The organism is Vibrio sp. ECSMB14106 (assembly GCF_000972265.1).
In the GTDB taxonomy this organism is placed as follows: domain Bacteria; phylum Pseudomonadota; class Gammaproteobacteria; order Enterobacterales; family Vibrionaceae; genus Vibrio; species Vibrio kanaloae.
The window spans coordinates 1-57,671 of the sequence record NZ_LAUM01000026.1 but is presented as its reverse complement, the minus strand read 5'-3'; the positions used below and the strand labels follow the sequence as shown (position 1 = coordinate 57,671).

The 57,671-nt window shown below is 43.6% G+C and carries 53 protein-coding genes (1 of these 53 running past the window's edge); 25 read left to right on the top strand and 28 right to left on the bottom strand.

The annotated features are described in order from the left end of the window. The 8 genes from sucD to sdhC form a co-directional block, all read right to left on the bottom strand. Positions 1–244 carry the beginning of a succinate--CoA ligase subunit alpha gene (sucD, locus tag WR49_RS16305; RefSeq protein WP_004734209.1) on the bottom strand. It extends 629 nt beyond the left edge of the window, so the window shows 244 of its 873 coding nt (coding positions 1–244); the start codon lies at positions 242–244; the stop codon falls past the left edge of the window. Then, complete coding sequence (gene sucC, locus WR49_RS16300) at positions 244–1,410, bottom strand: ADP-forming succinate--CoA ligase subunit beta (protein ID WP_010436793.1); 1,167 nt, start codon at positions 1,408–1,410, stop codon at positions 244–246. The genes sucD and sucC overlap by 1 nt, the downstream gene beginning before the upstream one ends. Before the next feature lie 206 nt (positions 1,411–1,616). Next, positions 1,617–2,825: a 2-oxoglutarate dehydrogenase complex dihydrolipoyllysine-residue succinyltransferase gene (gene odhB / locus WR49_RS16295; protein WP_017056410.1), complete on the bottom strand. Its 1,209-nt coding sequence runs from the start codon at positions 2,823–2,825 to the stop codon at positions 1,617–1,619. 21 nt (positions 2,826–2,846) lie between these two features. After that, positions 2,847–5,663, bottom strand: a complete 2,817-nt coding sequence (gene sucA, locus WR49_RS16290) for a 2-oxoglutarate dehydrogenase E1 component (RefSeq protein ID WP_017056409.1) — start codon at positions 5,661–5,663, stop codon at positions 2,847–2,849. 98 nt (positions 5,664–5,761) lie between these two features. Then, positions 5,762–6,475 (bottom strand): succinate dehydrogenase iron-sulfur subunit, encoded by a 714-nt coding sequence (locus WR49_RS16285; RefSeq protein ID WP_017056408.1) that lies wholly within the window; start codon positions 6,473–6,475, stop codon positions 5,762–5,764. 12 nt (positions 6,476–6,487) lie between these two features. Further along, positions 6,488–8,254, bottom strand: coding sequence for a succinate dehydrogenase flavoprotein subunit (sdhA, locus tag WR49_RS16280; RefSeq protein ID WP_017056407.1), 1,767 nt, complete (start codon positions 8,252–8,254; stop codon positions 6,488–6,490). Then, positions 8,255–8,602 carry a succinate dehydrogenase, hydrophobic membrane anchor protein gene (gene sdhD, locus WR49_RS16275; RefSeq protein WP_017056406.1) on the bottom strand — a complete coding sequence of 116 codons (348 nt, stop codon included), beginning with the start codon at positions 8,600–8,602 and terminating at the stop codon, positions 8,255–8,257. Next, positions 8,596–8,988, bottom strand: a complete 393-nt coding sequence (sdhC, locus tag WR49_RS16270) for a succinate dehydrogenase cytochrome b556 subunit (protein WP_019820486.1) — start codon at positions 8,986–8,988, stop codon at positions 8,596–8,598. Before sdhC ends, sdhD begins: the two co-directional genes overlap by 7 nt. 417 nt (positions 8,989–9,405) lie before the next feature. Here sdhC and WR49_RS16265 point away from each other — a divergent pair, with 417 nt between their 5' ends. Next, the gene (locus WR49_RS16265; RefSeq protein ID WP_017056404.1) at positions 9,406–10,695 is read left to right on the top strand and encodes a citrate synthase; all 1,290 of its coding nucleotides are present in this window, start codon (positions 9,406–9,408) and stop codon (positions 10,693–10,695) included. Between the two features lie 136 nt (positions 10,696–10,831). Here the strand turns inward: WR49_RS16265 and WR49_RS16260 are convergent, their stop codons facing one another. Continuing rightward, complete coding sequence (locus tag WR49_RS16260; protein ID WP_017056403.1) at positions 10,832–11,590, bottom strand: Nif3-like dinuclear metal center hexameric protein; 759 nt, start codon at positions 11,588–11,590, stop codon at positions 10,832–10,834. Between the two features lie 107 nt (positions 11,591–11,697). Here WR49_RS16260 and WR49_RS16255 point away from each other — a divergent pair, with 107 nt between their 5' ends. Then, the gene (locus tag WR49_RS16255; protein ID WP_046224703.1) at positions 11,698–12,456 is read left to right on the top strand and encodes a DUF1853 family protein; all 759 of its coding nucleotides are present in this window, start codon (positions 11,698–11,700) and stop codon (positions 12,454–12,456) included. A 113-nt stretch (positions 12,457–12,569) separates the two neighbouring features. Here the strand turns inward: WR49_RS16255 and pgm are convergent, their stop codons facing one another. Continuing rightward, positions 12,570–14,216 (bottom strand): phosphoglucomutase (alpha-D-glucose-1,6-bisphosphate-dependent), encoded by a 1,647-nt coding sequence (gene pgm, locus WR49_RS16250; protein WP_046224702.1) that lies wholly within the window; start codon positions 14,214–14,216, stop codon positions 12,570–12,572. A 91-nt stretch (positions 14,217–14,307) separates the two neighbouring features. Beyond that, positions 14,308–14,847 carry a replication initiation negative regulator SeqA gene (gene seqA / locus WR49_RS16245; protein WP_017056400.1) on the bottom strand — a complete coding sequence of 180 codons (540 nt, stop codon included), beginning with the start codon at positions 14,845–14,847 and terminating at the stop codon, positions 14,308–14,310. A gap of 93 nt (positions 14,848–14,940) precedes the next feature. Between seqA and WR49_RS16240 the strand changes: the two genes are divergently transcribed. The 3 genes from WR49_RS16240 (at position 14,941) to fldA (ending at position 16,621) form a co-directional block, all read left to right on the top strand. Next, complete coding sequence (locus tag WR49_RS16240) at positions 14,941–15,702, top strand: alpha/beta fold hydrolase (protein ID WP_046224701.1); 762 nt, start codon at positions 14,941–14,943, stop codon at positions 15,700–15,702. 108 nt (positions 15,703–15,810) lie between these two features. Beyond that, positions 15,811–16,029, top strand: a complete 219-nt coding sequence (locus WR49_RS16235) for a DUF2788 domain-containing protein (RefSeq protein ID WP_017056398.1) — start codon at positions 15,811–15,813, stop codon at positions 16,027–16,029. Positions 16,030–16,087: 58 nt separating this feature from the next. After that, complete coding sequence (gene fldA, locus WR49_RS16230; RefSeq protein ID WP_017056397.1) at positions 16,088–16,621, top strand: flavodoxin FldA; 534 nt, start codon at positions 16,088–16,090, stop codon at positions 16,619–16,621. A 94-nt stretch (positions 16,622–16,715) separates the two neighbouring features. On the opposite strand, the gene WR49_RS16225 is transcribed toward fldA, so the two are convergent. Beyond that, complete coding sequence (locus WR49_RS16225) at positions 16,716–17,225, bottom strand: DUF4442 domain-containing protein (RefSeq protein WP_017056396.1); 510 nt, start codon at positions 17,223–17,225, stop codon at positions 16,716–16,718. 207 nt (positions 17,226–17,432) lie between these two features. Between WR49_RS16225 and fcrX the strand changes: the two genes are divergently transcribed. Beyond that, on the top strand, positions 17,433–17,882 hold the full coding sequence (gene fcrX / locus WR49_RS16220; RefSeq protein ID WP_004734226.1) for a ferric iron uptake transcriptional regulator FcrX: 450 nt from the start codon (positions 17,433–17,435) through the stop codon (positions 17,880–17,882). Between the two features lie 169 nt (positions 17,883–18,051). Here the strand turns inward: fcrX and glnS are convergent, their stop codons facing one another. After that, on the bottom strand, positions 18,052–19,719 hold the full coding sequence (glnS, locus tag WR49_RS16215) for a glutamine--tRNA ligase (RefSeq protein WP_046224700.1): 1,668 nt from the start codon (positions 19,717–19,719) through the stop codon (positions 18,052–18,054). Positions 19,720–20,021: 302 nt separating this feature from the next. Continuing rightward, positions 20,022–21,581, bottom strand: coding sequence for an N-acetylglucosamine-specific PTS transporter subunit IIBC (gene nagE, locus WR49_RS16210; RefSeq protein ID WP_046224699.1), 1,560 nt, complete (start codon positions 21,579–21,581; stop codon positions 20,022–20,024). 476 nt (positions 21,582–22,057) lie between these two features. On the opposite strand from nagE, the gene nagA reads away from it, so the two are divergent. From nagA to asnB, 4 genes are all read left to right on the top strand, one after another. Then, on the top strand, positions 22,058–23,194 hold the full coding sequence (gene nagA, locus WR49_RS16205) for an N-acetylglucosamine-6-phosphate deacetylase (RefSeq protein ID WP_046224698.1): 1,137 nt from the start codon (positions 22,058–22,060) through the stop codon (positions 23,192–23,194). A 2-nt stretch (positions 23,195–23,196) separates the two neighbouring features. After that, positions 23,197–24,411, top strand: a complete 1,215-nt coding sequence (gene nagC / locus WR49_RS16200) for a DNA-binding transcriptional regulator NagC (RefSeq protein ID WP_046224697.1) — start codon at positions 23,197–23,199, stop codon at positions 24,409–24,411. Between the two features lie 83 nt (positions 24,412–24,494). Then, positions 24,495–26,081, top strand: a complete 1,587-nt coding sequence (locus tag WR49_RS16195) for a cation:proton antiporter family protein (protein ID WP_046224696.1) — start codon at positions 24,495–24,497, stop codon at positions 26,079–26,081. A 231-nt stretch (positions 26,082–26,312) separates the two neighbouring features. After that, the gene (asnB, locus tag WR49_RS16190) at positions 26,313–27,983 is read left to right on the top strand and encodes an asparagine synthase B (RefSeq protein ID WP_046224695.1); all 1,671 of its coding nucleotides are present in this window, start codon (positions 26,313–26,315) and stop codon (positions 27,981–27,983) included. Positions 27,984–28,067: 84 nt separating this feature from the next. Here the strand turns inward: asnB and rfaH are convergent, their stop codons facing one another. Then, on the bottom strand, positions 28,068–28,574 hold the full coding sequence (rfaH, locus tag WR49_RS16185) for a transcription/translation regulatory transformer protein RfaH (RefSeq protein WP_046224694.1): 507 nt from the start codon (positions 28,572–28,574) through the stop codon (positions 28,068–28,070). A gap of 499 nt (positions 28,575–29,073) precedes the next feature. On the opposite strand from rfaH, the gene WR49_RS16180 reads away from it, so the two are divergent. Next, positions 29,074–30,471: a peptide MFS transporter gene (locus WR49_RS16180; protein ID WP_046224693.1), complete on the top strand. Its 1,398-nt coding sequence runs from the start codon at positions 29,074–29,076 to the stop codon at positions 30,469–30,471. A 94-nt stretch (positions 30,472–30,565) separates the two neighbouring features. On the opposite strand, the gene hemH is transcribed toward WR49_RS16180, so the two are convergent. The 3 genes from hemH to htpG all read right to left on the bottom strand — a co-directional run bounded on the left by hemH (position 30,566) and on the right by htpG (position 34,732). Beyond that, complete coding sequence (gene hemH / locus WR49_RS16175) at positions 30,566–31,528, bottom strand: ferrochelatase (protein ID WP_046224692.1); 963 nt, start codon at positions 31,526–31,528, stop codon at positions 30,566–30,568. A 268-nt stretch (positions 31,529–31,796) separates the two neighbouring features. Further along, positions 31,797–32,441 carry an adenylate kinase gene (gene adk / locus WR49_RS16170; protein ID WP_046224691.1) on the bottom strand — a complete coding sequence of 215 codons (645 nt, stop codon included), beginning with the start codon at positions 32,439–32,441 and terminating at the stop codon, positions 31,797–31,799. Between the two features lie 386 nt (positions 32,442–32,827). Beyond that, positions 32,828–34,732 (bottom strand): molecular chaperone HtpG, encoded by a 1,905-nt coding sequence (gene htpG / locus WR49_RS16165; RefSeq protein ID WP_046224690.1) that lies wholly within the window; start codon positions 34,730–34,732, stop codon positions 32,828–32,830. Positions 34,733–35,002: 270 nt separating this feature from the next. On the opposite strand from htpG, the gene WR49_RS16160 reads away from it, so the two are divergent. The 4 genes from WR49_RS16160 (at position 35,003) to WR49_RS16145 (ending at position 37,623) form a co-directional block, all read left to right on the top strand. Then, on the top strand, positions 35,003–35,914 hold the full coding sequence (locus tag WR49_RS16160) for a transcriptional regulator (protein ID WP_046224689.1): 912 nt from the start codon (positions 35,003–35,005) through the stop codon (positions 35,912–35,914). A 1-nt stretch (position 35,915) separates the two neighbouring features. Further along, positions 35,916–36,431, top strand: a complete 516-nt coding sequence (locus tag WR49_RS16155; RefSeq protein WP_046224688.1) for a regulatory protein ToxS — start codon at positions 35,916–35,918, stop codon at positions 36,429–36,431. A 114-nt stretch (positions 36,432–36,545) separates the two neighbouring features. Continuing rightward, positions 36,546–37,301 (top strand): sulfite exporter TauE/SafE family protein, encoded by a 756-nt coding sequence (locus WR49_RS16150; RefSeq protein ID WP_017056382.1) that lies wholly within the window; start codon positions 36,546–36,548, stop codon positions 37,299–37,301. 19 nt (positions 37,302–37,320) lie between these two features. After that, positions 37,321–37,623, top strand: a complete 303-nt coding sequence (locus WR49_RS16145) for a SelT/SelW/SelH family protein (protein ID WP_046224687.1) — start codon at positions 37,321–37,323, stop codon at positions 37,621–37,623. 25 nt (positions 37,624–37,648) lie between these two features. Here the strand turns inward: WR49_RS16145 and yfcE are convergent, their stop codons facing one another. The 5 genes from yfcE to WR49_RS16120 are packed head-to-tail and all read right to left on the bottom strand — an operon-like array spanning position 37,649 to position 40,511. Further along, entirely contained in the window at positions 37,649–38,194 is a 546-nt protein-coding gene (gene yfcE / locus WR49_RS16140) for a phosphodiesterase (protein ID WP_046224686.1), read from the bottom strand. A 47-nt stretch (positions 38,195–38,241) separates the two neighbouring features. Next, entirely contained in the window at positions 38,242–38,649 is a 408-nt protein-coding gene (locus tag WR49_RS16135; protein WP_046224685.1) for a CBS domain-containing protein, read from the bottom strand. Further along, entirely contained in the window at positions 38,646–38,996 is a 351-nt protein-coding gene (locus tag WR49_RS16130; RefSeq protein WP_017056378.1) for a P-II family nitrogen regulator, read from the bottom strand. Before WR49_RS16130 ends, WR49_RS16135 begins: the two co-directional genes overlap by 4 nt. Next, complete coding sequence (locus tag WR49_RS16125; RefSeq protein WP_046224684.1) at positions 38,986–39,780, bottom strand: DUF1538 domain-containing protein; 795 nt, start codon at positions 39,778–39,780, stop codon at positions 38,986–38,988. The genes WR49_RS16130 and WR49_RS16125 overlap by 11 nt, the downstream gene beginning before the upstream one ends. Further along, entirely contained in the window at positions 39,777–40,511 is a 735-nt protein-coding gene (locus WR49_RS16120; RefSeq protein WP_017056376.1) for a DUF1538 domain-containing protein, read from the bottom strand. Before WR49_RS16120 ends, WR49_RS16125 begins: the two co-directional genes overlap by 4 nt. A 301-nt stretch (positions 40,512–40,812) precedes the next feature. On the opposite strand from WR49_RS16120, the gene WR49_RS16115 reads away from it, so the two are divergent. The 5 genes from WR49_RS16115 to WR49_RS16095 all read left to right on the top strand — a co-directional run bounded on the left by WR49_RS16115 (position 40,813) and on the right by WR49_RS16095 (position 45,433). Next, positions 40,813–41,727 (top strand): TIGR01777 family oxidoreductase, encoded by a 915-nt coding sequence (locus tag WR49_RS16115; RefSeq protein WP_046224683.1) that lies wholly within the window; start codon positions 40,813–40,815, stop codon positions 41,725–41,727. 43 nt (positions 41,728–41,770) lie between these two features. Further along, positions 41,771–42,598: an SDR family oxidoreductase gene (locus WR49_RS16110; RefSeq protein WP_046224682.1), complete on the top strand. Its 828-nt coding sequence runs from the start codon at positions 41,771–41,773 to the stop codon at positions 42,596–42,598. 399 nt (positions 42,599–42,997) lie between these two features. Beyond that, positions 42,998–43,852: a co-chaperone YbbN gene (locus tag WR49_RS16105; RefSeq protein WP_046224681.1), complete on the top strand. Its 855-nt coding sequence runs from the start codon at positions 42,998–43,000 to the stop codon at positions 43,850–43,852. A gap of 198 nt (positions 43,853–44,050) precedes the next feature. Next, positions 44,051–44,980 (top strand): SPFH domain-containing protein, encoded by a 930-nt coding sequence (locus WR49_RS16100; protein ID WP_046224680.1) that lies wholly within the window; start codon positions 44,051–44,053, stop codon positions 44,978–44,980. A gap of 3 nt (positions 44,981–44,983) precedes the next feature. Next, a complete protein-coding gene (locus WR49_RS16095; RefSeq protein WP_046224679.1) occupies positions 44,984–45,433 on the top strand; it encodes an NfeD family protein in 450 nt (149 codons plus the stop codon). Positions 45,434–46,001: 568 nt separating this feature from the next. On the opposite strand, the gene cueR is transcribed toward WR49_RS16095, so the two are convergent. The 5 genes from cueR to zipA all read right to left on the bottom strand — a co-directional run bounded on the left by cueR (position 46,002) and on the right by zipA (position 52,153). After that, positions 46,002–46,394, bottom strand: coding sequence for a Cu(I)-responsive transcriptional regulator (cueR, locus tag WR49_RS16085; RefSeq protein WP_017056369.1), 393 nt, complete (start codon positions 46,392–46,394; stop codon positions 46,002–46,004). A gap of 93 nt (positions 46,395–46,487) precedes the next feature. Then, positions 46,488–47,291 (bottom strand): DUF2057 family protein, encoded by an 804-nt coding sequence (locus WR49_RS16080; RefSeq protein WP_017056368.1) that lies wholly within the window; start codon positions 47,289–47,291, stop codon positions 46,488–46,490. A gap of 97 nt (positions 47,292–47,388) precedes the next feature. Beyond that, the gene (locus WR49_RS16075) at positions 47,389–48,489 is read right to left on the bottom strand and encodes a porin (protein WP_017056367.1); all 1,101 of its coding nucleotides are present in this window, start codon (positions 48,487–48,489) and stop codon (positions 47,389–47,391) included. 524 nt (positions 48,490–49,013) lie between these two features. Further along, positions 49,014–51,026 carry an NAD-dependent DNA ligase LigA gene (gene ligA / locus WR49_RS16070; protein WP_046224678.1) on the bottom strand — a complete coding sequence of 671 codons (2,013 nt, stop codon included), beginning with the start codon at positions 51,024–51,026 and terminating at the stop codon, positions 49,014–49,016. 92 nt (positions 51,027–51,118) lie between these two features. Continuing rightward, a complete protein-coding gene (gene zipA, locus WR49_RS16065; RefSeq protein ID WP_046224677.1) occupies positions 51,119–52,153 on the bottom strand; it encodes a cell division protein ZipA in 1,035 nt (344 codons plus the stop codon). 228 nt (positions 52,154–52,381) lie between these two features. Between zipA and cysZ the strand changes: the two genes are divergently transcribed. The 5 genes from cysZ to crr all read left to right on the top strand — a co-directional run bounded on the left by cysZ (position 52,382) and on the right by crr (position 57,368). Next, positions 52,382–53,140 carry a sulfate transporter CysZ gene (gene cysZ, locus WR49_RS16060; protein ID WP_046224676.1) on the top strand — a complete coding sequence of 253 codons (759 nt, stop codon included), beginning with the start codon at positions 52,382–52,384 and terminating at the stop codon, positions 53,138–53,140. A gap of 222 nt (positions 53,141–53,362) precedes the next feature. Further along, entirely contained in the window at positions 53,363–54,331 is a 969-nt protein-coding gene (gene cysK / locus WR49_RS16055) for a cysteine synthase A (RefSeq protein WP_046224675.1), read from the top strand. 302 nt (positions 54,332–54,633) lie between these two features. Then, complete coding sequence (locus tag WR49_RS16050; protein ID WP_004734263.1) at positions 54,634–54,891, top strand: HPr family phosphocarrier protein; 258 nt, start codon at positions 54,634–54,636, stop codon at positions 54,889–54,891. 136 nt (positions 54,892–55,027) lie between these two features. Next, entirely contained in the window at positions 55,028–56,752 is a 1,725-nt protein-coding gene (gene ptsI / locus WR49_RS16045; RefSeq protein WP_017056362.1) for a phosphoenolpyruvate-protein phosphotransferase PtsI, read from the top strand. Positions 56,753–56,858: 106 nt separating this feature from the next. Next, positions 56,859–57,368, top strand: a complete 510-nt coding sequence (gene crr, locus WR49_RS16040; protein WP_004737851.1) for a PTS glucose transporter subunit IIA — start codon at positions 56,859–56,861, stop codon at positions 57,366–57,368. Positions 57,369–57,671 lie beyond the last annotated feature (303 nt).

Below are 57,671 nucleotides of genomic sequence, written 5' to 3'. Positions count from 1 at the left end.
TTGCATCTTTACAGAAAGGAGCTGGTACGTAAATAACTGTTGCAGTTGCGCCAGTTACTTCTACTGCTTCACGTACTGTGTTGAATACTGGAAGGCCTAGGTGAGTTTGACCACCTTTACCAGGTGAAACACCACCAACCATTTGCGTACCGTATGCGATAGCTTGATCTGAGTGGAATGTACCTTGACCGCCAGTGAAACCCTGACAGATTACTTTAGTGTCTTTGTTAATTAATACAGACATTATTTAGCCTCCGCAGCAGCAACAACTTTCTGAGCAGCATCTGTTAGAGATTCAGCTGCAATGATATCAACATCAGAATTAGCAAGTACTTCGCGACCTAGGTCTGCGTTTGTACCTTCTAGACGAACAACGACAGGAACTGTTACGCCTACTTCTTTAACTGCACCGATAATACCTTCAGCGATCATGTCACAACGAACGATGCCACCGAAAATGTTTACGAGTACTGCTTTAACATTGTCATCAGAAAGGATGATCTTGAATGCTTCAGCTACACGTTCTTTTGTCGCGCCGCCGCCTACATCAAGGAAATTTGCTGGCTTGCCGCCGTGTAGGTTTACGATATCCATCGTACCCATCGCAAGGCCTGCACCGTTAACCATACAGCCAACGTTGCCATCTAGTGCTACGTAGTTCAGTTCCCACTGTGCTGCGTGTGCTTCGCGCTCATCTTCTTGAGATGGATCGTGCATTTCACGCAGTTTTGGCTGACGGTACATTGCGTTTGAGTCAATGTTGATCTTGCCGTCAAGACAAAGCAGGTTGCCTTCGCCAGTAATTACAAGCGGGTTGATTTCTAGTAGGGCTAGGTCGTACTGAGAGAACATTTGGCCAAGACCCATGAAGATCTTAACGAACTGTTTGATTTGATCGCCAACTAGACCAAGTTTGAACGCCAGTTCACGGCCTTGGTAAGCTTGAGGGCCCACTAGAGGATCGATCGCTGATTGGTGAATCAACTCTGGAGTTTCTTCAGCGATTTTCTCAATGTCCACACCGCCTTCAGTTGACGCCATGAATACAATTTTGCGCGTTGCACGGTCAACAACAGCACCTAGGTAAAGTTCGTTAGCAATGTTTGATGCTTCTTCAACTAGGATCTTTGTTACAGGCTGACCATTAGCGTCTGTTTGGTAAGTCACTAGGTTTTTACCTAGCCACTTTTGTGCAAACTCTTTAACGCCTTCTTTCGTGTCATGTAGCTCTACGCCGCCTGCTTTACCGCGGCCACCAGCGTGTACTTGACACTTAACGACTTTCTTGGCTGTACTGATACGACCTGCAGCTTCGAAAGCTTCTTGTGCAGTATCACATGCGAAACCTTCTGGTACAGGCAAACCGAATTCTGCAAACAGCTGTTTGGCTTGGTATTCATGCAAATTCATTTTGATATTCCGTTTATTTTCCCTTAAGGGATTATTATTTCCATAACGACACAGTTTCCTGTGTTACGTCTGTAGGGTCTTCTCAAATCAACTGCTGTCCATTTTCTAATGGCTTTACAGTTCAATTGAAGGCCAGACGTTGAGCAGCCTAGCCTTTGAAACTTTTTACGTCTAGCTAACGGGGTTAACTAGACGTTTTAGCGATACTAAACGTCTAATAGCAGACGTGCAGGATCTTCTAGTAGCTCTTTGATGGTCACTAGGAAGCCAACTGATTCACGACCATCAATTAGACGGTGGTCGTAAGAAAGCGCTAGGTACATCATTGGTAGAATCTCTACCTTGCCATCAACAGCCATTGGACGGTCTTGGATTTTGTGCATACCCAAAATTGCCGCTTGAGGCGGGTTGATGATTGGCGTAGACATTAGAGAACCAAAGACACCACCGTTTGTGATAGTGAAGTTACCGCCCATCAGTTCATCAACAGTTAGCTTGCCGTCACGGCCTTTGATCGCTAGCTCTTTGATGCCTTTTTCGATATCAGCGAAACCTAGTGTGTCACAGTCTTTCAGTACTGGAGTCACTAGACCACGTGGCGTAGATACCGCCATGCTGATGTCGAAGTAGTTGTGGTAAACGATATCGGTACCATCGATAGAAGCGTTCACTTCTGGGAAACGCTTCAGTGCTTCTGTTACTGCTTTCACGTAGAAAGACATGAAACCAAGACGCGTATCGTGACGCTTCTCGAATTGGTCTTTGTACTGCTTACGAAGGTCCATGATTGGCTTCATGTTCACTTCGTTGAAAGTCGTCAGCATTGCTGTGCTGTTTTTCGCTTCTAGAAGACGGTTTGCAACTGTCTTACGTAGGCGAGTCATTGGCACGCGTTTTTGGCTGCGAGCCGCTGCTGGCGCTTCAACTGCTGGTGCAGATGCTGCTGCAGGAGCCGCTTTCGCTGCTGCTAGGTGTGCGTCGATGTCTTCACGAGTAATACGACCACCCACACCAGTGCCTTTAACGTCAGCTGGTTGTAGGTTGTGCTCAGCAAGCAGGCGACGAACAGCTGGGCTTAGTGCGTCGTTGTTCTCTTCTGTTAGCGCAGCTTTATGGCGCTTATCAGGAGATGCTTCTGTATCTTCAGTGGTGTCTTTCGTTGGTTCACCAGCGACAGCACCCGGCTTGATTTTAGCCAGAAGCTGCTTCGAAAGTACCGTAGCACCCTCTTCTTCGATGATAGCTTCCAGAACACCCGCTTCAGGAGCTGGTACTTCTAGAACTACTTTATCTGTTTCGATATCTACAATGACTTCATCACGTGCAACCGCTTCGCCCGGTTTTTTGTGCCAAGTAGCAACTGTTGCATCAGCCACAGATTCAGGTAAATCTGGAACCAGAATTTCAATTGTCATGTGCGTATTTTCCTTTTACTTCTAGTTCTTAAGTAGGGTCAAAGCGTCGTCAACTAACGCTTTTTGTTGTTTCAAGTGTACCGACATATAGCCAACAGCTGGTGATGCTGATGCAGGACGACCTGCGTATTGAATATCAGCACCTACTGGGATAGCAGCTCGGAAATTATGTTGGCTACTGTACCAAGCACCTTGGTTTTGTGGCTCTTCTTGACACCAAACGTAATCGACTACATTTGTGTACTGTGCGATAGCAGCTCTCACATCCTCATAAGGGAACGGGTAAAGTTGCTCAATACGTACAATAGCGACATCGTCTTGCTCGTTCTTACGTCTTTGGTCAAGCAGGTCAAAGTAAACCTTACCTGAACAGAACACGACGCGTTTTACGTTCTCAGGAACCAGATCATCGATTTCTGCGATAGCTGGTTGGAACGTGCCTTCTGCTAGGTCTTCCATAGAAGAAGTACACAGAGGATGACGAAGCAATGATTTTGGTGACATTACAATCAGAGGACGACGCATTGGACGAACAACCTGACGACGGATCATGTGGTAAACCTGAGCCGGTGTTGAAGGTACAACAACCTGCATGTTTTGTTCAGCACATAATTGAAGGTAACGCTCAAGACGAGCAGAAGAGTGCTCAGGGCCTTGGCCTTCATAACCGTGAGGAAGTAGCATTGTTAGACCACATAAACGTGCCCACTTTTGCTCACCTGACGAGATAAATTGGTCGATAACCACTTGTGCACCGTTTGCGAAGTCACCGAATTGTGCTTCCCAAAGCGTTAGACCACCGGGCTCTGCTGTCGCGTAACCATACTCAAACGCCAGTACAGCTTCTTCAGATAACACGGAGTCAAACACTTGGAATGGCCCTTGTTTATCATGAATGTTCTCAAGAGGAACATAAGTGCTAGCATCAGATTGGTTGTGCAGTACTGAGTGACGGTGGAAGAAAGTACCACGACCAGAATCTTGGCCAGAAATACGAATACGCTTCCCGTCGTCGACCAGTGTTGCGTAAGCTAAAGTTTCAGCCATACCCCAATCGACTTGCTTCTCACCATTCACCATAGCAATTCGATCGTTGTACAGTTTATTTACTCGGCTTTGCAGCTTATGGCTGTCTGGGTATTGGCAAAGTTTGTTACCAAGCTCTTTCAGACGCTCGAGATCAACTTTGTTATCCCACTCAATATTCCAGTCGTGCCCTAGGTAAGGGGACCAATCTACTGAATGAAGAGCCATCGGACGCCACTCTTTAACCACGACTTCACCGTGATCAAGAGCATCACGATATTCGTTAACGAGTTGCGTAGAAGTATCGATACCAAACTCACCACGCTCCATCAACACGTCTGCATAAAGCTTGCGTGGTGTTGGGTGCTTCTTGATTTTTTGATACATCAAGGGCTGTGTTGCATTCGGCTCATCGGCTTCGTTGTGACCGTGGCGACGGTAACAAACCAAATCAATAACAACATCACGTTTGAACGTATTTCGGTAGTCTAATGCAAGGCGAGACACAAATGCCACCGCTTCTGGATCATCCGAATTAACGTGGAAAATAGGCGCCTGAACCATCTTTGCAATATCAGTGCAGTACATAGTCGAACGAGTATCGCGAGGATTAGATGTTGTAAAACCAACTTGGTTATTTACAACGATACGAACCGTACCGCCTACACAGAAACCACGAGCTTGAGACATGTTAAACGTCTCTTGTACCACACCTTGGCCAGCAATAGCAGAATCACCGTGGATAGTAATTGGAAGTACACGGCTGCCATCTTTATCGTCTAGGCGATCTTGGCGAGCACGTACTGAACCGATAACTACCGGGTTTACGATTTCTAAGTGAGATGGGTTAAATGCTAATGCTAAGTGAACGTTGCCGCCTGGTGTTGCGAAGTCCGCAGAGAAACCTTGGTGGTATTTCACATCACCGGTTCCCCATGTGTCGTCGTGCTTACCCGCAAATTCGTCAAATAGGTCTTGTGGCTTTTTACCTAGCACGTTGACCAACATATTTAGACGACCACGGTGAGCCATACCAACAACGACTTCACGCATGCCTTGTCCACCAGCATGACGAATAAGTTCCTTCGTCATTGGGATCAACGCATCACCACCTTCCAATGAGAAGCGTTTTGCACCTGGGAACTTAGCACCAAGATAGCGCTCAAGACCTTCAGCAGCGGTTAGCTCTTCTAGGAAAGCTTGCTTTTCTTCTTTATCGAAGGAGGGTTGACCAGAAACAGACTCTAAACGTTGTTGAATCCAACGTTTTTGCTCTGTATTCGTCATGTGCATGTATTCAGCACCAATCGAACCACAATAAGTTTGCTTTAGAGATTTGTAGAGATCTTTAAGTACCATCGTCTCTTGGCCAATGGCGTAAGATCCGACGTTAAACGTCTCATTGAGGTCATCTTGGGTAAGAGTGTGGAAAGAGGGATCCAGTTCAGCGACTGTATCTCTTTTCCATAAACCTAGGGGGTCTAAATTTGCAGCTTGATGCCCTCGGAATCGATAAGCATTGATAAGTTGCAGAACCTTTACTTGTTTCGCATCGACATCTGGATCACTAACTTGGACATTGTAATGCTTTGTTTCTTGAGCGAGTCGACGGAAGTATTCACGAATGCGAGAGTGTGGTTGTTCCACCGTTTCTGAAGCTTGCACAGGCAATTCTTCGAAAACACTTCTCCATTCGTCACTTACCGAGTCGGGGTCACTTAGATACAGTTCGTAGAGTTCTTCTACGTACGTTGCATTGGCGCCAGCCAAGTGTGAAGACTCGAGCCATGCCTTCATCACGCCGTTGTGCATATTTTCCCTTAACCAGTAGTTTTCACGTTTGCTGCGGTCTATGCCGAGCTATTAAAAGGCCGCCCCAAAGCTTCTAGGGCGGCAATTTTTTATATCACTTAAACCGAGCGATTCACTAACATGGTCTTGATGTGACCAATCGCTTTCGTCGGATTTAATCCCTTAGGACAAACACTTACACAATTCATTATGCCATGGCAACGAAAAACGCTAAATGCATCATCAAGATCGGACAAACGTTCGTCTGTCGCAGTATCTCGGCTATCAATTAGCCAGCGGTACGCCGCCAGCAGGCCTGCTGGCCCGATGAATTTATCAGGGTTCCACCAGAATGATGGGCAAGATGTTGTACAACATGCACACATGATACATTCGTACAATCCATCTAAGTGCGCACGTTCCTCAGGACTTTGTAAGTTTTCGCGTGCCGGTGGTACATTGCCATCAGACACTAGGAATGGTTTCACTTTCTCGTAGTTATCGTAGAACTGAGTCATGTCAACAATCAGGTCACGAACAACAGGCAAGCCAGGCAATGGACGAATAACAATCTTGTCTTGGCCAGAAAGCGCAGACAACGGCGTAATACACGCTAGACCGTTCTTACCATTCATGTTCAAACCATCCGAACCACATACACCTTCACGGCATGAGCGACGGAATGAGATGGTTGGATCTTGCTCTTTTAACAGAATAAGCGCATCCAAAAGCATCATGTCTGAACCTTCATCCACCTCTAAGGTATATTCCTTCATATAAGGCTTCTGATCGACATCTGGATTGTAACGGTATAAAGAGAAATTCAGTTTCATGGTCATATCTCCTTAGTACGTACGTGCTTTAGGTGGGAACGCTTCGCGATGGATAGGTTCCATATTTACACCACGCTTAGTCATGCTCTCTGACTCTGGATTGTAAAGAGAGTGGCATAGCCATTGCTCATCATCACGGTCAGGGAAATCGAATCGAGCGTGTGCACCACGGCTCTCTGTACGGAAGTTTGCAGCAACAGCCGTTGCGAATGCCGTTTCCATCAAGTTTTCAAGCTCTAGACACTCGATACGTTGAGTGTTGAACTCTGTAGACTTATCAGATAGGTGTGCATTATTCAGACGCTCGCGAATTGCTTTAAGCTCTTCTAGGCCTTCAGCCATTGCTTTGCCTTCACGGAATACTGAGAAGTTGTTCTGCATACATTGCTGAAGATCTTTACGGATTTGCGCTGGATCTTCGCCGTCTGTGCTGTTTTCCCAACGGTTGTAACGCTCTAGTGAACGCTCAATGTCAGCTTCAGTTGCAGGCTTAGCTTCGTCTTGCTTCTTCAGTGTCTCACCTAGGTGTAGACCTGTCGCACGACCAAATACCACTAAATCAAGCAGTGAGTTACCACCTAGACGGTTGGCGCCATGTACTGATACTGATGCGATTTCACCACAAGCAAATAGGCCCTGGATTTCAACATCGCTTCCGTCTTCCGTTTGCTTAATAGCTTGACCAGAAACTTGTGTTGGAACACCACCCATCATGTAGTGGCATGTCGGGATTACTGGGATTGGCTCTTTCACTGGATCAACGTGAGCAAAGGTACGAGAAAGTTCACATACGCCAGGAAGACGAGATTCAAGTGTCTCTTTACCTAGGTGATCAAGCTTAAGCTTGATGTGCGGACCCCAAGGGCCATCGCAGCCGCGACCTTCACGAATTTCAACCATCATTGAACGAGCAACAACATCACGACCCGCTAAGTCTTTAGCGTTTGGTGCGTAACGTTCCATGAAGCGTTCGCCATCTTTATTGAGAAGGTAACCCCCCTCACCACGACACCCTTCTGTTACCAATACACCTGCGCCAGCGATACCCGTTGGGTGGAACTGCCACATTTCGATGTCTTGCATAGGAACGCCAGCACGAATCGCCATACCAACACCGTCACCAGTGTTAATGTGTGCATTGGTTGTTGATGCGTAGATACGGCCAGCACCACCAGTCGCAAGGATTGTTGCCTTCGCTTTGAAGTAGCAAACTTCGCCCGTTTCCATACAAAGCGCGGTTGTACCTAAGATTGCACCATCTTCGTTCTTAACAAGATCCAGTGCATACCACTCAGAGAAAACCGTCGTTTTGTGCTTAATGTTTTGTTGGTAAAGTGTGTGAAGCAGTGCGTGACCAGTACGGTCGGCTGCAGCTGCGGTACGAGCCGCTTGCTCACCACCAAAGTTTTTAGATTGTCCACCGAAAGGACGCTGGTAAATAGTACCGTTCTCGAAACGAGAGAAAGGTAGGCCCATTTTTTCAAGTTCGATTACCGACTCAGGACCGTTTTTACACATGTATTCGATAGCGTCTTGGTCACCGATGTAATCAGAACCTTTAACGGTGTCGTACATATGTTGTTCCCAATGGTCTTCGTGCGCGTTACCAAGAGCAACAGTGATGCCGCCTTGTGCTGAAACCGTATGAGAACGAGTAGGGAAAACTTTAGAAAGCAATGCACAAGATAGGCCTTGCTCAGAAATTTGCAGTGCGGCACGCATACCTGCACCACCAGCGCCGATAACTACGGCATCAAACTCACGAACAGGAATAGTCACTTACGCACCCCACAAAATAAACAGACCAGAGAAGAAATATCCAAGAAGAACTGCAACAACACCGACTTGAAGACCAACACGCAGTTTTGCGCATTTGATGTAGTCAGTTAGTACTTGCCATAATCCGATCCACGCGTGAACCAAAACAGAAGTAAGCGCTAACATGGTGAATACTTTAGTGAAGGTTCCACCAAAGAATTGAGTCCAAGATACGTAAGAGATATCACCAGAGAAAGCACAGAAGCTCACTAGGTAGATAGTGTAAAGAGTCATAATGATGGCAGTTGCACGAATAAGTAGATAATCGTGAACACCATTACGACCAAAAGTGGAAACGTTGTTTACCATACTAAGATCCCCGCTAATAGAGACAATACCGCTGTTGCTGCGAATGCAACCTTAGCGCTCTTAGCGCCAGACTCCAGCTCTTCAAAGTGACCTAAGTCCATAAGAAGGTGACGAATACCACCAGCAATGTGGTAAGCCAAAGCGGTTAAAATGCCCCACAGAATAAACTTCACGAAGAAACCATCGACAATGTCGCTAGCTTCCATAAAGCCTACTGGGGATGAGAGGGAAATGGATAGTAACCAAAGCAAAATTCCAATCGCGACAAAAGTTATCACCCCAGACACACGGTGTAGGATGGAAGCTATTGCTGTGATCGGAAAGTGGATGGTCTGTAAATCTAAATTAACAGGTCTTGTCTTTCTTTCTTTCACGGGCTTGCTCACTCAGCTCCATTGAGCATTATGGTCATTAAATAACCTTATGATATTGTTATGGACAAAATTTGATCGCAAACCTTCAAAATTTAACATTAACTTAACAAATAACTGAAGTTGAGCCTTAGATAATTGTAAAATATTTGTTAATCGCTAGACTAAGAAAGCCACCTCACATTTCTTCTTAGCCTTTCGTTTATAAGGTTTTAACCAAACTTTTCAGCGCCACTATACGGCTGGCAACATTCTAATACAATTGACGTAACAAATAATGCTACACAGACCAGACTTTTAACGAATTTAATCTAAAAAACACTAACAAGTGCACACAAAGCTGCAGAAAAATTGACTTTCTCACGTAAGACCAGTAAAAAAACCGCACATAAACATCCTGGATGGATTAAATAATAAACAAAGGAGATTGTTATGGCGGATAAGAAAGCGACCCTTCACATTGAAGGTCAAGCGCCAATCGAGCTGCCGATTACAGAGGGTGTACTCGGTACGCCTGTGATCGATGTTCGAACACTAGGTTCTAACGGTTTTTTCACTTTTGACCCTGGTTTTCTTGCCACTGCATCCTGTGAGTCTCAAATCACTTTTATTGACGGTGGAAAAGGTATTCTTTTACATCGTGGTTATCCAATAGACCAACTTGCCAATAACGCTGATTACTTAGAAGTGTGTTATATACTTCTTTACGGTGAAGCCCCATCTCGAACTCAGTACGAAAAGTTCAAGACTACCGTAACACGTCACACTATGGTGCATGAGCAAATTGCTAGTTTCTTCCACGGTTTCCGCCGTGACGCTCACCCTATGGCTGTAATGTGTGGTGTTGTAGGCGCTCTAGCAGCGTTCTACCACGACTCACTTGATATTCACAACGACACACACCGTGAAATTGCGGCTTACCGCTTGATTTCAAAAATGCCAACACTGGCCGCAATGTGTTATAAATATTCAATCGGTCAACCGTTTATCTACCCACGTAACGACCTAGGTTACGCGGAAAACTTTTTACACATGATGTTTGCAAATCCATGTGAAGAGTATGAAGTGAATCCTATCGTTGCTCGTGCTATGGATAAGATCTTGACCCTACACGCAGATCACGAACAGAATGCTTCAACGTCCACTGTACGTCTGGCTGGTTCATCGGGTGCTAATCCGTTTGCGTGTATCGCAGCTGGTATCGCATCACTTTGGGGCCCAGCTCACGGTGGTGCAAACGAAGCTTGTCTGCGTATGCTTGAAGAGATCGGTAGCGTAGATCAAATTGAAGAATACGTTGCGAAAGCAAAAGATAAAGATGACCCATTCCGTTTGATGGGCTTTGGTCACCGTGTTTACAAAAACTACGATCCACGTGCAACAGTAATGCGCGAAGCATGTCACGAAGTACTTAAAGAGCTAAATATTCAAGATCCACTACTTGACGTAGCCATGGAACTTGAACGTATCGCTCTTTCTGATGAGTACTTTGTTTCTAAGAAGCTATACCCGAACGTAGATTTCTACTCAGGTATCATTCTGAAAGCAATTGGCATTCCAGTATCTATGTTTACGGTAATCTTTGCGATGTCTCGTACTGTCGGCTGGATTGCACACTGGAACGAAATGCACAGCGATCCGACGAATCGTATCGGCCGCCCTCGTCAGTTGTATACTGGTCAAGAGCAGCGTGATTTCCAAGCGATACACGAACGCGAATAGTAAGGTTTCGACTTTTCTAATCAATTGAAATCAAAAAGGGTTGATGTATTAACATCAACCCTTTTTTGTATACCAGTATTTCGTATCACTTCAATGAAGGTACAAATATCCAGAGAGTTACAACCTCTAAATGTGGCTATACTGGGTTATCAATATCGATAAATTCAACATCTATACCATGTTCGTTTGCTAGCCACTCACCTAATGCCTTCACACCATAGCGCTCTGTTGCGTGATGACCTGCAGCGAAGTAATGAATATCTTGCTCACGAGCTGAGTACGTTGTGCGCTCTGAAATTTCACCAGAGATAAAAGCATCAATACCTTGAGACGCGGCAAGTTCAATGTAATCTTGACCGCCACCAGTGCACCAACCCACAGTGGTAATCAGTTTGTCTTGGTTTTCAGGAGCGATATGCAGTGGTTTACGACTCAGAGCTTGATTGACTTTATCTGCAAGCTCAGCACCTGTCATTGGCGCTTTCAACTTACCAAACATAGCAACCGATTGTGGGTGCCCTTCTAAGCCTCCTTCTATCTCAATATCGAGTAGCTCAGCTAGCTTGGCGTTGTTGCCAAGTTCAGGATGAATATCGAGAGGTAAATGATAACCAAAAAGGTTAATGTCATTTTTAATCAGAGTGCGAATGCGCTTGCCTTTCATACCGCGAATGGCTTCTGACTCACCTTTCCAAAAGTAACCATGATGAACTAACAAAGCATCGGCACTCAATTCTACCGCTTTATCAATCAGCGCTTGAGAAGCTGTTACACCAGTTACAATTCGCTTCACTTCAGAAGCACCTTCTACTTGAAGACCATTAGGACAGTAATCTTTAATCTGCTGTGGCTGAAGTTTTTCGTTCAGTAGCTTTTCTAATTGTAAGTTATTCATTTTTATTTCCAGCTTACCTTTATAATAACGCCGTTATATCAATTTACGGGTAGAATGTCGAAAGCCCCAGGATTATGTTTATAAAGAGCTATGTTTATGAGGAAAAGATGACAGCACTGCAACGTTTTTACCAATGGGTTATCGACTCGCCACCGTTACTGGAAATCAAACCACCCGTTTCTGATCTCAAGGGCTTCTCAGGCCCTCATACTATCGATTCATCACATACATATAATGGTAACCCTAGGTTAGGTTTCCTCTACCAGCACCTATGTGAACAAGTTATCGGTGCTTCGGATAATTATTCGATCAAGTACGATGAGATTCAGATTAATGTTGAAGGTAGAACACTAGGTGCTATCGACTTTATTCTCGAAGAAGAGAGCAGCCAAAAACTGCAACATTGGGAAGTGGCGATTAAGTTTTACCTACTTCATGAACAAACATGGTTTGGTCCTAACGCTCATGACCAATTAGATAAGAAGCTCGATAGGATGTTGATCCACCAATTGGGTATGTCGTCTTCAACGGCCTTTGCTGAGCAATATCCAGAGATCGATGTCGACTCAAAACATCTCCTCATGCAGGGTCGTCTATATACCAACCCCTTCTTAGATCAAAAAGTACCTACTGAATGTTTGGGTTACGACATTAATTCAAGCCAAGTAAACGGTTTTTGGTGCTATCAAAACCAAGCCCATTTAATCTCTGAAGTACTCTATCCTCTCACCAAAGAGCAATGGGCAGCGGGCACTGATGACTTCACCTGTGAACCTCTTACTGAGTTTGGTGATCGCTTCGTTCACGGACAAACCAAGTCTGGGCAGTTCTGGTTTGTGATGCCACAAAGTTGGCCACACGGCTAATCCATTGAGTTGACTTAGTCTTAGCCACTTACTCACAGACAAATAAAAAGGGCTGATGCTTTCACATCAACCCTTCTACTATTTATTTGGTGACTCTAGTAATCGAGATTTGATTATAGACCAGCGGCAGCAAATACTTGGTTAACTATCTCTTGAGCTTCTGCTTCGATTGCTTTTAGGTGCTCTTCACCTTTAAAGCTTTCACAGTAGATCTTGTAGATGTCTTCAGTGCCTGATGGACGAGCAGCAAACCAACCGTTCTCTGTCGTCACTTTTAGGCCGCCAATCGCAGCGCCATTACCTGGAGCATGCGTTAGGCGTGCAGTAATTGCATCACCAGCAAGCGTCTCAGCTGAAACCATCTCTGGAGATAGCTTCTTAAGCACGTCTTTTTGTGCGCCATTGGCTACTGCTTGAATACGGTTGTACTTAGATTCACCGTGTTTAGCAGCAAGTTCTTCGTAGTATTCTTGTGGGTTCTTACCAGTAACTGCTGTGATCTCAGCCGCAAGTAGACAAAGAATCAGTCCATCTTTATCTGTTGACCAAGGCGTACCGTCTTTACGTAAGAAAGATGCACCTGCACTCTCTTCACCACCGAAACCAAACTGACCGTTATAAAGGCCATCAACGAACCATTTGAAACCAACTGGCACTTCGCAAAGCTCGCGACCTAAATCAGCAACAACGCGGTCAATCAGAGCGCTTGATACCAGTGTCTTACCAACAGCAACATCTTTGCCCCAACCTTCACGGTTACGGTATAAGTAGTCAATACATACTGCTAGGAAGTGGTTTGGATTCATTAAGCCTTTTGGCGTAACAATACCGTGGCGATCGTAATCTGGGTCATTACCAAACGCTAGTTGATAGTCATCTTTAAGTGCCAGTAAACCTGCCATCGCGTACGGAGAAGAACAATCCATACGAACCACGCCATCTTTATCTAAAGACATAAACTGGAACGAAGGATCAACGGCTTCACTTACCAAAGTAAGATCTAAGTTGTACGCTTTACCTATTTGACGCCAGTAATCGATACCGCTGCCACCTAGTGGATCAACACCAATTTTGATGTTTGCTTTCTGAATCGCTTCCATATCAACCACGTTAACCAAATCAGCAACGTATGGGGCAACGAGATCTACTTCCTTCACTAACTCGGACTGTTTAGCCTGTGCGATAGGAGTACGCTTAACACCCTGCATTTGCCCAGCGATAATAACGTTCGCGCGATCTTCAATCGCTTGAGTTAATTCAGCTTCAGCAGGACCACCGTGTGTCGGGTTGTATTTGATACCGCCGTCTTGAGGAGGATTATGTGAAGGTGTGATAACAATGCCGTCGGCTTTTTTATCATTCGCTAGGTTGTGCGTAAGGATCGCGTGCGAGACACCTGGTGTTGGAGTAAAGCCATTTTTTTCTTGAATAATAACTTCAACACCGTTCGCTACAAGCACTTCGATAACAGTAGAAAACGCAGGCTCAGATAGAGCATGAGTATCTTTACCTAAGAAAAGTGGGCCTGTTGTCCCCTGCTCGGCACGAACCTCAGCAACTGCCTGTGCAATCGCTAGAATGTGATTTTCGTTAAATGTTGATTTGTCTGCGGTACCACGGTGGCCAGAAGTACCAAACAATACTTTATGATCTGGGTTGTTAGCATCCGGTTGCTGTAAGAAATAGTTAGCCACTAAAGCCGGAATATTATGAAGATCTTCCTGCTGAGCTTTTTGCCCAGCACGAGGGTGCATAGCCATTTTAGACATCCTTATATATAAAATTTAAAAACAAAAAAACCTCATAATATCTACTTATCCATGGATATTATGAGGTTTAAATCAGGTTTCGTTAAATTGAACCTGTTACTTTTTCTATCAATTCTGCTTGAAAACTCATACGGCTCATAAGCTGCTCAACCATCTGTCTTTTACGGCTAGTGTTGTTATTAGTAATAACCCAAAAAGGACTTTGTGGGATGGCCTTAGGCTTAGTCGTATTGCCATTTTCTAGCAAAGTCGCTTCGTTATCTGCAAAGTAAACACGCTTGCGGCCTTTTACTTGAGTTGCTTCTGAAAAGCTTTCAGGGTCGATTTTATGCAGTGTCGATAACACCAGCATGAAACGATCAATGGCTTTCTTTAGTGACGCAAACTCATCTGATATTAGTAGTGAGCGCATTTCTTTAACGCCATCGACCTTCTCTGGAGTAAAGCCGACTTCTTTGCTAACAACGATACCTTTTGGCTCAACGATCTCTTCGATCGGAGCCATACCTTGGCTATCAACCTGTAACAAGCGGCGCAGAATATCTGAAGCGCTTTCGCCAATACGTTCTGTCTGACCCGCAATAAAACGGTATAGGTCTTCATCAACCTCAATTGTTTTCATTCGCTTTTCACAATCTCAATGTTTAAACTCTGGGGGATTATAGCGAGATCCGCGCGGATACTCTACGTCAAACCCACCATGAATAAGATAAAAATGTCAGTACAGCTCAACTATAAAATTGAAGGTGAGGGTCACACCATTGTTTTGATCCATGGATTATTCGGTAATCTGGACAACCTTGGCTTACTCGCTAGGGATCTAAAAGCCGATCATCAGATGCTTAGTGTCGATCTACGCAACCACGGTCAATCTTTCCATAGTGACACTCACAACTATCAAGCGATGGCACAGGATGTCGCTCAACTGTTGAATAATCTTGAGCTACAAGATGTCACTGTCATTGGGCACTCAATGGGAGGCAAAGTAGCGATGGCACTGACAGAGCACCTTACACTGCGCAAGTTAGTTGTCTTAGACATGGCACCTGTCGCCTACACAAATAACCGCCATGACAACGTCTTCGCTGGCCTACAAGCTATAATAAAAGAAAAGCCAACATCGCGCGCAGACGCCCTTAAAGTTCTCGCAAACCATATCGAGATCGATGGCGTTCGTCAGTTCTTGACCAAATCTTTGTTTAAATCAGAACAAGGGGTTATGGAATGGCGTTTCAATGTTGCGTCACTGCTCGCTAATTACTCGCAGATCATTGGTTGGAAACCTATTGATAAAACGTCGGTCAAAACCTTGCTGATAAAAGGTGGGGATTCTGATTACCTCACGGCTGAACATCAAACCGCTGTTCAGCAGCAATTTTCTAATGCGAAAGCTCATGTCATCGCAAACACGGGGCACTGGCTGCATGCAGAAAAGCCAGCCGAAGTACTCAGAGCAATCAGAAAGTTCATCGCTTAAGTACTCTTTTTCATGCAGATAAATGAGAACTGTGTAATCAGTGTAGATTAACTTTATCTCACAACAGTGATATAGTGCGCCCAAGCAAAATTGGTATATAAGGTTCCCATGCTTTACGACTACATGAACATCATTGAATCTGTTGGTTTAGATCTCCTATTTGCCGCGATTTTCTTTTTGATCGGTATGGCAATTAGAGATGTTCTAAAGCAGGGAAACGTCCCTGTATTTGGTCGTCGCATCGTATGGTTAGTACTTTTCCTTGGTTGTGCAGGTTTTATCGCCAAAGGGATAATCCAACTAAGCTGGGAAGGAACAGGGATCTAATGACTCCCTTCCGAACTTTATTACACCGACAACAGACAAAATGAAAGGTAATGATTCTATGGCAAGTGTAGGTCTCTTCTTTGGTAGCGATACAGGTAACACTGAAGCTGTTGCTAAGATGATTCAAAAGCAATTGAGCAAACAGCTCGTTCACGTTCAAGACATTGCAAAAAGCAGCAAAGAGGATATCGATAACTTCGATCTACTGCTGCTTGGTATTCCTACGTGGTATTACGGCGAAGCTCAATGTGATTGGGATGATTTTTTCCCAGAACTAGAAGCAATTGACTTCTCAACCAAACTTGTTGCTATCTTCGGTTGTGGCGACCAAGAAGATTACGCAGAGTACTTCTGTGATGCTATGGGTACTGTCCGTGACATCGTAGAAGCGAAAGGTGGTACGATCTTAGGTCACACATCAACTGAAGGCTACGAATTTGAAGCATCAAAAGGTTTAGTTGAAGGTGACGACAGCCAATTCGTTGGTCTATGTATTGATGAAGATCGTCAACCAGAGCTAACCGATGAGCGTGTATCTAACTGGGTTAAACAAATCCACGAAGAGATGTGCCTTGCAGAGCTAGAAGACTAATCCTCTAACGGTTGTTAATTGTTACAATTAATTACAACTATATAGATAATGAAAAACCTCCTAAATGGAGGTTTTTCTGTTTAATACTCAAAGACTAACATTCCGCTTCTAAGGCTTTATCGTCATCTTCTCTAAATTGTGGCTTCTTCCTTACATACAAGGTTCGCTGGATTTCTGATACCACATTCCCCTGTTTATCTTTTACATAGATAATGAATTCTGGGAAACACTTTTCTCCAAGCTGCGTCTGCCGATAAATCTCATCAAGTTGTCCTTGGCTTATCTCAAAGTCTGCATACAAGTCAGATTGGCCAGGCTTGATAAAGTTAATGCTCGCTTCTTTATCCCACACATAGTACCTCTCACCTAAAATTCCCATTAACATCAACGAGTAAACCGGATCGGTTAAGGAGAAGATACTACCTCCATATTGAGTACGATTGGCATTTTTATTCCACCAACGCAGCTTGAGCACCGTCTTTACTACCCTGAAATCAGAGCTAATATGGGCTATCTTAATACCAGCGCCCCAAAACGGAGGCCAAACATTGAGTGCGAACCTTACAATGCTTGGTTTATATATTCTTGCAAGTTGCTTGTTCATGACAACATTCCATGTTCACATTAGAAATCCCGCGACCGTTACTGGTCTTACCTCCACTATAAGTGAGATACTTCCAATTTACAAAACAGATTGTGATGCTGGATAGAAACCCTTATAAGTTCGTGGTTTATTGTTATGCCTGACTAAACTATAATGGTATTAATATTGAATACTGTTAATTGCTGCAGATCATCAACAGGAAAGTATATGTCAGACAACAATCAAGCGCTAAAAGATGCTGGTCTTAAAGTGACCCTCCCAAGGCTCAAAATTTTAGAAGTATTACAACAACCAGACTGCCAACATATTAGTGCTGAAGATTTATATAAAAAGCTGATCGACCTAGGTGAAGAGATCGGGCTTGCGACCGTTTATCGAGTGCTTAACCAATTCGATGACGCTGGCATTGTAACTCGCCACCACTTCGAAGGCGGTAAGTCTGTATTTGAACTTTCAACACAGCATCACCATGACCACCTAGTGTGTCTAGACTGCGGTGAAGTTATCGAATTCTCTGATGATCTTATCGAAGAAAGACAAAAAGAAATCGCTCAACGCTACAACGTACAGCTAACTAACCACAGTTTGTATCTGTATGGTAAAAGCATCACTGGGGATTGCAAAGGCAACCCAGACGCACATAAAGCGAAGAAGTAACAAAGAACGCTGGCTTAGACCGGCGTTTTTTATTTGGGCTCATGCGGTAGTAAGATTCACATCAGCTTGACCCACAATTTGTTATTTTATCCAGATACAAAAAAACCGGCTCTAAGCCGGTTTTTTATTAATCGCATCTTGAGAAACTAAGCTTTGAGAAACAGAGCTATTAAGCTTCAGCTTTACCCCAAGTGTCACGCAAGCCAACTGTACGGTTGAATACTAGCGCGTCTGCTTTAGAGTCTTTCGAATCTACGCAGAAGTAACCGGTACGTTCAAACTGGTACGCTTGCTCTGCCACGCCTTCAGCTAAGCTAGGCTCAACAAAACCGTTTAGCGTAACCAGAGATTCAGGGTTCAGCGTTGCTGAAAAGTCGTCAGCAGCGGCTGGGTTTGCCACTGTGAATAGACGATCGTATAAACGAATCTCAGCAGGCAGTGCTTTATTAGCTGATACCCAGTGGATAACGCCTTTCACTTTACGGCCATCTGCAGGGTTCTTACCCAGAGTTTCGTTATCGTAAGAACAGAAGATAGTCGTAATGTTACCTTCTGCATCTTTTTCGATACGTTCTGCTTTGATCACGTAAGCGCCACGTAGACGAACTTCTTTACCTAGAACCAAACGCTTGTACTTCTTGTTTGCTTCTTCACGGAAGTCATCACGCTCAATCCAAACTTCACGTGTAAATGGTACTTCACGAGTACCCATTTCTGGCTTATTTGGGTGGTTTGCAACGGTTAGCGTTTCTACTGTATCTGCTTCGTAGTTCTCGATCACTACCTTCACAGGATCCAGAACAGCCATCGCACGAGGTGCATTTTCATTCAGGTCATCACGAATACAAGATTCAAGCGAACCGAACTCAATCATATTCTCTTGCTTCGTTACACCAATACGCTTACAGAATTCACGAATCGAGCTTGGAGTAAACCCGCGACGACGTAAACCAGAGATAGTAGGCATACGAGGGTCATCCCAACCTTGAACTAGATTCTCAACCACAAGTTGGTTCAGCTTACGCTTAGACATCACTGTGTATTCAAGATTCAAGCGGCTAAACTCATACTGGCGAGGTTGGCTGTCAATCGTAATGTTATCTAACACCCAGTCGTACAAACGACGGTTGTCTTGGAATTCAAGAGTGCAGATAGAGTGCGTAATACCTTCCAACGCATCAGAAATACAGTGAGTGAAATCGTACATTGGATAAATGCACCACTTGTCACCTGTCTGATGGTGGTGAGCAAAACGAACACGGTAGATAACAGGATCGCGCATCACCATGAATGAAGAGCTCATGTCGATCTTAGCACGTAGACACGCTTTGCCTTCTTCGAAACCACCGTCACGCATTTTTTCAAACAACGCTAGGTTCTCTTCAGGGCTGCGGTCGCGGTATGGGCTCGCTTTACCTGGCTCTTTTAGCGTGCCACGGTACTCACGGATTTGATCAGGACTTAGCTCGTCAACATACGCTAAGCCTTTATTAATTAATTCCACAGCATAAGCGTAAAGCGTATCGAAGTAGTTTGATGAGTAACAAATATCACCAGACCATTCGAAGCCTAACCAACTTACATCATTCTTAATTGACTCAACGTATTCAACGTCTTCTTTTTCAGGGTTTGTATCATCGAAACGAAGATTACATTGTCCCTGGTAGTCCTGAGCAATACCAAAGTTCAAGCAAATAGATTTAGCGTGACCAATGTGCAGGTAGCCATTTGGCTCCGGCGGGAAACGAGTATGCACGCTACTGTGTGTACCATCCGCTAAATCTTTATCAATAATTTGGCGAATGAAATTCGATGGACGAGCCTCAGCTTCACTCATCTATAGCACCTCTATGTATTTAGTATTGTCAGAGAAAGTTATCTTCCGCCTCCAAGAAAACGCTCGCTTGTAGCGCCAGTCAAAGATAGAAAGATCGTTGTTGCTAATCATCCACAATTCTTTGCCTTTGCACAATAAGAACCGTCCGTTAATTGTGATTATTTCTACTATTCGGTAAAGAATAGAACGAACCTTGTTCACCGAACTTAAATCACAGGCACAAAAAAGCCTCCCATGTGGGAGGCTTTCAGTTTGATACTTACTTAAGAGTAACTTAACGTCTTAATTAAGTACTTCCCTTACTATGGAAGTTTTACATCAGATAGGTCTTCGCCTGCACCGATAGCTTTCATTTCGCCAGCTACGATTTCAGCTAGTGGGCCTAGGATAACCTGTAGGTTGTTTTCACCTAGTTTAACCACACCTTTAGCACCTAGTTTCTTAAGAACAACTTCATCTGCAACAGAGCGGTCTTTAAGAGTTAGACGTAGACGAGTGATACAAGCGTCGATTGAAGTTAGGTTGTCGTGACCACCTAGAGCTTTCAGGTATTGACGTGCAAGGTCGCCCTTTGGTGCGTCGCCAGCAGGAACAGCAACAGCTTCGTCATCATCTTCACGACCTGGCGATTTCAAGTTGAAAGCGCGGATTGCGAAAGAGAAAGTGAAGAAGTATAGAGCACCGAAACCAAGACCGATTAGTAGTAGTACGAATGGTTTAGTTGCTAGACCCCAGTTCAATACGAAGTCGATAAGACCAGCAGAGAAACCGAAACCGTGTAGAGTACCAAACATGTTAGCAACGACTAGAGACAGACCTGTAAATACAGCGTGCATTGCGTATAGAGCAGGAGCAAGAAATACGAACATGAATTCTAGCGGCTCTGTGATACCTGTTAGGAATGAACAGAATGCAACTGAGAACAGTGCACCACCAACTTGGCTACGCTTTTCAGCAGGAGCAGCTAGGTACATTGCAAGTGCTGCACCTGGTAGACCGAACATCATTACTGGGAAGAAACCGTTCATGAATACGCCAGCGCCTTTATCGCCGCCGAAGAAACGGTGTAGGTCGCCAGATTTAACAGTTTCAGTCACTTCTTTAACTACAGTAGTGATTTCTGGAGTTACAGAGTTAGCGAATGTGAATGTGTGCTCTTGGCCAACAACTAGAGTTTTAGCAAGCGCTGGGTCAACACAAAGTTGAGTGATGTTAGCGAATGCGCCTTGACCAGCAACGATGATTTCTTGACATGTACCCATACCAAACCAGAAGTATGAGTTCAATACGTGGTGTAGACCTACAGGGATAAGTGCACGGTTAAGAGTACCGTAAACGAATTGGCCGATAGCGCCAGACGTTGAGACAGCATGAGCTAGCGTATCTAAACCGGATTGAACTCCAGGCCAAACCACACCAGATACAGCACCAGCAACAAGTGCAAATAGACCAGCCATAATCGGAACTAAACGTTTACCCGCAAAGAATGCCAGCCACTCAGGAAGACGTGTCGCATGAAAAGCGTTGTAAGAGTGACCTGCGATGATACCCGCGAAGATACCGCCAAAGAATGACATGTTAACGTCTGCGTTAATTGTCGTTGCTGTCGCTGTTAGTACAAAATAAGCCACAGCGCCAGCAAGACCTGCAGCACCGTTACCGTCTTTAGAAAGACCAATTGCGATACCTAGACCAAATAGCAATGGTAGGTTACCGAAGATAGCGCCACCAGCTTGAGCCATAAATGGAATATCAAGTAGATCGCCTTGACCTAAACGTAATAGAAGCGCCGCAATCGGAAGCGTTGCGATAGGTAGCATTAACGCCTTACCTAACTTCTGTGCATATCCTAAAATATTCACCAGTTGTTTCCCCCTATAGGATTTTTAGAATTCGTTTGAGAAACTTATTTTAGTCGCTCAATTTAGTCCTTTTCAGTGTATTCAATTAATTTTGCCCCGCAAATTAAAACCTTACCATTTGTGATCCTAATCACCAGTTTTTACCAAATCCAGAGGTTTTTGCTAGCGAGATCATAAAACTTATTTTATCATTCAAAAAATGGGTATTTATAGATAAGATTTAAATCTAATTCATAGTTGGAAAAGAGGGGGGGGCTATTCGTATATCTAGCCATGTGAATAACAGTTAACGTTCAATATTAATGTATGGCTAACATTTAATTAAACCTTAAATTTCAAAGCTTTGAGTTAACTTCATTTTTAAATCTGTTTGACCATAGAAAATAAATCGTTATGTAAATGATGCCTGCAAACTAAGTCCACATTTACGTAACGAAGAAATTTTAAAGATCTCACGAAATAAGGATTAGCTGACTATGTACGCGCTAAGTAACTGTAAAATTTACACAGGTAGTGATGTTCTCACTGATCATACTGTTGTAATCGAAAACGAACTAATCAAAAAAGTCTGTCCAATCTCTGAAATGCCAGAAGGCATTGAGATTCGCGACCTAAATGGTGCGAACCTAAGCCCGGGTTTCATTGACCTACAACTGAACGGTTGTGGCGGTGTAATGCTGAACGATGAGATCACTGCTGACACAATGCAGATCATGCACAAAGCAAACCTGCAATCCGGTTGTACTAGCTTCCTTCCAACGCTAATCACTTCATCAGATGAAGACATGCGCGCCGTTATCACGGCAGCTCGCGAGTACCACAACCAATACCAAAACCAATCTTTAGGCTTGCACCTTGAAGGTCCGTACCTAAACGTTGCTAAGAAAGGCATCCACAACGTCGATCACATTCGTAAATCCGATAGCGATATGATTGAGCTTATCTGTGAGAACAGCGACCTTGTTGCAAAAGTAACACTAGCTCCCGAGCTTAACGACCCTGAACATATCGAGCGTCTACACAAAGCTGGCGTAGTAGTTTCTATAGGTCACACCAACGCAACTTACGCAGAAGCGCGTCAAGGTTTTGAATCAGGTATTACCTTCGCCACTCACCTATTCAACGCAATGACTCCGATGGTTGGTCGTGAACCAGGCGTTGTTGGTGCGATTTACGATACCCCTGAGGTTTACGCCGGTATTATTGCTGACGGCTTCCACGTTGATTACGCTAACATCCGAATTGCGCATAAAATCAAGGGAGAAAAGTTGGTATTAGTGACGGATGCCACAGCTCCTGCAGGTGCTAACATGGAATACTTTATTTTTGTCGGTAAGAAAGTATATTACCGTGATGGTAAGTGTGTTGATGAAAACGGCACACTGGGCGGCTCAGCTCTGACTATGATTGAAGCAGTTCAGAATACAGTTGAGCACGCTGGTATCGCTTTAGACGAAGCTCTCCGCATGGCTACGCTATACCCAGCTACAGCTATTGGTGTAGAAAGTAAGCTAGGTCGAATCAAAAAAGGCATGGTTGCAAACCTCGCTGTATTTGACCGAGACTTTAACGTTAAAGCGACTGTTGTTAACGGACAATACGAGCATAATTAAGTATGAATGGCGGACAAATAGGTAACGTAGACTTAGTTAAACAACTAAACAGTGCGGCAGTATATAGACTAATAGACCAGAAAGGACCTATCAGTCGCATACAAGTGGCAGATGTAAGCCAACTCGCACCGGCAAGTGTTACAAAAATTACCCGCCAACTTTTAGAGCGCGGCCTAATTAAAGAGGTAGCGCAACAAGCGTCTACTGGCGGTAGGCGCGCTATTTCTCTAACTACAGAAGTAGAACCTTTCCATTCCATTGCTGTACGATTGGGGCGAGACTACATTCAAGTGAGCCTTCATGATCTAGGTGGTCGTGAATTGGCTTTTCAGCAGCAAGACCTTGATTATTCAGATCAATCAGACCTGACCCAAGGTTTGCTCAATAACTTGAAGGCTTTCATTGCAGAACATCAACCAAAGATCGACCAACTGATTGCCATTGGTATCACTCTTCCAGGTTTGGTGAATCCGACGACAGGTGTCGTTGAGTATATGCCAAACACGGATATCGATAACCTAGCATTAAGTGACATTATTCGCGACACATTCCATGTGGCTTGCTTTGTTGGCAATGACGTCAGAGGGATGGCGCTGGCCGAGCACTACTTCGGTGCAAGTAAAGACAGCCAAGATTCGATCTTAGTGAGCGTTCACCGTGGTACTGGAGCTGGCATTATCGTTAATGGCCAAGTCTTCCTTGGCCACAATCGTAACGTTGGGGAAATTGGTCATATCCAAATTGATCCCCTAGGTGAACAGTGTCAGTGTGGTAATTTCGGTTGTCTTGAAACAGTAGCTGCGAACCCTGCGATTATTGAACGAGTACAGAAACTGATTAAGCAAGGTTATAAGTCTTCTTTGACAGAACTTGAACATATTACTATTCAAGATGTTTGTGACCATGCTATCAACGGTGACGAACTAGCCAAGCAGAGCTTAGTTCGCGTAGGGAACCAATTAGGTAAGGCTATCGCAATGACGATTAACTTATTTAACCCTCAAAAAGTGATCATTGCCGGTGACATAACGAAGGCACAAGAGGTTGTTTTCCCTGCAATTAAGCGCAATGTAGAGAATCAGTCTTTAACGACTTTCCATAGCGGCTTACCTATTGTAGCATCGCAGATCGACAAACATCCTACGATGGGAGCTTTTGCCATGATTAAGCGCGCTATGCTCAACGGCGTGTTACTTCAAAAGCTACTCGAAGACTAAAGAAAACCATTCTGATTTTCCGCGGGCCGTGTTTGTATAAACACGGCCCGTTTTTTTAAGCTAGGGAACTAAAACAACAAGTTATGGAACTTATATTAATATCCACTGCGTTTATCGCAGGATTTATTGCTTTAAAGTGTCACCTTCCCCCGTTAGTTGGCTTTCTGGTCGCAGGTTTTGGGCTATATGCTCTAGGCTTTCAAACCAATGACACCATCATTACCTTAGCGGACCTCGGCGTCACGCTGCTCCTGTTTACTATTGGTTTAAAGCTCGACATCAAAACCTTACTCTCTAAGGAAATCTGGGCAGGGGCAACAATTCACAATCTTTTATCGACTCTGTTTTTTGCGGCCGCCCTATTTGGTTTTAAGCTCTTAGGTATTTCATCGCTAGCTGCCATGTCGATGGAACAAATCGTTTTACTTGGCTTTGCCCTCTCTTTCTCTAGTACCGTATTCGCAGTTAAGTCTCTGCAAGAGAAAGGAGAAATGAATTCGACCTACGGAACATTAGCAATAGGTATTCTGGTGATGCAGGATATTTTTGCCGTGGTCTTTTTGACAGCATCTACAGGAAAAATTCCAGAGTGGTATGCCATCGCATTATTCGCTCTTCCATTCTTACGCCCCCTTTTCTACAAAGTACTTGATTGGGTTGGGCACGGTGAAATGTTAGTTCTGTTCGGCATTTTCTTCGCGTTAGTGATAGGCGCCGGCCTGTTCGAGCTTGTTGGCATGAAACCAGATCTAGGTGCCCTTATCCTAGGTATGTTACTAGCAGGCCACCCTAAAGCCTCAGAGCTATCAAAATCATTGTTTAACCTTAAAGAGCTTTTCCTTATTTGCTTCTTCTTGAATATTGGCTTATCCGAGCAACCAACCATTCAAGGATTTATGCTCGCTGTCCTATTCTTATTGTTACTACCAGTCAAAGGTTTACTTTATTTTTTAGTACTCAACCGCTTTAAGTTCCGTGTTCGAACGTCACTCCTCGCTTCTCTATCGCTGTTTAACTACAGTGAGTTTGGCCTCATAGTCGGTGGCCTAGCTTTTAAGATGGGTTGGATGTCTGGTGACATCTTAGTGGCAGTGGCTATTGCCGTATCACTTTCGTTCTTAATCGCTGCTCCTCTAAATAGAGCTGGTCACAAACTTTATCAACAATCCAGAAAATGGCTAAAAGAGCACGCCGCAGAGAAACTTCACCAACGAGACCAACTTATCGACCCTGGTCGTGCTCAAGTACTTATCCTTGGCATGGGACGAATTGGTACCGGTGCCTACGACGAGCTACGTTCACGCTACGGCAAAGTCAGCTTAGGTGTGGAGGTGCGTGAAGATGCTGCGCACAACCACAGAAGCCACGGAAGAAACGTAATTTCTGGCGACGCAACTGACCCAGACTTTTGGGAACGAATTTTAGATACAGCCAATGTAAAACTGGTGATCTTGGCGATGCCTCATCACCAAGGTAATCAAACCGCTATAGAACAATTGAAGTCGCGTAATTTTAAAGGTCAAATTGCAGCGATTGCCGAATACCCGGATCAACTCGAAACATTAAAAGAAAATGGCGTCGATGCAGCATTCAACATTTACAGTGAAGCTGGTAGTGGTTTTGCTCGGCATGTATGTGAACAATTAAACCCAAACATCAATAAAATCTAGTCTAAAACCTCTCTCCAAACCTCTCAAAATTGCGAACTTGTGCACTTTTGAGAGGCTTTCGTATAAAAAACCAACTGCAATTAGATATAAAACACAAAAACAACACTATTATTAGATTATTTCCAATGTACGAGCCTTTATATTATTTTTTTACTCACATCTGGTTGCTTTTTTTAGCCAAAATGGCAAATTAAATACAGTTGATTTAGAAATTATTTAAAAGGAAGTTCTATGTGTTCAGTATTTGGCATTCTCGACATTAAAAGTGATGCCGCAGCACTTCGCCCTATTGCTTTAGAAATGTCTAAAAAGCTTCGTCACCGCGGCCCTGATTGGTCTGGCATCTATGCTGGTGAGAAAGCCATCCTCGCTCATGAACGTTTAGCTATCGTTGGCCTTAACAGTGGTGCCCAGCCGCTATACAGCCAAGACAAAAAGCACATTCTTGCAGTAAACGGTGAAATCTATAACCACAAAGAACTTCGCGCACGCTATGAAGACAAGTACCAGTTTCAGACGGATTCTGACTGCGAAGTAATTCTTGCCCTATACCAAGAAATGGGCGCAGAGCTATTAGAAGAACTTAACGGTATTTTTGCGTTCGTATTATATGACGAAGACAAAGACGAGTACCTAGTGGGTCGTGACCACATCGGAATCATCCCGCTTTATCAAGGCTATGATGAGCACGGTAACTACTACGTCGCTTCTGAAATGAAAGCGCTAGTACCTGTATGTAAGACGGTCAGTGAGTTCCCCCCTGGTAGCTTCTACTCTTCAAAAGATGCAGAGCCTCAACGCTACTACATTCGCGATTGGAACGAATATGCTGCCGTTCAAGGTAACAGCACAAGCAAAGAAGAACTGACTGAGGCATTAGAAGCTGCTGTTAAGCGTCAACTAATGACTGATGTTCCCTACGGTGTACTTCTATCTGGTGGTCTTGATTCATCAATCACTTCAGCAGTCGCTAAACGTTTTGCTGCCATGCGTATCGAGGATGATGAGCAATCTGAAGCTTGGTGGCCACAGCTGCACTCATTCGCCGTTGGCCTAGAAGGCGCACCAGATCTTATCGCTGCTCGTGAAGTTGCGGACAAAATCGGGACTGTACACCATGAGATGACTTACACCATTCAGGAAGGCTTAGATGCCATCCGTGATGTTATCTATCACATCGAAACTTATGATGTAACGACGATTCGTGCATCAACGCCAATGTACTTGCTTGCTCGCAAGATCAAAGCAATGGGCATCAAAATGGTACTGTCTGGTGAAGGTGCTGATGAGATCTTTGGTGGTTACCTGTACTTCCATAAAGCGCCAAACGCGAAAGAATTCCACGAAGAAACCGTTCGTAAACTGCTTGCTCTAAGCATGTTCGATTGTGCTCGTGCAAACAAATCGCTAGCGGCATGGGGTGTTGAAGGCCGAGTACCATTCTTGGATAAAGAGTTCATCGATGTCGCAATGCGTCTGAACCCTGAAGATAAGATGTGTGGTAACGGTAAGATGGAAAAACACATCCTACGTGAGTGTTTCGAGGACTACCTTCCAGACTCAATCGCTTGGCGTCAAAAAGAACAGTTTTCTGATGGTGTTGGCTACGATTGGATTGATACGTTGAAAGCAACAGCTGAAGCGAAAGTCACGGATCAACAAATGGAAGCTGCTAAGTTTCGCTTCCCTTACAACACGCCAACAACTAAAGAAGGTTACGCTTACCGCGAAATCTTTGAAGAGTTATTCCCTCTAGATTCAGCGGCAGAATGTGTGCCCGGCGGCCCTTCAGTCGCTTGTTCATCAGCGAAAGCGATTGAGTGGGATGAGTCATTCAAAAACTGTGTCGACCCATCAGGCCGTGCAGTTCAAACCGTTCACAACGATGCTTACAACGCTTAACGTGTTTTGAACAATCCCTAAAGACTAAAAAAGGCGCATAATGCGCCTTTTTCGTTTTAAGCCTGTTTTTTTGTGTTGCTGCACTTATGCGTGAGCTTGTAGTGCTTCGTTCTCAATACTGATTGGAACCACTTGGCTGATCATTTTTACCAGCATAATAGAGCGAGCTTCACCGTCTTTCTGATCGAAAATAGCTTCAACCCCAGCAAACTGGCCACTCTGAATCTTAACTACCTGCCCAGATTCAAACTCAACACAACAATCTTCCACTTCGTTGCTGCAGCACTTCTCAAACTCTTTGAGATCAAACACCAAGTCTCCTTGGACCTCATGTGGCCTTGCACCAAACTTAATAAAGTCCACAACACCACGGGTTGAACGAACGGTTGTGAAGCTAGGACCTTGCTCATAGTCGAAGCGGACAAATATATAAGAAGGGAATAACGGTTCTTTGACCCGTTTTTCTTTTCCTCGAACTGACTTTTCAACTTCGATTTGGGGATAAAAGCACTCTACCCCCTGATTTTCCAAGTGCTGCTGTGCGCGTTTTTGATCACCACGCTTACAGTAGACTAAATACCAACGTTTCATTTTTACTAGCCATTTATTTTATTTTGGGACATCTTACCACAGCATAAAACGGTTTAATTAGGCGTAATAATATGAACCGTTATCAACAGAGTAATCTTCCGAATAGAGCTATTTACCAAGAAAATAGCCTTCAAAAATGCAATTAGATATTGTACAGCGATAAGATTTACATACAAATAAGGAATATAGAAGGTATTGGTATATAAAAAACCTATTAGATCGCATTTTCATTTTCGACCAACCCATACACCGTACTAATACATAAGTAAAACACCATTCGATAGGCACTAAAGAAGGCGCATTAATCATCCAGTTCAAATCTGGAAAATTAGTTTTCATCACACACTTTCAGAACAAAACTCAATAAAAAGCCATTAATATCAGCACTTTAAATAAATACACTTTTAAAACTACAAAAAACACCTATTGCAGTTTTTTATTCCACTCTGTATACATAAGTTACTATAAAATCTTTTAATACCTGAAGTTAGTAAAACTTATGCCAAGCAATCACAATATCTTTGGCCACCCTAGAGGCCTATTCCTACTTTTTAGCACAGAATTATGGGAACGTTTTTCCTATTACGCAATGCGTGCAATTCTGGTTTTATTTTTAACCGACACCACTATTAACGGTGGGCTCGGTTGGTCGACGAAAGACGCACTTGATCTCTACGGTATTTATACTGGCTTAGTATACATTACACCCTTAATCGGTGGCTGGATTGCTGATAATTACTTAGGACAACGTAAATCGATCCTGATTGGCGGTTTATTAATGGCGCTAGGCCAATTTACACTTGCTCTACCCAATGGCTTTATTGGCTTAGACCAAGTAAATGCTCTTTACCTCGGTTTAGCTCTGCTTATCAGTGGTAACGGTATGTTTAAACCAAACATCTCGACCATGGTTGGTGACTTGTACCAAGAAGGCGACAACCGACGTGATGGTGCTTTCACTATTTTCTATATGGGCATCAACTTAGGCGCACTGCTTGGTGGATTAATTTCAGGTGTTGCAGTCGACTCTTTCGGCTGGAAAGCCGGCTTCCTAGCCGCTGGCATTGGTATGATTATTAGTTTGATCATGCAAGTGACTATGGCTCAATCGTGGTTAGGTAACATAGGTTCAGTGCCTGCTGCAGCTCGAGCAAAAGCCTTAAACAAATCTAAAGAAAAAGATCCACTAACCAAAGAAGAATTTGACAGACTAAAAGTGATTTTAATTATGGGTCTGTTCGTGATCGTTTTCTGGGCTGGCTTTGAACAAGCAGGTGGTCTGATGAACATCTACACGCAACAATATACTGACCGTATGATTGGTGGTTTTGAAGTGCCTGCCGCGTGGTTCCAGTCCCTAAACCCATTCTTCATCATTACTCTTGCGCCATTCATTGCCGCATTTTGGGTCAAGCTTGGTAAGCGTGAACCAAATTCCCCGGTGAAGTTTGCTATGGCTTTGTTCTTCTTAGCTTTGGGTTTCGTGTGCATGATGGGCGCGGTAATGGAACAAGGTGGTGACCTAGCAGTGAAAACATCAATGTTATGGCTGGTGGGTGCTTTCTTCTTCCATACCCTTGGTGAACTTTGTCTATCGCCCATTGGCCTGTCGTTGGTCACTAAGCTAGCTCCGCTTCGTTTAGCCTCTCTGATGATGGGCGCTTGGTTTGGCTTCAACGCGGTGGCAAACTACGTAGCAGGTCTGGTTGGTTCTCATGTTGGCGAGTTTGGTGCTATGGCAATCTTCAGTGGTATAGCGATTACCGCAACGGCTAGTGGCATATTATTGCTGCTTTGTGCTGGTAAACTTGTGTCATGGATGCATGGCGTAGAAACCAACATGACGCTTGACACAGAACCAAAAGCAGATCAATCAGCAGAAACATCTGTCGCTTAATATCTAATATCTAAAATGACTTCAGAACATTAATTAAAAAGGGCTGCTCAATCAATGAGCAGCCCTTTTGTTATGTATAGAACCTACATATCAATTAACGGTGAAGTGCCACTAGCTCTGCCATCATATCGATGTGCGAATCTCTGTCGTTAAGGCACATAATATAACTAAAGTCCGCACCACCAGCTTCAATGAAGGTATCTTTGCACTGATCAGAAATTTCTTCCAATGTTTCCAAGCAGTCTACTGAGAACGCCGGTGCCATAATATCGATACTCTTAATGCCCTTACTTGGTAGTAACTCAAGCGTTTCATCTGTGTAAGGCTTCAACCACTCTTCTCGACCAAATCGCGACTGATATGTCATGGTGATATCTTCCTCAGATAAGCCTAACTCTTCAGCAAGCAGTTTTGTTGTCGCCTCACAATGTTGAGGATAGATGTCACCTTCATCAGCTAAGCGCTTAGGAATACCATGGAACGAACAAACCAAGTGATCGGCTCTGCCATTTTGCTCCCAATGACTGCGAACGCCTTCAGCCAGTGCTTTGGCATAACTAGGGTGCGCGTAGTAATCACGAATAAAGCGATAGCTTGGAATTACTGGCATCTGCTTAAACGCTTTGGTTAAACCATCAGAAACAGCCGCTGTGGTTGTTCCAGAGTACTGAGGATATAAAGGCAGTACGATGATATCTTCAACGCCCTGCTCCATCAGCTGCTCAACACCCGACTTTAGGCTTGGGTTGCCATAGGTCATACCCAGTGCAACCGGCATCTCTAGTTTTTTCTGGAGTTTTTTAGCTTGTCTTTGGGAGTACACAAGCAGTGGTGAGCCTTCATCCATCCAGACCGACTGATATAGCTTAGCCACTTTCGGCGCTCTAATCGGTAAAATCACCCCGTGCAAAATAGGACACCAGAGCCAACGCGTTAGGTTAACCACTCGCTTGTCATGTAAGAACTCACTCAAAAATCGACGAACGCCAGCTGGGGTCGCCGAATCTGGAGTCCCTAAGTTCACCAGTAAAACGCCCTGCTTTTTATTATTTTCCATAGATACCTGAGACTCATATGTAATTTTCTGGAAAGTAATATACTAATCTACATAAGTTCAAGATCATTGAGCATACCAAATGTTTGAATAATCATTCTGAACGTGAGGTACCTCAAACTCTAAACTGCTATCCATCATCAGGGCTAAAAACCTTAAATCAGCGCAATCAAACTTATCGAGATTGGTATCGTACTAAAATTTGGAACAAAAAAAGCGACCCATAAGGTCGCTTCTAATATATCAAATTCTAAAACTGGCTGTTAGCCAATTATGCTAGTGCTTTCTCAAGTTCTGCACTAACTTCAGCAACTTGCTTAGTACCGTCGAATTTAAGGTACTTAGTGTTGCCGACTTCCGCTTCTTTACCGTAGTAAGAAATAAGCGGCGCTGTTTGATCGTGGTATACACCTAGACGTGCACGAACTGTTTCTTCTTTGTCGTCATCACGTACCACTAGCTCTTCGCCAGTTACGTCATCTTTGCCCTCTTCTTTAGGCGGGTTGTACACAGTGTGATATGTACGACCTGAAGAAAGGTGAGCACGACGACCAGCCATACGCTCAACAATCACATCGTCAGCTACGTCAAATTCAACAACGTAATCAACAGCAATACCCATTTCTTTTAGGCCATCAGCTTGTGGGATTGTGCGTGGAAAGCCGTCTAGTAGAAAACCTTTTTCGCAGTCATCTTGAGCAATACGCTCTTTGATAAGACCAAGGATAATTTCATCAGAAACTAGCTGACCAGCGTCGATTACTGATTTTGCTTGCTTACCAAGCTCAGTACCCGCTTTGATAGCAGCACGTAGCATGTCACCAGTTGAAATTTGAGGGATACCAAATTTGTTCATGATGAAGTTAGCTTGAGTACCTTTACCCGCGCCAGGAGCACCTAGAAGAATGATGCGCATGTTTAATCCTCTTATAAAATTATGATTTATACCGAAGCTCACTATCCTACCTTCCTAGTTCATTTGTAAGATAAACAGAAAGCGTTAGATAACAGTAGAGGTTAAGCAAAACTGTAAACAGAAGCAAAACGGTAAGTTTCGGTATAACGTTTAAAAATCATACAGCTGGAGACGATACTTTCTCTCTCAGCTGATTAGGTCGAGCATTCTATCACATTAATATTCAATTTGGCTGAATTTACGACTAAAGAATGCATTGGTAGCATTTATTGCCACGATAACGGTGACGTTGACCACGTTTAATGAGTTTTCAAAGACGTTCATAAAAAAAGCCCGCATTTGCGAGCTTTTTAATACAATTATTGGCTTAGCCCAAAGTCGAAAGACTAACGTTTTGTTAGTAGCTCGTTGATTGCACCCAAGAATTGTGACGGATCTTCCATTGAGCCTTTTTCAGCCAGCATAGCCTGGCCAAGTAACAGCTCAACCCAACGGCCGAACGCATGCTCGTCCGCTTCGTCTGCCATCTGTTTAACTAGAGCGTGCTCAGGGTTAATCTCAAAGATGTACTTAACTTCAGGTGCAGCTTGGCCCGCAGCTTCGAGAAGCTTAGCCATTTGCGTACCCATTTCGAAATCATCAGTCACAACTACTGCTGGCGTTGTTGCTAGTTTGAAAGTAGTACGAACCTCTTTAACACGATTACCTAGGTAAGCTTGAGTGCGTTCGACAACAGATTTGAACTCTTCTTCTGTCTCTTTTTGCTTCTCTTTCTCTTCTTCGCCTTCAAACTTGCTTAGATCTAAGCCCGCTTTAGTGATCGATTGGAACTGCTTACCGTCAAAATCAGTTAGGTAGTTCATTACATACTCATCAATGCGATCGTACATTAGAACGACTTCAATACCTTTTGCTTTGAACTGCTCCAAGTGTGGGCTGTTCTTAGCGGCAGCGTAACTATCTGCTGTTAGGTAATAGATCTTGTCTTGGCCTTCTTTCATACGCTCAACGTAAGACGCTAGGCTGATAGTTTGTTCAGCAGAATCCACTTCCGTTGACGAGAAGCGAAGTAGACCAGCGATCTTCTCTTTGTTCGCCATGTCCTCAGCTGGGCCTTCTTTCATTACTAGGCCAAACTCTTTCCAAAACTCTAGGTACTTGTCGTTGTCATTCTTCGCCATGCGCTCAAGCATCGTTAGAACACGTTTAGTACATGCACCACGTAGAGATTGAGTTACCTTGTTATCTTGCAGGATTTCACGAGACACGTTGAGAGGTAGATCATTTGAGTCAATCAAGCCTCGAACGAAACGCATGTAAGATGGCATGAACTGCTCAGCATCATCCATAATGAATACACGCTGCACGTAAAGCTTTAAGCCGCTCTTATGGTCACGGTTCATCATGTCCCAAGGTGCTTTGGCTGGGATGTAAAGCAGACTTGTGTAGTCGTTCTTACCTTCAACCTTGTTGTGGCTCCACGTTAGTGGGTCAGCAAAGTCATGAGATACGTGCTTGTAGAACTCTTGGTACTCTTCTTTGTCGATATCAGATTTGTTACGAGTCCAAAGCGCTTGCGCCTTGTTGATCTGTTCCCAGTGTTTCTCTTCGGTGTCTTTACCTTCGTCATCTTTAACAGCAGTTAAGATAGAAACTGGGATACCGATGTGATCAGAGTATTTACCAATCACTTCACGCAGACGCCATTCATTTAGGAACTCTTTCCCGTCTTCACGCATATGAAGAATAATATCAGTGCCACGAGACTCTTTGGTGATGTCTTCAATGGTGTAATCGCCTTCTCCCTCAGAGTGCCATTGAACGGCTTCATTGCTCGCTAAACCTGCCGCACGAGTGCGAACGGTTACTGCGTCTGCCACTATGAATGCAGAATAAAAACCAACACCAAATTGACCAATCAGTTGAGAGTCTTTACTTTGGTCTTCAGACAATTTTGAGAAAAAGTCCGCAGTGCCTGATTTAGCGATCGTACCTAAATGTTCAATAACGTTGTCGCGGCTCATGCCGATACCATTGTCTGAAATCGTTAGAGTGTTTGCTTCAGCATTGAATGAAAGTTTTACACCTAAATCTGCATCACCTTGGTAAAGGTCACCATTTGATAAGGCTTGAAAACGAAGCTTATCAGCCGCGTCAGATGCGTTAGAGATAAGCTCACGTAGGAAGATTTCTTTATTTGAATACAGTGAGTGAATCATTAGATGAAGTAGTTGTTTTACTTCAGATTGAAAGCCACGAGTCTCTTTATTTTGCGTTGCTGTTTCGCTCATTTTTACTCCAAAACATCTATACTTTATGTTGAATAATTTTAAGGGCGTAACACTTTATGTCACTCTTGTGTTCATTAACATGAGGATGACAAATGTAAATTCAAGGTCAAAAACCATAAAAACACTGTTTTTTTGATCTGTTTTTATTATCCTTGAGTGTTATAAATATAAAAGAACATAAAAGAAGCCATGATTTGGTGAAGAATTGACTGAACTTCACCTAATGTTTGTCTATTTCTCACCCAAAACCACCCAAAATAGAAGAATTCAATGAGTAATATCGGCACAAAGCTTATTCTCGCACAGCGGTTTGTATTTGATCCAAACAGCAATTCACTTGTTGATCAACTAAGCGATGGCGAAGTCGTACGTCTTGGTAGTAATGAAAGCCGCATTCTCCTAATGCTGTCAGAAAGGCCCAATGAAGTTATCACTCGCAATGAATTGCATGAATATGTTTGGCGAGATCAAGGCTTTGAGGTCGATGACTCAAGCTTAACTCAAGCAGTATCGACGCTAAGAAAGATGCTGAAAGATTCGACCAAATCTCCAGAATTTGTAAAGACGGTCCCAAAGCGCGGATATCAATTTATTGCGACCGTTGAACGTTCAGCACCAATGTCATCAAATGATCAGCCAGTATCCGCTGAAATTACCGAAGATGACGTAGAACCTATCTTAACGTTCGCTAACACGACAATGACGGAAGAAGTCATTGCTGAAACGGCTGAACCAGAACCAGTAACAAAGGTTCAAGAAACCGATGTAGAAGCTGAGCCAACACGAGCTCCTAATGTAACTCCGACTAAAAGCACAAATAAGTGGTTAACGTTTTGGTTGCTACTTGTTGCTTTCATTATGCCGGTTCTGGTTTTAACATTGACTAACCCGACAGAATCCGAGTTCAAAACATTAGCTGAAGTGGATGGCGTGAAAGTACAGTCACCAATCAACCACCCAGATCTAACCAGTTGGCTACCCGCAATTAAAAAGTGTGTCTTGTACTACAACAAAAATCACGCAGGTATATTGAAGCCAACGGAAGTGATTGCAACAGGTGGGCAAACCAATAATCTTGCTCTTAACTATATCCACCCACAAGAATATTCGAGCGAGAATATAACCCTTAAAATTTACGCCAACCAGTCGGATTTAAACGACATTTGTAAAGGTGATCAGTAACATGAAATTAAAAGTATCCATTATTCTACTGGTTATTTCCGCGTTTTTAAGTGGTTGGTTGTATTGGGGTAATGATGCAAAAATAGAACACCTGTTAACTCAACACGAGTGGCAAGCAAAAATGGTGACTCTGATTAGCGACAACAAGCAAGCCGACTCTATCGGCCCACTTCGTAAAGTAGAACTGTCATCGAATGCGAAATATTTACCAAACGGTACCTACTTAAGAATGTCAATAGTCAGGCTTTACAGCACCCAAACTGCGCCAGCGAATGTGATCAACATATCCGAAACTGGCCAGTGGGACATCAACGATAATTACTTACTCATCTCTCCGACTGAGTTTAAAGATGTCACGTCGGCTCGACGTCAGGATTTCTCTAAAGATCAATTAGACCTCATAACTCAGGTGATCAAGATGGATGCTGAACAAAGCCGTCGAATTGATATCATTAATCCGAAAGCGCTGTTACTGACTAGCTTAAATCACGGTTCTACCGTATTGTTTTCAAACTAATAATGGGGCGCTATTTACGTATATGAATAGCTGAATACCATTAAGCGGTAGACCAATAGAAAAAGGGGCATGATGCCCCTTTTTTGTTCGCTGTTTTGACAAATACGAGACTCTATGGACTGGATTAACTCACTTGCCCTCTTCTTTGGTTCATTAATCGCCAATACCCTCGCCTCCTTATCAGGTGGCGGTGCCGGGCTGCTTCAATTCCCATTGCTTATCTTTCTTGGCCTACCCTTTTCGGTCGCCTTAGCGACTCACAAAGTCGCGAGTGTCGCGTTAGGTTTGGGGGCTGCCTATAGCCATATTAAAGGCGGAACGCTAAGCTGGAAAATTTGTTGTTACCTGATAGCTGTGGGTAGTATCGGTGTGGTAATTGGGGCTAATATCGTGCTCCTGATACCCGACGACATTGCACAGAAAGTGCTTGGGGCGATGATCTTAGCACTTGGCGTTTACTCCCGACTAAAGAAGCAGTTGGGACAAGATGAACAACTCAAAAACCGAGACACCAAAGGTTACATCATAGGTGGTATTGGGCTTGCGCTAATTGGTATCATCAACGGCTCACTTACTGCCGGTTCAGGACTGTTGGTGACCTTATTTCTGGTTCGCTGGTTTGGTTTTACTTATAAGCAGGCCGTGGCACTAACTATGATATGCGTTGGTTTGTTCTGGAATGGCATTGGTGGTATCGCAATCGTACAGGCTGGTGCGCCGATATACTGGTTGTGGCTACCGATACTTCTACTTAGCTCATTTATAGGCGGGAGCCTAGGTGCATTTCTAGCCAACCGTTCAAGTAATCAGACGGTCAAAACGGCCTTTGAAATATTGACGTTTGCCGTTGGCGTCAAACTATTGATATAGAAAATTAAAAGGATTAACTATGAATACGGAATCAAATCCAACAGTATCGCAAGCAACGATAACAATACACTACTGCCGTCAATGTAATTGGATGCTGCGCTCAAGCTGGCTATGCCAAGAGTTGCTTCATACCTTTAGTGAAGAGATTCATCAAGTCAGTCTTCACCCAGATACGGGTGGGCGATTCGAGATCTTTTGTAATGGGATACAGATTTGGGAAAGAAAAGCGGACGGAGGTTTTCCTGAGGCTAAAGTTCTGAAGCAAAGAGTACGAAACATCATTGCTCCAGATAGAGATCTGGGCCACTCAGACTCAAAGTAAACCTTTCGCAGCTGCAACCATATATTTAGAGCAGCCCACTCACCAGTAGCTCTCCCTCAAGGCTGATCACTTTAAACGTATTGTTTTCATACAAGCCATAGCTTGCTGCGTGCCCTTCTCGTGGGAATGTTACCGAGCTAGGGTTAAAAATGAAGATATCATCTTGGTACTCAGCAACTGGAATATGGGTATGGCCGTGAGCAATAATATCGCCCGCTTTCAGTGCTGGTCGCTTCGTTGTGTTGTACAGGTGACCATGAGTTAAGAAAATACGCTGACCCGATTCCAATAACACCCATGAGTAATCCATCATCATTGGAAAAGACAACAACATCTGATCCACTTCACTGTCGCAGTTACCACGAACGGCAATGATCTCTTGAGAAAACGTATTCAACTTCTCTGCAACCGCTGGTGGATTGTATCCTTCTGGAATCGGATTTCTTGGCCCATGATTCAGAATGTCACCCAATAGCACTAAATATTGCGCACCAGACGCTTGGTAGAGTTCTAATGCCTTTTCTGTTGCTGGCAGCGAACCGTGTAAGTCTGAAGCAAAAAATAATTTCACACGTACTTCTCCATAAAATTTATGAGTCTATTGTACGTATCTAAATGCTACACGTCATCTCTCGCCATACCGTTGATCACGATATTATTGTAACTAACCATACCGACTATTTTGTGCTCACGGACCACTGGAGCACGGCTGATACCAAAGCGCTCAAACAAACGAGCACAATACTTCACATTCATATCTGCAGAGACACTCAAAGCTGGTTTAGTCATAATTTCATAAACATTGGTTCGCTTAGGAGATCGATTCTTCGCTAACACTTTCTTGGCAATATCATTCATCAAGACGATACCGTACTCGTCATCATCGTGGCGCTTATCGACAATGATCGCTTTCACTTTGTGCTTTTTCGCCATCTCAATAGCTTCTAACACCGTGGTTAGCCCATCGATAATCACATACGTATTGGCCATGACATCGCCTACTCGGATCTTTTCACTGGTACTCATAGCTCATCCTCCACAACCTTTGTTAAAGTCTCAACTTGGTGCGCGACCCCGACCGCATCTTCTACATCGATCTGTACTGCGATCCCTTGTCCTGATTCTTGGTCGAACTCCCCAACTTCACCGATGGTTTCTAAAATATGTCTCGCCAAATGCTCTTCGACGACAAACAACAACACATCTTTTTGCACCTCTAACGTTAATCCGAAGAAGGTGCGTTTTTGGTTCAGGCCTTGCCCTCTAGCATTGTTAATCACCGTTGCTCCAGTAGCGCCAGCATCACGGGCGGCATCGAGCACACTGTCTGTCTTGCTCTCTTCTACAAACGCTAAGATAAGTTTAAAGCGCATCTTTACTCTCCTTAGGGGGGGATGAACGGTTTAACCATTGTGTTATTTGGGCATAGCTCATTACCGAAATAATCGGGAATAAGCTGGCAAAGGCAATTAAGCCGAATCCATCAATCACTGGGTTTCGTCCAGGGACGGTTGAAGCGAGCCCTAATCCAAGAGCCGTCACTAAAGGCACAGTCACAGTAGATGTCGTCACCCCGCCAGAATCATAGGCCAATGGAATAATAAGTTTAGGGGCGTAAAAGGTTTGGATGACCACAACGACATAGCCAAAAATGATGTAGTAATGGATAGGATCGCCCGCAACGATCCGATAGCTTCCGAGTGAGATACCAATAGCGACACCCAATGCCACCGCAATTCTCAGCCCATTAACGCTGATACTGCCACCTGAGACTTGGTTCGCCTTAATCGCCACCGCAATTAACGAAGGCTCGGCGATAGTGGTACTAAAACCAATGCAGAATGCAAAAAAGTAAACCCAGTAGTAATCAAACCAAACCAATTCTAGGCCAGAGCTGACCTTAAAATCAGTCAGAAAGCTTAGCTCGGTCAATTGCATTGCCATCGTCTCCCCCAAAGGAAACAACGCGAGCTCCAACCCCATCAAGAATAGAGACAAACCGAGGATGACATAAAAGAAACCGATCAGCACTTTGGCTAGGTTATTGACTGGCTTACGCAGCACCGCAAGTTGAAAACCAAATATGATCACCGTAATTGGAATCACATCCATCACGGTGCCTAAAAAAGTATCAATAAATTGCTGAGCAGTGATCATGTCACCACCATCCCATAAACCATGACAAACATCATCGGCAGCAGTGACGCAAAGGCGATCAACCCGAAGCCATCAACCATAGGATTGCGGCCTTTGATTGCTGAGGCTAAGCCGACCCCTAAAGCTGTCACCAACGGAACGGTGATCGTGGATGTAGTCACTCCACCAGAGTCATACGCTATCCCAATGATATTTTCAGGGGCGAAAGCGGTGAGCACCACCACACCAATATAACCACCGATGATCATGTACTGAATTGGCCACCCTTTTAAGATTCGCAGCACCCCAAGTAAGATGGCGATACCCACCGACAATGCTACAGTGAAACGCAGACCGTCTGCATATTCTTCCATTTCATCTAACGTATTGGGGATAACACCTCCCTCGGCTGCCACTTCCGCAGCCTCAGCCGCCACCGCAGTTAACGCAGGCTCGGCTATAGTGGTACCGAACCCCAAACAAAAAGCGAAGATCAACAACCAGAACACACTCCCCTTTCTGGCAAATGCTTGAGCCATCGATTCGCCAATTGGAAACAGCCCCATTTCAAGGCCAAAGATAAAGAAAGTGAGCCCAAAAACGACTAGCACTAATCCGGTTAAAATCGAAAAAATATGAGGAAGCGGCTCTTGTAAGACGGCAAGCTGGAAGAAGGCGATCACCGCGACGATAGGCAATAGATCTCGCAAGCTACCTAACATGGCTCGAAACAAAGCAAGCACTGCCGTCATCGTAACTCCTTATTGCTTAAATTGGTTCTGGTTATAGGTTACTAATAATCATGGCAAATCCTTATCATTCCTTATGTGATAGATATTACGCAGTTGGTAACATATCCAAGTAAAATCCATAAGTGTGATAGCGATACACATCTTGACCTGATGAATTTAACTTCACTCTTTAGTAAATTGAAAAAGGCGTAATTTAGGTATCACACGATTGAAACCAATTGATCGCTATAGTGATTTTTTCGTATTGATTGGCGATAAAAAACAAGTCATGTCTATAATTATGTTTAATAGGGAGATTGGTATGAAGATATTGTTAACGGGTGGTACGGGGTTTATTGGGTCTGAATTAGTCAAGAGTTGGAACACTGATGATGTGACATTGCTGACGCGGAGCCCTGAAAAAGCAAAGAAAAACCTAAATCACCTGAACCAGAACAACCTTCATTACATTCAGTCCCTTGATGAACTGAGCGATCTCAATGACTTCGATGTGGTGGTTAACCTTGCAGGCGAACCGATTGCAGACAAACGTTGGACCGAAGCTCAAAAAGCGAGAATCTGTAACAGTCGCTGGCAGATCACCGAACAGCTAGTCGAGTTGATTCATGCTAGCAGCAACCCACCCAAGGCTTTTATTAGTGGCTCAGCCGTCGGTTACTATGGCGATCAACAGCAACATCCGTTTGATGAATCGTTGCAAGTAAAGGATGAAAGCTTTCCTCATAAAGTTTGTGCTCACTGGGAAGAGATTGCTAGGCAAGCCCAATCAGATAGCACGCGTGTAATACTACTCAGAACGGGTATTGTGTTAGGCGAAAATGGCGGCGCGCTAAAGAAGATGCTGATGCCCTACAAACTCGGTGTCGGTGGACCATTGGGTTCAGGCAAACAGTACATGCCATGGATTCACATGCTGGATATGGTGAGAGCCATCAACCACTTATTGTCTATTCCTCACGCTCAGGGCGAGTTTAATATGTGCGCTCCGCACCCTGTGACTAACAAGCTGTTCAGTAGCACATTAGCCAAACAATTAGGTCGACCACACTTCTTGTTCACGCCAAAATGGGCAATGTCATTTCTGATGGGTGAATCCGCTTGTTTATTATTCGACAGCATTCGCTCCAAACCAAAGAAACTCACCGAAATGGGATTTATCTTTAGTTACTCAAGAATCGAGCCTGCACTAAAAAACTTGTTACAACATCAAGACTAATTCTTTACCCTAGAGTTATAGAGACTCTAATAAAGGATTAAGCGTGAAAAAGTCGATTCTTATCACCGGTTGCTCAACGGGTATTGGCTATACATGTGCTCATGCACTGCAAAAGCGCGGTTTTCATGTCATTGCATCTTGCCGTGACCCACAAGATGTTCAACGCCTTCAAGATGAAGGTCTCACCTGCATTCAAATAGATCTTTCCAACCAAGAAAGCATTGAACATGGCGCCAAGCTTGCGATTGAGCTCGCACCTAACGGGTTGTATGGATTGTTCAACAACGGCGCTTACGGTCAGGCAGGCGCACTAGAAGACCTACCGACTCAAGGACTCAGAGAGCAATTCGAAACCAACGTCTTCGGCTGGCACCATCTTGTTTGTCAGCTACTCCCTCACATGCGTGAACGTGGCGAAGGGCGCATCATACAAAACAGTTCAGTGTTAGGCTTCGCCGCTATGAAATATCGCGGTGCCTACAATGCTTCCAAATTCGCGATTGAAGGCTGGACGGATACACTACGTTTAGAGCTTTATGGGAGTGGAATACACATTTCATTACTTCAACCCGGTCCTATCGAAACCCAGTTTAGAACCAACGCCCTAAAGGCCTTCAATAAGTGGATACGCATCGAAGGCAGTGTCCACCAAGCAGCTTACCAGCAGCAAAAAGACCGACTTGAAAAAGAGTCGTCGAACAACGCCTTTGTCCTTCCTGCTGAAAGTTGCATTGAGCCCGTTTTTCACGCTCTAACAGCCGATAAGCCTAAGTTAAGGTACCGAGTGACTACACCAACCAAGGTGTTCGCAGTGTTAAAAAGGCTCCTACCAAGCCGGTTGCTAGACCCTATTTTGAGAAAAGCCGCATAAATTACTAACTTTGAATGCACGATCGCAAACTTTAATGTAACGATGTAATTTATTCGTAACAATAAGATGTCATTATTTAGCCAATATCATCAATTATTCCCAACTGATGAATCGACTTCTGGATATTTCATGACTTTAAAACGCCTTAATTGGGTAGGTGTGAGTCTGGCCATTACGTTGTTTATTCTGTTTTGAGTATCCCACGCTACGCCTCACTGAACACCTCAATGATAACGTTATGCCTTCCATGTTGAGATAACAACTCTATCAACATCGAAGCATAGCGTTTTTCTATTTTTGGGGCTTTTTATCTGAGATAACCGAGTTAGATCTTGAAGTTACCGACTAACCCCCCCATATTTGCAACGTATCCACAAAAACAAACCTCAAGGAACGTAAATGCAATCTCCGCATGTTGTTGAACTTAATGAGCAGAACTTTCGTCAAGTATTAGAAGGTTCGATGCAGACCCCTGTACTCATCCATTTTTGGGCACCAATGAGCCAAGAGAGCGCCCAAATCATTCCTGAACTACAAACATTAACTCAGCAATACAATGGCGCTTTCACCTTAGCCTTGTTGAATTGTGAGCAAGAACAAGCCATTGCTAGCCAGTTCGGTGTTCAAGCACTGCCGACCGTTGCACTTTTTGTTAATGGCCAACCTGTTGATGGACTCGGTGGTCCCCAAAGCATAGAAGCAATTGTAGAAATGCTTAGTAAACACCTACCTAGTCAAGATGAACTCGCTTTACGCCAAGCTCTAGAACAAATGCAAACCGGTGCACACGCACAGGCACTAGCCGCGATACAGCAATTACCGGCAGAGTTAACAAGTAAGGGTGAAGTAAAACTGGCGATCGCTGAATGTTTATTAGAAACGCAACAGTTTGACCTTGCTGAAACTCAACTAGCGACAATCCCCCTAGAGTACCAAGACAACTACTACAAAGGCTTAGTTGCGAAACTGGAACTTCACAAACAGGCATCAGACAGCCCAGAGATACAAGCATTAGAAACCGCTCTTCAGCAAAATCCAAGCGACGCTAAAACGGCATCTGAACTGGCACTGCAATACCATCAAGTAAACCGTAGCGAAGAATCAATGAACCTACTGTGGTCCTTTTTAACCAAAGATCTCAACACTCTCGATGGCGACATGAAAAAAGAATTCATGGATATTTTAAGTGCACTTGGACAAGGTAATCCCGTTGCGAGTAAGTACCGTCGCCAACTGTACTCATTGCTCTACTAACAATCAGTAAAGCATGCTATTGAAATGAACTATAAGTGATAAAGTCACCCTTTAGCTTGTCGTAAAAAAAAAAAGCAAAACGGGCTATAAAATCAATGTTTTATAGCCCGTTTCTCATTTATAAATTTGCTCAGATTTTAAATATGAGCCAGTATCAATAGTGGACTATCAAAAACTTACACTTACAAAGGATTTTGTATGGCTATTGATACATTAATTACTATTGGCATCTTTACTGCCGTCGCATTACTATTTATTTTCGCTGGTGTGAAAACCGTCCCACAAGGCAATAACTGGACAGTTGAACGCTTCGGGCGATATACCTTAACGCTCAAGCCGGGTCTTAACTTAATCATTCCATTTATAGATAAAGTAGGACAGCGCATCAGCATGATGGAGCGCGTTCTCGACATCCCAGCGCAAGAAGTCATCTCTAAAGACAACGCGAACGTAGTTATTGATGCGGTTTGTTTTGTTCAGGTTATCGATGCCCCTAAAGCGGCCTACGAAGTGAACGATCTTGAGCATGCGATTCGCAATCTAACCCTCACCAATATCCGTACAGTACTTGGGTCTATGGAGCTGGATGAAATGCTCAGCCAGCGTGACATGATTAATACCAAGTTACTGAATATCGTCGATCAAGCAACCAACCCTTGGGGCGTAAAGGTGACGCGTATTGAAATTAAAGACGTACAACCACCCGCTGACCTTACCGCTGCGATGAATGCCCAGATGAAGGCAGAGCGAAATAAGCGTGCTGATATACTAGAGGCAGAAGGTGTTAGACAAGCCGAAATATTGAAAGCGGAAGGTCATAAGCAATCAGAGATCCTGAAAGCAGAAGGTGAAAAACAAGCAGCGATATTGCAAGCCGAAGCTCGTGAGCGTGCCGCAGAGGCAGAAGCGAAAGCAACAGAGATGGTTTCGACAGCGATTGCTCAAGGTGATATGCAAGCCGTAAACTACTTTATTGCGCAGGGCTACACTGAGGCACTAAAGTCGATTGGCCAAGCTGAAAACGGCAAGATCATAATGCTACCACTCGAAGCCACAGGCCTAATGGGTTCTGTAGCTGGTATCGCTGAAATGTTTGCACATAAGAGTGACAAAGGCAGTAAGGACTAACTTATGGTCGAATTACTAGAACAAGTAAACCATTGGCATTGGTTGGCGTTTGGTCTAGCGTTGCTAGCACTTGAGTTAATTGGAACCGCTGGTTACTTTTTATGGATAGGCATATCTGCCATGCTGGTCGGTGTCCTTTTGGGTGCTCTACCTATTGGCTGGCAGATGCAATGGTTATCCTTTGCTAGCTTCTCGTTGATCACCACTTGGTTGTGGTGGAGAAGACAACTGTCTAATGACAAGCACTCAGATGCGGGGCGAGAGTTAAACCAAAGAGAAAAACAACTGGTAGGTCAAACCGTTTTTCTTACCGAAGCCGTTAACAAAGGTAGCTGTAGAATTAGGGTCGGTGACTCTTCTTGGTCTGCAAAAGCCAGCCAAGATATTCCATCTGGCACCGAAATTAAGATTATCGCTTTAGACGGAATAGTTCTAATAATAGAACCTTTATAATCAAGTGCTATATAAAGCCTGCAGTTTCAACAGATGCAGGCTTTTTTGATTTTCGTGTCTTAATAATATTCGAATTATCATTGCGATAGATTGAATTGAAAAGAAAATAAGTTCTTATTTCGTAAAGCTAAAAAGTTTGATTGAGCTAAAAAGCTATAAGAAAGTCAGATTTCTTTTCCATTATATATATGAATAGTTAGCCTTATTGCCGCTTAATTATAATTATTAAAAATGTTAAGTCCGTCTGGTTTTTGAAATTTTTATTTCCTTGTCCATACTTTGACTTATCTCAATCAGAGATAAACCTAATGGAGTTCGTATGAGACATCTTTTAATAATTCTAACGGCTGTTTTCAGTTTATCATTTGGAAGCGCTCTAGCGAGCAGTCAGTCTCCAGGTAACGGAAATATGGGGCCTATAGTTAAGTGTTTGGATGGTAACGCGGTCACGCATGTGCCATTGCTGATCTGTAAACATTACGGCGGAAAAGTGCTGTGATAAGAGATTAAAGTCAGGCTAGTAATATAATTTACAGCCTGACAATTATTGGTAACGGAGATAACCTAACTAACTGCGGCCAGATAGATTGTTTAAAATAGGGCATTCCGTTGAAGCATCGCCGGGGCAGTCTTGTACCCAAGCTTGGAGTTGAGTTTTCATCTTATTTAATTCAGCAAGCTTTAATTCTATTTCATCTAACTTCTGCGTTGCTTTCTGCTTGACCTCGTAGCTTTGCCTATTGGGATTCATTGCCAACTCAACCAGTGATTTACACTCATCAAGGGTAAACCCAACCATTTTAGCTCTTAATACAAATTCTAACTGTTCGATGTGAATCTCGCCGTATTGTCTGTAGCCGTTTTCTGAACGAAGTGGAGGACTCATCATTCCTTTGCTTTCGTAAAAACGAATGGATTTCGCTGTTGTACCAACACGTTTCGCTACTTCACCAATATTCACAATCTTACCTGTAAGCCTAAAATGTATCACCGCAGTACTGTTGTTATACAATACTGCGGTTGAAAAACATAGCTAGAGCGTAACGTTAGAGGCTTACTCTTGCTCTAAAAGCCAAATCATAGTTTGAGATTTTTCTTCACTGTCTAGCTTGTTGAACCAGTATGAAACCATTTCGATTTCTTTGGAGCCTTCTAGTAGTGCAGGTGTTGCGTTCTTGCGATTTTGGAATGCCCAATTCGTCACTGCCGATTGCTCTTCTTTTGTCGCTTGACCATACCAGTAGTTAACCATCTCTTGAGCTTGTGACGCCTTTGGCTCTTCAGCAACTACAGCTGCAACAGGCGCAGCTACTGGAGCGATAGCAATCGCAGTATGATTATTGGCGCCATTGTAAATTGTGTCGATATACGCTTTCGGCACAATGAAAGTTGTACTCATTATTGAGTTTTGTCCATCAAGCGTAAACTCTAAATTCTTTTCTCTTGCTTGCTGGATATCAGCTTCGCTTAGAGGAAACTTAATATATTGAGTTTTTGTACAGTGTTCGCTGCAGCTCTCTCTTGGAACTTGTCTATCTTCTAACTCTATCGTCTTACCAAAAAAGCTTACGGTTTGGTACTCTTTGTAACTTTGGAAGTAACTTACATCCATAGTAATTGACGATTCTGGAGCTGAATTCTGTGTTACTTCTTTATTGTACGTAAAGTAGAGCGATGACTTGATAATGTCTGCGCCTACATTTGCTCTGTTTTCTGCAACATAAGATTGGCCAGTCACTTGAATGTAGCCACCTTTTGACTGCACATCTGCAACTGAATCTGCGAAATTACTTTGTGAATCGAGTGAACTACAAGCTCCCAAAAATAATGATAATACAACCACACTAACTTTATTCATTATGACTAATTCCTTATGTTCACTATGGAAAAACGCTGGCAAAAAAATTTACCAGCGTTTGGGTTTTTATCTAACTGTTTAAGCTGATAATTCTAGCTTAGAAACCGTACTCAAGACCAACGCGAGTTACGATATCTGTATCAGCGTCACCAACAGTACGGCCCGCAACACGTAGGTAAGGTACGAATCCGTTGTGCACTGCCATTAGCTGACCAGAGATAGTATTGCTATCTGTATTAGCTTCTTTGCTACCGTTAAGTTCAGACTCTAGGTTCGCTGCGTAACCCAGTTTAAAACCAATTGGACCATTCCAGTATTGGCCAATGATAGAGTAAGAATCTTGTGTTTGCTTACGGATGCCGTTATCTAGCTCTTCACCTTTAAATGCAGCCGCAAAGCCGAATCCTGCAGGTAGGCTAGCCTCAAAACCAACGATGTATGCGAATGTATCATCATCGTAGCCAGCGACTTCAGGAGCTTGCTCAGGGTTACCATTCTCATCAAATGACCAATCACCACCAGTAGCGGCAACTACACGAGTACCAGATTCAACTGCACCCATAAATGTTACTTTTTCGAAGCTGTATTTAGCGCTTGCGCCAAAGAAGTTAGCATCACGAGTCGCTGCACCACCACCGTTGTCGTTATCATCACGACCAACAGAAGCTGCAAAAGAGAAACCACCAAATTTAGCTGAGTCGTAACGTACTTGGTTAGATTGACGATCGTAGTGACCATTGATGCCGCCCCAATCGAATACAGAGCCTAGACCAGGGTTAGAGAATGGCCAGTCGACAATTTCGTATAGTGGCGTAAGAACACGACCCACACGTAGATTACCCCAAGAGCCAGAAGCACCAACAAAAGTATCACGGAAACCAAGCACACCGCCTGAAACGCCACCATGTCCCCAGTCTGTACTATCTACGTAACCAGATTCGATCTGCATTGTAATTAATACGTCATCAAACATATCTTTATGAGCACGGAAGCCGATACGAGATTCATTCTCTACTGCGTAACCAGAGCTAGAGTCATTATTATCAGTTGTGTTGTAGTTAACTAAAGAGATAGCCGCAACACCGTAAACATCAACGTTGAAGTCAGAGTTAATACCAACTTCTTTCGCCATTACGCCTGTTGATAAAAGTGCAACTGAGGCACCTAGTAGAGTACGTTTGAAAATTTTGTGTTCCATGGAATAAAACTCCTAAAAATGGATATAGCTGTTTAAATATTCCTCACCTAAAGTTGGCCGCCGTAGAGAGAAATACCTTTTCTTGTTTGAGAACCCTTAACACTGAATTCTCTATTTCCTTTCTGGTTATACACATCGTGTGCATCCATGGCATTAAGACTAACTTCGCCCTCAAAAAGATCAATGAGAACTTAATTTTCATCTAAAAAAATATGAGTTAGTGCAAATTTACTGGGTGCTTAGTGATCTCGGTCGATAAATTGTAAAACCTATACAATAAACCAGTTTAGTTCATTTAAATCAATGCTTTAACTTAAATTCAATTTCCATAAAATTGAAGTGACTCGCATTTATCTTACAACCAAAATGGTATTTCATTAATATTGAACGCCATCACTGTCCTAACTTAATAGTTCGTATAGGAACAAAATTCTCAACAATTAAAAAGACTATCAATTTATAACAAACACAAAAAAGGCACTCCCTTGAAGGAGTGCCTTTGAGCTTTTTTTATCTGAATTTACTTACGAAATAAGGGCAATTAGATCTTCTTCTGTTCTTATTTCGATACCTAAATCTTGTGCTTTAGTTAGTTTAGAACCTGCCGCTTCACCAGCGAATAAGATGTCGGTTTTCTTAGATACGCTGCCCGTTACTTTCGCACCTAGCGCTTGTAATGCAGCTTTAGCTTCACTTCGACCAAGTTGAGAGAGTGAGCCTGTTAACACAACGACCTTACCTTCTAATGGTAGTTCTTGGTCATCGGCAGCCTCTTCGAGCTGTGGCCAGTTCACACCAAGTTCTACTAGCTGGTCGATTACTGCTCTGTTTTTCTCTTGTGAAAAGAAACCTGTGATATGGCTAGCGACGATGTTACCAATATCTGACACTTCGACTAACTGCTCGTGAGTTGCCGCTTGAACCAGCTCTAGCGTCTTGAAGTGCTGCGCTAGGTTCATTGCCGTTGCTTCACCTACTTCACGAATACCGAGTGAATAAAGAAAACGCGCTAATGTCGTCTCTTTGGCCTTATTAAGCGCACTCACCACGTTTTGTGCTGACTTAGGCCCCATTCGGTCAAGAACCGTAATCACGCCTGCACTGAGCTTAAACAAGTCTGCTGGAGTTTCGACCATTTCGCGATCTACAAGCTGTTCTATTACTTTCACGCCCAGCCCATCAACGTCGAGAGCCTTTCTCGAAACAAAGTGTTTAAGCGCTTCTTTTCGCTGTGCTTGACACACCAAACCACCAGTACAACGCGCAACAGCCTCACCTTCGACACGCTCAACGGCAGAACTACATACAGGGCAAGCATCAGGGAAAACAATGTCTGTCGCCGTAGCTGGGCGGCGATCTTGTACAACGGCCACAATTTGCGGAATCACATCACCAGCTCGGCGGATAATAACGCTGTCGCCTACCTTCACACCTAAACGAGCTATCTCATCAGCGTTGTGCAGCGTGGCATTACTTACCGTTACGCCGCCAACAAAGATAGGCTCTAGTTTAGCGACAGGCGTAATAGCCCCTGTACGGCCAACTTGAAACTCAACGTCATTTAACAGAGTGATTTCTTCTTGAGCCGGAAACTTGTAAGCAATAGCCCAACGAGGCGCCCTAGCAACAAAGCCAAGCACTTCTTGCGCCGCAATATCGTCGACTTTGATAACCACGCCATCGATCTCATAAGACAGAGCATCACGACGTGCCATAATATCTTGGTAGTACGCCTTTACATCCTCTAACGAGCTCAACTGTTTAGTTTCAGGACACATTGGCAAACCCCAGCCTTTCAGCTGCAAGAAGCGTTGATAGTGGCTCTTGGAAAGCTCTGCGCCTTCTACAACACCAACACTGTAGGCATAAAAAGCCAGAGGTCGTTTAGCCGTAATACGTGAATCAAGCTGACGTAGGCTACCAGCAGCGGCATTACGTGGGTTAACAAAGACTTTCTCACCTTTTTTCAACGCCAGTTCGTTCAGTTTATTGAAGCCCGCTTTTGGCATAAATACTTCACCACGAACTTCAATACGCTCTGGCCAACCTTTGCCTTGCAACTTAAGTGGAATCGAACTGATCGTGCGCACGTTTTCTGTGATGTTTTCACCAACAGCACCGTCACCACGAGTCGCAGCCTGAACCAAGGTTCCATTCACATAGAGCAAGCTTACTGCAAGGCCATCAAGCTTAGGTTCACAACAGAAAGTTTTGAGGTTTGCGGTTGGAGCTCTATCAGACATGCGCTTATTGAACGCATCCAAGTCTTCGTCAGAGAATGCATTGTCCAGAGAAAGCATTGGGATTTCATGGGTCACTTGAGTGAAGCCATCTAAAGGCTGACCGCCGACACGTTGACTTGGCGAATCAGCCGTCACGAGTTCAGGGTTTTCTTGTTCGATTTTTAGCAACTGTTGCATTAATCGATCGTACTCGACATCAGGAATCTCTGGAGTATCTTCTACGTAATAACGAACGGCATGATAATGCAGAGTTTCTCTTAACTGCTCTAAGGTAACTTGAATCGATTCTTTCATATCATTCTCTATCGTGATTGAAATATCAAAAAGGGCTCCCTTAGGAGCCCTTTTCTATAAATATAGATTATTTACAAGGCTAAAGAATACGGCTAGGCATTCGATGCCATCATAAAGTCTCTGATTTGTTTACGGTAGTCAGACAAACGGCTTGGTGTCATTAAATTGCGAGACTCATCTAGGACATTTCCACCCATATCGTCAGCAATTTTTTGCGCTGCACTCAACATCACATTGAAGTTTTGATCAGCTTGACCGTAGCATGGCAGCGTCATAAAGAATGAAATGCCTTTCGTTGTAAAGTCAGCAGGATCATCGTGTTCTAGGGTACCGGGTTGCATCATATTTGCTACGCTGAAAATAACTTTTGGATCATCACTAGGTTGTGCAAAGCAGTGATAGATAGACATTTCACCATAAGTTAGACCATTGTTCTCCATGCTACGGAAGAGTTCAGTGCCAATAAATGGAACCTCTCCAGCGCAATGTACATTAAGAACGATCACTTCAAGACCAAGGTCTTCATCTTGCTTTACTTCTGACTCAATTGATGAGGCATCTTGTGGAACAATGGTTTCTTCAGCAACGACCGGCTCACTGGACACCAATGGTTCTTCAATCGTTTCATCTACTTTTTCCTCAAGCGAGCCATATTGTTCTTGAAAACCAGCGTGACTTTCTTTTTGCTCATCGGTCAGCTCAAAACTTGGAACTTCAGGCTCAACAACCTTCTGTTCTTCAACCTCTTTAGATTCGCTTTCAACCTTGATTGGCTCTTCAACACTGAAAGAAGGAAGATCATTCAATTCAATATCATCTTCGTAAACTTCTTTCATTGGTGGTGCTGTTAGCGGATCTGAGTCAATCAAAGGATCAGTCTCGGATGGTGAAGCAGCAAAATCCGGCTCTTTACGTTCTTTTCTGATTATCTCGAAATCATCTTCTGGGGCGAATGAGCGGTTTGGGATATTTTCAGGCTCACCTAAGCGATCGTTTTCAAGCTTACCAAGCGGCTTATCTCCAAACTTTGCTTTCCCTTCTTTCTTACTCGTCCACAGACCGTGGAACAATAATGCGGCGATAGCTAATGCGCCAACAATAATGAGTACAAATCGCAATTCCTGCATTTTTCGCTCTCAGCTTTCGTAGTCACTAGCTATTAAAACGCTGTCACTAAGTTAGGTTAATTTGACCAATCTCACTACTCTATCAAAAGTAGCCACCGTTTTAGAACAACTTAATACAATTAGTTCCTTACTTGATGTGATTTTCGCCACGCTTTTTTTCTTAATTTCGGTCGAGTACACTAGAGATGTTTGCTATTTAACCAAATTCACATGTGACCCAATTTAAATATGACTATTGAATCTATTCCTCGCTCAGGCTTTGGCTACTTTATTTTCGGAATAAAGATCGCTTTATCACCGAGTATTCGTAAGTTTGTACTACTTCCTCTTATCGCTAACGTATTACTTGTTGGTGGTGCTTTGTTTTATATTTTCTCTAACCTAAACACTTGGATTGAAGGATGGATTGGGGCATTACCAAGCTTCTTATCATGGTTGTCATATATTTTATGGCCACTACTAGTACTAACCGTATTGGCAACATTTTCGTATTTTTTTAGCACACTCGCTAACTTCATCGCCGCACCGTTCAATGGCTTGCTCTCGGAAAAGGTAGAAGAACTGCTTAGCGGCAATAAAGTCAATGACGACGGTTTACTCGATGTTCTCAAAGATACGCCACGTATATTAGCCAGAGAATGGCGCAAGCTTGTCTACGTTTTGCCAAAAGCGATCGGCTTATTCCTACTTTTATTAATTCCAGCACTGGGGCAAACCGTTGCACCATTTTTATGGTTCATCTTCACCGCATGGATGCTCGCAATCCAGTACGCTGATTACCCATTTGATAACCATAAAATAAAATTTGATGATATGAGAAACAATTTGAAACAAAAACAAGGTAAGACCTATAGCTTCGGCGCGCTTGTTTCTGTTTTTACGACAATCCCAATTTTAAACCTGATCGTGATGCCAGTCGCGGTTTGTGGCGCCACAGCCATGTGGGTTGTTGAGTTTAAAGACCAAGCTCTGCGTTCTCGTCTATAACCTTCACTCTCTCTTTAACAACGCCTATCTTCTTTAAGTTCTGACCTCAATAAAGGTAGGCGTGACCTCCGCTACATATCTATATGATATAACTTTTTAATCCTTTTACTTTTTTTCAACTTGTTTACCCTAAATTCAAGCTAAACAAACATCGAAAGACACTAGACGGTAAAGTGATTGATATACTACGTTTAGTTCTGTCATTAAATGAAGGAATATCGCATGAGCAAGATCTACGAAGACAACACCCTAACGATTGGTAACACGCCTCTAGTCCGCCTTAACAAAGTAAGCAAAGGTAACGTTCTAGCTAAGATCGAAGCTCGTAACCCAAGCTTCAGTGTCAAGTGTCGTATCGGGTCAAACATGATCTGGGAAGCAGAAAAAGCAGGTACTCTGAAACCAGGTATCGAGCTTGTTGAGCCGACCAGTGGTAACACAGGTGTTGCACTTGCATTTGTAGCAGCCGCACGCGGTTACAAGCTAACGCTAACGATGCCTGAGTCAATGAGCCTAGAACGTCGTAAGCTACTTAAAGCGCTTGGTGCAAACCTAGTGCTGACTGAAGCACCAAAAGGCATGAACGGCGCAATCGCCAAGGCAGAAGAGATTGTTGCTTCAGATCCAGAGAAATATCTACTCCTACAACAATTCAACAACCCAGCAAACCCACAAATTCATGAACAAACAACAGGTCCTGAAATTTGGGAAGCAACTGATGGTGAAGTCGATGTGTTTGTAGCCGGTGTTGGTACGGGCGGTACTATCACAGGTACGAGTCGCTACATTAAAGGTGAAAAAGGCAAAGCCATCACCTCAGTAGCAGTTGAACCAGCAGAATCTCCAGTGATTGCACAAGCGCTTGCGGGCGAAGAAATCAAGCCGGCTCCGCACAAAATCCAAGGTATTGGTGCTGGTTTCATCCCAGGAAACCTAGATTTAGACATTATTGACCGCGTAGAATCGGTAACTTCTGAAGAAGCGATTGAGATGGCTCAACGGCTAATGAAAGAAGAAGGCATCCTAGCAGGCATATCATCTGGCGCCGCAGTAGTAGCGGCAAACAGAATTGCAGAACTCCCTGAATTTGCAGGAAAAACCATTGTTACCGTGCTACCAAGCTCTGGTGAACGTTACCTAAGTACAGCCCTATTTGCAGGTCTCTTTACGGAAAAAGAGAACCAACAATAATATGTGGTCAAATCAATTTTTCGTCCAAAAAAGCCCCGTTTAGGGGCTTTTTTGTTGATCCCTGCCCTACCTTTGGTAATATCGGGTCTGTTTTATTTTTCGCTTCAAAATAAAAGAAGCAATAAACAAATTCAGAAAGTCATGAGTACTCAACAAAAGATGACCATGGCTGGATAAAAATTTATAACCAGTCTAAGTTCTAACACGAACATGGCGTACCAGTCTCTAGCGCATTTGGGCTAAAGCAGTTAAGCTAATCTGGTTACAAACTTACAAAAAATAAATTAATTGGGGTATATAAAATGTACGAGAAGCAAGTAGAAATCACAGCAGAAAACGGCCTTCACACTCGTCCAGCTGCACAGTTCGTAAAAGAAGCAAAATCTTTCGACGCTGACATCACTGTGACTTCTAACGGCAAAAGCGCTAGCGCGAAAAGCCTGTTCAAACTACAAACTTTAGGCCTAGTAAAAGGGACTAACGTAACTATTTCAGCTGAAGGCCCTCAAGCTCAACAAGCTGTAGACCACCTAGTTGCTCTTATGGATCAACTACACTAATACGGTCTCCTTCTTTCAAAGCCATTTTGCATATCAAAGTGGCTTTGTTCGAAATAGATAGGAATAAGCGCGGCATTAGTCGACGACTTAAATTTACACACTCTCCCGTTTACAGTTGAACAACTAAGGTAAAGCTATGATTTCAGGCATCCTAGCATCTCCTGGTATTGCTTTCGGTAAAGCACTACTACTTCAAGAAGATGAAATTGTCCTAAACACTCAACCTATCTCAGACGCTCAAGTTGAAGCAGAAGTTCAGCGTTTCTTTGACGCTCGCAACAAATCTTCTCAACAACTTGAAGTTGTTAAGCAAAAAGCACTTGAAACTTTTGGCGAAGAAAAAGAAGCAATCTTTGAAGGCCACATCATGCTGCTTGAAGATGAAGAGCTAGAAGAAGAGATTTTAGCACTCATCAAGAAAGATAAAATGCACGCAGACAACGCGATCCACACTGTGATCGAAGAGCAAGCTGTTGCACTAGAGTCTCTTGATGATGAGTACCTAAAAGAACGTGCAACTGATATCCGTGATATCGGTACTCGTTTCGTTAAAAATGCACTAGGCATCAACATTGTTTCTCTAGCAGACATCAATGAAGAAGTTATCCTAGTTGCTTACGACCTAACGCCATCTGAAACTGCACAAATCAACCTAGACTACGTTCTTGGTTTTGCTTGTGACATCGGCGGTCGTACATCTCATACTTCAATCATGGCACGTTCTCTTGAGCTTCCAGCTATCGTTGGTACTAACGATATCACTAAGCAAGTTAAGAACGGCGACATGCTTGTGCTGGACGCGATGAACAACAAGATCATCATCAACCCTTCTGAAGCAGAACTAACAGAAGCTAAGAAAATCAAAGCAGATTTCGAAGCAGAAGCGGCTGAACTAGCAAAACTAAAAGATTTGCATGCTGAAACTCTAGACGGTCACCGTGTAGAAGTTTGTGGCAACATCGGTACAGTAAAAGACTGTGACGGTATCCTACGTAACGGCGGTGAAGGTGTTGGTCTGTACCGTACTGAATTCCTATTTATGGACCGTGACGCGCTTCCTACTGAAGAAGAGCAATACGCTGCTTACAAAGAAGTAGCAGAAGCAATGGAAGGCGAGTCAGTGATTATCCGTACTATGGATATTGGTGGCGACAAAGACCTACCATACATGGACCTTCCACAAGAGATGAACCCTTTCCTAGGCTGGCGTGCAGTACGTATCAGCTTGGATCGTCGTGAAATCCTACGTGACCAACTGCGTGGTATCCTACGTGCATCTGCACACGGTAAACTACGTATCATGTTCCCAATGATCATTTCTGTTGAAGAGATCCGTGAACTGAAAAAAGCAATCGAAGAGTACAAAGTTGAACTTCGCGCTGAAGGCCTAGCTTTCGATGAAGAAATCGAAATCGGCGTAATGGTTGAGACTCCAGCAGCTGCTGCAATCGCACATCACCTAGCGAAAGAAGTATCTTTCTTCTCTATCGGTACTAACGACCTAACGCAATACACTCTTGCGGTAGACCGTGGTAACGAAATGATTTCTCACCTATACAACCCGCTATCTCCTGCTGTTCTTACAGTAATCAAGCAGGTGATCGACGCATCACACGCTGAAGGCAAATGGACAGGTATGTGTGGTGAGCTTGCTGGTGATGAACGTGCGACGCTACTTCTTCTTGGTATGGGTTTAGATGAGTTCTCTATGAGCGGTATCTCTATCCCTAAAGTTAAGAAAGTAATCCGTAACTCTAACTTCGCTGAAGTTAAAGCTATGGCTGACGAAGCACTATCTCTACCAACAGCTGCTGAAATTGAAGCTTGCGTAGAAAAGTTCATCGCTGAGAAAACTCAGTAATCGCCAAATGCTTAATAAAGTTAGACGGCTAAAAATAGTCGTCTAATTTGTTAGATTGGTATAGTATATTCTATAGAATAAAACTAAACGTTAGGAGCATGACACAATGGGTCTGTTTGACAAACTGAAAAAGCTTGTATCTGATGACAGCGCTGATGCTGGTGCAATCGAAATCATCGCACCTCTTTCTGGTGAAATCGTAAACATCGAAGATGTGCCAGATGTAGTTTTCGCTGAAAAAATCGTTGGTGACGGCATCGCGATCAAACCAGCTGGCGACAAAATGGTAGCTCCAGTTAACGGTACTATCGGTAAGATCTTCGAAACTAACCACGCATTCTCTATCGAGTCTGACGACGGTGTTGAGCTTTTCGTTCACTTCGGTATCGATACTGTTGAACTTAAAGGCGAAGGTTTCACTCGCGTAGCTGAAGAAGGTCAATCTGTTAAAGCTGGTGACACTATCATCACTTTCGACCTAGCGCTTCTAGAAGAGAAAGCGAAATCTACGCTTACTCCAGTTGTTATCTCTAACATGGACGAAATCAAGGAGCTGAACAAGCTTTCTGGTTCTGTAACTGTTGGCGAAACTCCAGTTCTTAAAGTAACTAAGTAATCTCGATTACTTATCTGCTTTAATTAAAACGCTACCTAAGGGTAGCGTTTTTTGTGCCTGCTTACTTTGCTAGTTCCTTGAATAGCGGCGCTGAGTCACACCTCACCTCGTTGTAAATACGCCCTCAGTCAACTACAGCAATACCAATCATTAGTTGCCAACAACCCCCTTACTTTCTTGTTAAAGCGACTTAAAGCCACCCTAGACGCTGCCCCTAATGTTAGAGCGCGCTGTATAATTTCGACAAACAACAGGCAATAAAAAACCCAGCCGAAGCTGGGTCTGTTTAGCGCTCATCTCTCA

Coding starts and splice junctions, on each gene's coding strand:
- ptsI (WP_017056362.1), top strand. CDS start 55,028: ATGATTTCAGGCATCCTAGCATCTCCTGGTATTGCTTTCGGTAAAGCA.
- seqA (WP_017056400.1), bottom strand. CDS start 14,847: ATGAAAACAATTGAGGTTGATGAAGACCTATACCGTTTTATTGCGGGT.
- pgm (WP_046224702.1), bottom strand. CDS start 14,216: ATGGCTATGCACCCTCGTGCTGGGCAAAAAGCTCAGCAGGAAGATCTT.
- WR49_RS16095 (WP_046224679.1), top strand. CDS start 44,984: ATGGTCGAATTACTAGAACAAGTAAACCATTGGCATTGGTTGGCGTTT.
- WR49_RS16115 (WP_046224683.1), top strand. CDS start 40,813: ATGAAGATATTGTTAACGGGTGGTACGGGGTTTATTGGGTCTGAATTA.
- sdhD (WP_017056406.1), bottom strand. CDS start 8,602: ATGGTAAACAACGTTTCCACTTTTGGTCGTAATGGTGTTCACGATTAT.
- ligA (WP_046224678.1), bottom strand. CDS start 51,026: ATGAAAGAATCGATTCAAGTTACCTTAGAGCAGTTAAGAGAAACTCTG.
- WR49_RS16260 (WP_017056403.1), bottom strand. CDS start 11,590: ATGAATAACTTACAATTAGAAAAGCTACTGAACGAAAAACTTCAGCCA.
- WR49_RS16235 (WP_017056398.1), top strand. CDS start 15,811: ATGCTTTACGACTACATGAACATCATTGAATCTGTTGGTTTAGATCTC.
- WR49_RS16105 (WP_046224681.1), top strand. CDS start 42,998: ATGCAATCTCCGCATGTTGTTGAACTTAATGAGCAGAACTTTCGTCAA.
- nagC (WP_046224697.1), top strand. CDS start 23,197: ATGAATGGCGGACAAATAGGTAACGTAGACTTAGTTAAACAACTAAAC.
- WR49_RS16180 (WP_046224693.1), top strand. CDS start 29,074: ATGCCAAGCAATCACAATATCTTTGGCCACCCTAGAGGCCTATTCCTA.
- zipA (WP_046224677.1), bottom strand. CDS start 52,153: ATGCAGGAATTGCGATTTGTACTCATTATTGTTGGCGCATTAGCTATC.
- WR49_RS16160 (WP_046224689.1), top strand. CDS start 35,003: ATGAGTAATATCGGCACAAAGCTTATTCTCGCACAGCGGTTTGTATTT.
- sucA (WP_017056409.1), bottom strand. CDS start 5,663: ATGCACAACGGCGTGATGAAGGCATGGCTCGAGTCTTCACACTTGGCT.
- asnB (WP_046224695.1), top strand. CDS start 26,313: ATGTGTTCAGTATTTGGCATTCTCGACATTAAAAGTGATGCCGCAGCA.
- WR49_RS16150 (WP_017056382.1), top strand. CDS start 36,546: ATGGACTGGATTAACTCACTTGCCCTCTTCTTTGGTTCATTAATCGCC.
- WR49_RS16135 (WP_046224685.1), bottom strand. CDS start 38,649: ATGAGTACCAGTGAAAAGATCCGAGTAGGCGATGTCATGGCCAATACG.
- WR49_RS16195 (WP_046224696.1), top strand. CDS start 24,495: ATGGAACTTATATTAATATCCACTGCGTTTATCGCAGGATTTATTGCT.
- WR49_RS16130 (WP_017056378.1), bottom strand. CDS start 38,996: ATGCGCTTTAAACTTATCTTAGCGTTTGTAGAAGAGAGCAAGACAGAC.
- WR49_RS16080 (WP_017056368.1), bottom strand. CDS start 47,291: ATGAATAAAGTTAGTGTGGTTGTATTATCATTATTTTTGGGAGCTTGT.
- odhB (WP_017056410.1), bottom strand. CDS start 2,825: ATGACAATTGAAATTCTGGTTCCAGATTTACCTGAATCTGTGGCTGAT.
- htpG (WP_046224690.1), bottom strand. CDS start 34,732: ATGAGCGAAACAGCAACGCAAAATAAAGAGACTCGTGGCTTTCAATCT.
- fldA (WP_017056397.1), top strand. CDS start 16,088: ATGGCAAGTGTAGGTCTCTTCTTTGGTAGCGATACAGGTAACACTGAA.
- crr (WP_004737851.1), top strand. CDS start 56,859: ATGGGTCTGTTTGACAAACTGAAAAAGCTTGTATCTGATGACAGCGCT.
- nagA (WP_046224698.1), top strand. CDS start 22,058: ATGTACGCGCTAAGTAACTGTAAAATTTACACAGGTAGTGATGTTCTC.
- rfaH (WP_046224694.1), bottom strand. CDS start 28,574: ATGAAACGTTGGTATTTAGTCTACTGTAAGCGTGGTGATCAAAAACGC.
- fcrX (WP_004734226.1), top strand. CDS start 17,433: ATGTCAGACAACAATCAAGCGCTAAAAGATGCTGGTCTTAAAGTGACC.
- WR49_RS16240 (WP_046224701.1), top strand. CDS start 14,941: ATGTCAGTACAGCTCAACTATAAAATTGAAGGTGAGGGTCACACCATT.
- sucC (WP_010436793.1), bottom strand. CDS start 1,410: ATGAATTTGCATGAATACCAAGCCAAACAGCTGTTTGCAGAATTCGGT.
- WR49_RS16265 (WP_017056404.1), top strand. CDS start 9,406: ATGGCGGATAAGAAAGCGACCCTTCACATTGAAGGTCAAGCGCCAATC.
- WR49_RS16155 (WP_046224688.1), top strand. CDS start 35,916: ATGAAATTAAAAGTATCCATTATTCTACTGGTTATTTCCGCGTTTTTA.
- WR49_RS16225 (WP_017056396.1), bottom strand. CDS start 17,225: ATGAACAAGCAACTTGCAAGAATATATAAACCAAGCATTGTAAGGTTC.
- WR49_RS16145 (WP_046224687.1), top strand. CDS start 37,321: ATGAATACGGAATCAAATCCAACAGTATCGCAAGCAACGATAACAATA.
- cysK (WP_046224675.1), top strand. CDS start 53,363: ATGAGCAAGATCTACGAAGACAACACCCTAACGATTGGTAACACGCCT.
- WR49_RS16075 (WP_017056367.1), bottom strand. CDS start 48,489: ATGGAACACAAAATTTTCAAACGTACTCTACTAGGTGCCTCAGTTGCA.
- WR49_RS16050 (WP_004734263.1), top strand. CDS start 54,634: ATGTACGAGAAGCAAGTAGAAATCACAGCAGAAAACGGCCTTCACACT.
- glnS (WP_046224700.1), bottom strand. CDS start 19,719: ATGAGTGAAGCTGAGGCTCGTCCATCGAATTTCATTCGCCAAATTATT.
- WR49_RS16120 (WP_017056376.1), bottom strand. CDS start 40,511: ATGACGGCAGTGCTTGCTTTGTTTCGAGCCATGTTAGGTAGCTTGCGA.
- hemH (WP_046224692.1), bottom strand. CDS start 31,528: ATGGAAAATAATAAAAAGCAGGGCGTTTTACTGGTGAACTTAGGGACT.
- cysZ (WP_046224676.1), top strand. CDS start 52,382: ATGACTATTGAATCTATTCCTCGCTCAGGCTTTGGCTACTTTATTTTC.
- WR49_RS16100 (WP_046224680.1), top strand. CDS start 44,051: ATGGCTATTGATACATTAATTACTATTGGCATCTTTACTGCCGTCGCA.
- WR49_RS16285 (WP_017056408.1), bottom strand. CDS start 6,475: ATGAAACTGAATTTCTCTTTATACCGTTACAATCCAGATGTCGATCAG.
- WR49_RS16125 (WP_046224684.1), bottom strand. CDS start 39,780: ATGATCACTGCTCAGCAATTTATTGATACTTTTTTAGGCACCGTGATG.
- WR49_RS16255 (WP_046224703.1), top strand. CDS start 11,698: ATGACAGCACTGCAACGTTTTTACCAATGGGTTATCGACTCGCCACCG.
- adk (WP_046224691.1), bottom strand. CDS start 32,441: ATGCGCATCATTCTTCTAGGTGCTCCTGGCGCGGGTAAAGGTACTCAA.